Here is a 44,614-nt window from a genome sequence, read left to right as displayed (position 1 = left end):
ACCGTGGTAATCTTTGACATGACCGCCTCCCATTAAGGATTGTTGCGATCCCACCTTGGCACAGCGATGCCGTCGGGGGGCGGTTACAGCATCAAGGCCGTCAAACTGGGACGACAAGGGGTGTTCTCGATGGATGCAGTCATTCAGGCGCGTGATCGGATGCCGATGGCTCTTCTCTGCTCGAAGTTGCCCGTTCATTCCTAGGGCGCCGGTCGCCCCACGGGGGTGCCGCGTCCTGCAAAATGAAACAAATCGTTGACACTTGTGGTGCTGGGCCAGACCCTTGGTCCACCCCGAGCGGGTTTCCGACCCGCCTATCCGAACACGGATGTCCCGGCATGCGAACGTGCGCAGGACATCCCGAAGCTGGGAGACAAGATCAATGAAACTGAGCACCACAATCGCCGTGAGCGCGCTTGCCATTGCCGCTGCGTCCTCCGCCAGCGCCGATACCTGGCGCTACGCGTTCGAGGAGGCCATGGACGAGGTCCAGGGCATCTTCGCGCAAAAGTTCAAGGAGGAGGTCGAAGCGAATTCCGATCACACGATCCAGCTCTTCCCCTTCGGCACGCTGGGCGAATCCGCCGATATCATGGAGCAGGCGCAATCCGGCATCCTGCAGTTCGTCGACCAGTCGCCCGGCTTCACCGGAGCGCTGATCCCCGAGGCGCAGGTCTTTTTCGTGCCGTACCTGCTGCCGCAGGACGAGGAACAACTCGCCACGTTCTTCCAGGAGTCGAAGGCCATCAACGAGATGTTCCCGCCGCTTTACGAGGAACAGGGCCTCGAACTGCTGACGATGTTCCCCGAGGGTGAGGTCATGATGACCACCAAGGAACCCGTCACCTCGCCGGAAGACCTTGACGAGGTAAAGTTCCGCGTGATGACCAACCCGCTGCTCGTGGAAAGCTACCAGGCCTTCGGTGCCACACCGACGCCGCTCCCCTGGGGCGAGGTCTACGGCGGGCTTCAGACCGGCATCATCCAGGGTCAGGAGAACCCCGCGTTCTTCATCGAGTCGACCAAGATGTACGAGGTGACCGACTACATCACGCGCGCCGGGCACAACAACTTCACCACGGCGGTGATGGCAAACCTCGACTTTTACGAAGGCCTGTCCGAGGAAGAGCAGACGATGATCCAGGACGCGATCGACGTCGCCTTCGATCACATCATCGAGTACCAGGACGGCCTTACCGAGGAGTCGCTCGAGAAGATCAAGGAAGCCAAGCCCTCGATCACGATCACCACGCTGTCCGAGGAAGAGCGCCAGCCCTTCATGGAAACGGCGGATGACGTGGAACAGGAGTTCCTCGAGATCGGCGGAGACCAGGCCGAGGCCATCCTCGAGCAAATGAAGGCCGACCTCGAAGCTGCCGCCTCCGGCTCGGACAGCTGACAGACCGACAAGACGCGCGCCGGATCGGCATTGCTCGATCCGGCGCCGTTCCGCCGGGACCAACCAAAGAACGAAGAGCAGGACGGCAAGCATGAGTGCGGACGAGGAGCGTCACGTCGAGCGTGACCTACATACCATGGGTGAAGTGCAGGTTCCGGCAGCCGAGGACGACATCGACGACTCGCGTTACGTTTCGGGGCTTCCGGGTGTTCTCGGTGTGATCGACGTCGCGATTGCCCGGATCGAGGCCGTGCTTCTGGCAGTCGGTGTCCTTCTGATGGCGTTCAACACCATTGCCAACGTGGTAGGCCGGTATGTCTTCGGGACGTCTCTCTATTTCTCGGAGGAACTCAACCAGGCCTTGATCATCCTGATCACCTTCGCCGGCATTTCCTATGCCGCCCGGCACGGGCGCCACATCCGGATGTCCGCGATCTTCGATGCGCTCACGCCGGCACTGAGAAAGCCGCTGATGATCCTCATCGCCCTCGTGACGGCCGCGGCCATGTTCCTGCTCACCTGGTATTCGATCGACTACGTGCAGACGCAGGCCTCGCGGGGCAGGCTGCTGCCAGCGATGCAGATCCCCGTCTGGTGGATCATCGTTTGGGCGCCGCTGGGCTTTTTCCTGACGGGCCTTCAGTACACACTGACCGCGATCAAGAACATCCTGCAAGAGAACATCTGGCTCTCCACCTCCACGATGGAAGGCTACGACGACACCCGCGAGGAAGAGGTCTGAGCCATGAGCCTTGCCATTTTCGGAACCATGATCGTCCTGCTGCTGCTTGGCTTCCCGATGATGATCCCGCTACTCGCGGGATCTCTGATCGGCTTCGTGACGCTCTTCGGCGGGCTGGGTCAGCTCGACACGATGGTGCAGCAGATCCTCGCGGGCATCCGCCCGGCGAGCCTGATTGCGGTGCCCATGTTCATCTTCGCCGCCGACATCATGACGCGGGGCCAGTCCGCCGGGCGGCTGATCGACCTGGTGATGGCCTTTGTCGGTCACCTCAAAGGTGGCCTTGCCGTGTCGACGGCCACGGCTTGTACCCTGTTCGGGGCGGTCTCGGGCTCGACGCAAGCGACGGTCGTGGCCGTGGGCGGACCGCTGCGCCCGCGCATGCTCAAGGCCGGATACAATGACAGCTTCGTGCTGGCGCTGATCGTGAACTCGTCCGACATCGCCTTCCTGATCCCGCCGTCCATCGGCATGATCATCTACGGGGTGGTCTCGGGCACCTCGATATCGGAACTCTTCATTGCGGGGATCGGCCCGGGCGTTCTGATCCTGATCCTCTTCTCGATCTACTCCTACATTTACGCCATCCGGAACAACGTGCCGGTTGAGCAGAAGTCGACCTGGGCCGAGCGCGGTCTGGCGGTACGGCGGGCTCTCTGGCCGCTGGGCTTTCCGGTGATCATCGTCGGCGGTATCTACGGCGGGATCTTCTCTCCGACCGAGGCGGCCGCGGCCTGCGTGCTCTACGCGCTTTTCCTCGAGATCGTCGTCTTTCGCGAAATGACCGTAAAACAGCTCTACGCGACGGCCAAGTCGACGGGTCTGATCACCGCAGTGGTGTTCATCCTCGTGGGGGCGGGGGCCGCGTTCTCCTATGTCATCAGTTTCGCGCAGATCCCGCAGCAGGTGCTGGGCGCCATCGGGATCGACGACATGGGTCCCTACGCGGTGCTGTTCACCATCTCGATAGCCTTCTTTGTCGGCTGCATGTTCGTCGACCCGATCGTCGTCATCCTGATCTTCGTGCCGATCTTTGCACCGGTGGTCGATGCTGTCGGGCTCGACCCGGTGTTGGTGGGGACGATCATCACGCTGCAGGTCGCCATCGGCAGTGCGACGCCACCCTTCGGGTGCGATATCTTCACGGCGATCGCCGTGTTTAAGCGACCCTACATGGAGGTAATACGCGGCACGCCGCCCTTCATCGTGATGCTGATCAGTGTAGCGGTGCTCCTGATCTTCTTCCCGCAAATCGCGCTCTTCCTGCGCGACCTTGCCTTCGCGGAATAGGAGCTGCGCAATGTTCACATCCATCCTGGCCGCCTACGACGGTTCGAAGGGAGCATATGCGGCGCTCGAGAAGGCAGCGGAGCTTGCCAAGCTGACCGGCGCCGACATGACCGTGCTGACCTGCTACAGACATCACTCGATGCTCGAAGCCTCGCTATCGATGGTGCGCGGCGCCTCCGAGACCGACAGGAACCTCGACAACGTGATGCGCCAGGTTTCGCGCGAGGCCGCTGAAGAGGCCAAGACGCGGGCGCGGGAGCTTGGCGTCGACAAGGTGACCGCCTTCATCAAGAACGGCCCCTCGGCCCGGACCATCGTCGGCTTTGCGGCGGAGCATGGCTGTGACCTGATCGTTCTGGGCTCGCGCGGGCTCGGCTCCTCCGAAGGCTACCTCCTGGGTTCTGTCAGCCACAAGGTCACGAGTCTGACTGACATGCCCGTTCTCGTGGTCTGAGCGGCGGGGATGTCGCAGGATCCCCTACGGCGCTTCGGCCTGATCGCGCTTGCGACGGACCTGACGATCGAGGGGGATGCCGCGCGGCTCATGCCACATGGGACGCAGCTGCACGTCACCCGTATCGCCTTCGAAAATCCCACGACGCCGGAAAGTCTGCGCCAAACGGGGCCGCGGTTGCGCGCGGCCGCGGATCTGCTTGTTCCCGGTGTGCCGCTCGACGGGATCATCTTCGGCTGTACCTCGGCGTCCGCGGTGCTTGGCGACACGGTCGAGGCCGAGATCGGGGGGCGGGCCCCGGTCGTCACGCCCGTCGGGGGGCTGCTGAGGGCGCTCCACACGCTCGGCCTCGGGCGCGTCGCGCTCGTCACGCCCTACCTGCCGGAGACCGCCGATCTGGTATCCGGTCACCTTGCCGGCAAGGGCGTCGAAGTCGTCTCGCAGCATGCCATGGGGTACGCCGATGATCGGGACATGGCGCGGCTCATGCCCGGCGAGATCATAGACGGCGCACTCGCTGCGGATCACCCCGATGCACAGGCGCTTTTCTTGTCCTGCACGGCGCTGCCTGCCGTGCCGCTCATCGCGGAACTCGAGGCCCGGCTCGGCAAGCCGGTGCTGAGCTCCAATCAGGTGGTCTTCTGGGCCACGCTCGACATCGCGCGCATCCCAGGGGATCGACCGGGACCCGGCAAGCTTTTCACGATCTGCGGCTGGTGACGACTCGGGACTGGTGATCCAAAGGGGGATCGGGGGACCAGTATCCATCCTGTTTCCAGCCACGCTCTCGCCTGTTGTTACTGACTGTGTTCCAGGTGCGCCCAGGGTGCTGGCATGTCTCTTGCAACTTCTCCCAACGTACCGTCGGAAGCAGCAGGCGCTGGCTTCGCATCGCCACACCAGGGAGGAATTTTCGCTCATGACCAAATGCATCACTACTCGGAGACCGGTTCTCGGTTTGGCAACGGCTGCCGTCGCTCCCGTCGGCTTCTTTACGCTGGCGCTGGCTCAGGACACTGAAAGCTATCCCGAGCGGTCGCCCGAATTCATCGTCCAGAGTTCCGCCGGATCGTCCTCCAACGGAAGAGCCCCACGTCTATGCCGCGCTGGCCGACGCGCCCTACGATGATTTCGCGGAGTTCGAAGAGTACGTAGGCGAGAGTGGCGAAGCCGCGACCGTCGGCGGTTACGTGCCTGCTGGATCCACGGTGAACATCGCAACCAATATCGGTATGCAGGCGACCGACGTCGACTATGACCGGGGCGGCTTCAACGCCTCGAGCGAGGGGATCACCTCGCTGCTCGGCTGGCATCTCGACATGGTGTCTATCACGTCGAGCAATGCCATCGACTTCGTCGAGGCAGGCCGGCTGAAGATCCGCGGTGTGACCACTGCCGAGTGGCAGGAGGTCTACCTGACGTAATGATGCTGACAGAACTCGGCTCCGACATCGACACGTCTTGGCAGCAGGTGGGGGGCGTCTATGGCCCGGCGGGGTTTCCGGCAGAGATCCAGGAGACGCTTGCGAACGCTCTACTCGCGGCGGCCCAAACTGACGAATTCCAAGGGTACATGACGACGTCGGGTATCACCACGCGCCTTAGGGGCCCAGAGGGACATACCGCTCATGGCGAGCTGCTCCGCGGCATCCGAGGCCCTGGCGTCCGTCGGGCGTAACTGATTGCCCTGCCGGGGGCGTCGTCGGACGCCTCCGTCTGCAACACTCATCTGCGAAGGTCTCTCGAGATGTCCGGTCCACCTGATGCGCCGGGCCGGCCTCCTCCAATAGTGGCAGGTCAGCCCAGATAATGTTCCCAGAGGTGTGGATCGAGCTTGTGGTTGCGGTGATCCTGCTTGGCCTCTCGCTGTACTACGTTCTTGAGACGCTTGCCTTGCCGTCCTCTCGCAACCCGTCAGATGTCGGGCCAGGGGCTTTCCCGCTGCTGGTGGGCGCGGGTGCTTCAGGGCGGGCGTGCGGTGATCGGAGCCAAGGCCCTCGGTATCGCCATCGGCGCCCACGAGGATGCCTTGCGCTACGCGAACGAGCGGGTGATCAAGGAAGCCTGATCGGCAGATTCCAGTTGATCCAGGGACAAATCGCCGAGATGGCGGTGGCCATCGAGGCGAGCCGGGGGCTTGTCTATCAGGCGGCTCAACTCATGGACAACGAACTTCCCAGAAGCCGCATCGCGTCGATCGCCAAATTCCACACGTCCCAGACCGCCAAGTTTTGCACCGACACGGCGCAGCAGATCTACTGCGGATACGGCCTGAGCCGCGAGTACCGCATTGCGAAAAACAAGGTCTACGCGGAGCTGATGTTCACGGGCGAATGCACGGCGAATGTCCAGAAGATCCTGATCGCCGAGGATGCGCTTGGCTACAAGATGGCGGACCGGCACCAAGGCAAGACCGGACTGAGGAGCATGGCCCGGGCAAGCTGATCGCGGTCGCCGGGGCGGTCCTTTGCCTGCTTCGGCGACGCCACGAGGCGAGGGCGATCCACGGGCCGGTGTTCCGCGTGCGGAGTCACGAACCCGGCTTGGCTGGAGCCTTCGCTTGATGCATGTCCATGGTGATGAACCTGACAAGATCGCCGAGGCACGCTTCGCGCAGACGGGCCGTGTGGTCGCGCCGCTCCTCCTCCGTCGACGGCCAGAGGGCGAGTTCGATGGAGCGTATGATCATGTCGACCAGCCCTATGGGCTCCTTGGCGGAAAACGCCTGCAGTGCCGCGATATGGCGAAGCGCCAGATGCCGGTCGCTGTCTGCCACCGCCCTTTCGAGGGCGCAAAGGTGAAACCAGACGACCGAGTGGGAAAGCGCGACCTTCTGAGCGCAGATCAGTCCCTTCGCCAGTATCCCGTCGCGTTCGGTCCTGTCGCGGGCCAGCAGCGCGCTGAGGCCTAGGGCGGTCGCCCCGACGTCCGCGTTCGTCTCCGCGCCGATGAGAATGGGGGCAAGCAGTTCCTGGGCGCGCGCCCCGTTGCCCGCGCGCAGGTCGAGATAAGCCCGCAGTATCTGCACATCGTTCGTCACCCGGATTTCCCCGCGGACCGTCGTTAGACTGTCGATCGCCCGAATGTCTTCCGCCACGCCATCAAGGTCCCCGGCGACAAGCCGCATCTCGGCGCGGACTTCCCGCGCCACCGTTTCGGTGCGTGCCGCGCCGCACTGCTGCGCACTCTCCACGGCGATGTCGGCAAGAAGAAAGGCGTCCGGACCGGGATCGGCGAAGAACCGGGCAAAGGCCCTCATGAAGAGGTATTCCTCCCGTACAAGTCCGAGGCCAGCTTTCTCTGCATGCTCGATCGCCAATGAGAAGTGGTCGTGTGCGGTCCTGAAACGGCCGGCCGCGTAGGCCGCGTCTCCGATGCCGCCATGGCCCCGGGCTATTCCTCTTGAATCTCCTGTCGCCTCGGCGACGGTCAGAGCGGCCTTGTGCTGCATCATGCAGGCGACGTGATCGCCTCTTACAAATGCGCGGTTGCCGCGCTGTTCGTGGATTTCCGCACGGCCCGGCCCGGTCAGCCCGATGGAGGCTGCGATCTCCTCGGCCGCATCCAGCGCACGGTCCGCTTCCTCTCCTCGACCGAGCCTGTGCAGCACAAGCGCCTGTCGGCAAAGCATCGCGACCCGCGTCTCGGAACGGATCGCCTTGGCATGAGCCGCCCGGTAGTCCTCGAGCGCGCCCGCCATGTCGCCGCGAACACGCCGAACGCCGGCACGGCACGAGTGAAGCTCGGCGGTGGCTTCGGGATCGCCCTCTCTCGACAGTCCCGCTTCGATATATGGGAAGGCCGTCGCAAAACGGCGGGCCGCGATCATTGCGTTCGCAGCGGCAACGGTCGCTTCGCTCGCAATAGCATCGTCCTCGGCCTTCAGGGCGTGGTCCGCCCAGAGGACCGGATCGCGTTTCCTGAAATGCGCTGCGGCGCGGGCATGCCACGCCTGCCGGGTTTCCGCGGGAGTGGAGTCGTAGACCGCCCGGTGAACCAGATCGTGGCCGAAGGCGAGGCCGGTCTCGGTTTGGTGCAGAAGGTCGCCGCTTCCGCGGGGGCGCGCGATTTCGGGAAAGATCGCAACCGCATCGTCGGGATCAAAGCTCGTGCCCAGGATGGCGGCCCTGCGCAGCGAGGCCCGCTCGGCTTCCGGCAGCCGTTCGATCTGTTCCTGCACCAGTTCCACGATCGAGGACGGCAGCGTTCCGCCGCGCCAGCGCGCTTCCAGCAGTCGCACAAGGAAAAGCGGATGGCCGGCCGCGTGGTCGATGATCGCCTCCGACCCGTCAAGATCAGGCGCAATCACCTGGCCCAGTTCGCGTGCTGCCTCAGGGGGCAGGGGGGCCAGCGCGACCCGCGTAAGTCCCGAGCGCACCCGGGTGGCAAGCCTGTGATCCAGGCTGCCCGCATGCGGCCTTTCCGTCAGCACGAGCATGACACGGCTGTCTCGCAGGTAATTCACGAATTCCATGATGAAATCCCCGGCGCCAACCGGGCGCCAGTGGCAATCTTCGATGGAAATCATGAGCCCGGTTGCGGCGGCAGCACGTCTCAACGCTGACGCCAGGACTTCGAGAATCCTGATCTGCTGGGCCTCGGGCGAGAGGGCGCTCATTAGCAGTTCCGCCCCTGTGCTGAGTTCGGGATCAGTCAGCCATGACCAGATGGCCCGCTCGATGGGCGTGGCCCCGGGGTCGGGGGTGAGGTGGCGGGACATGCCGGCGACAAGGCGCTGCGCAAGATGGCGCGAGCCGGGCGAAAAGGCGTCGAACCCGGCGGTCGCGACAATCATTCCGGACGCACTGGCACGCGTCATGATCTCGGTGCAAAGGCGGCTCTTGCCGATGCCGGCCTCGCCCGAGAGGTGAACCACGAGACTCGTTTCCGCCGACTGTGCCGCCTCGATGGCTGCCTGGATCTGCGCCAGCTCCGCGGTGCGGCCGATCAGGGGCAGATCGGGACGCTTGCGCACGGCCTCGGCGCGAAGCGCGATCGCGCGCTGCCCGGGGTCGGCGGCAAGGCCGAGGCGCGGGGCAATCTCGCGTGCGACAAGTATCTCTCCGGGCTCGGCCGTGGCCGCGATCCGGCGTGCCCGGAGGAGCGATTGATCGTGCGGACCACCGTCCTCAAGCGTCTCGGTCATGCCGAAGGACAGGCTGTCACCGGCCGCTACAGAAAGCTGTAGCGCAATGTTCGACACCTCGCGCAATCGTGTCCGCGAAAAGTGAAACGCCACTTCACCGGGGCCGGATCGCTCTTCCCTGGCGCCCCCGGCAAGCGCGATACTCCGCAGATCCTCCCAGTCCGGCGGCGAACCCGTCGCCATGCCAAGCAGGAGGTATCCCGACCGTGGCTCCGGTGGGGTTGGCTCGCCCATGTCGGTCTCTTGTGCGGGGGCGAACGCCATTGCAGCGCCGCCCCGGCGAATGCGCTCGTAGAGTGCGCGGGTTTCCGGTTCCGGTTCTGCACCCAGATCACGTCGTAGCGATGCCTCCAATGCCTCGTAGCGTGCGCGCGCCGCGCTTCGCATCCCGCGTGCCGCGTCCAGCTCCATCAACCGCCGGTGGGCAACCTCGTTGAGCGGATCGAGCCCCAGCAGCCGGTGCGCGAGCGCGGATGTTTCGGGGCCATCGGAGACGCGCTCCAGTTCGCGCGCGAGCGCCCCGGAGGCAAGATTGCGGATGCGAGTGCGTTCGGCCTCTATCGCGTGGTCCAGATCCGGCGCGTTGGTCTGCACCCCCTCAAGAAATTCCCCCCGGTAAAGGCGTGACGCCTCGGCATGGTCATTCCGCGCAAGGGCTGCGTGAAACGCATCAAGATCGGTGGCGACATCTGCCCCAAGCCGCAGGTCGTCACCGATCGCGTCGACCCAACCCTCGCCGGCCGTGCGCCGGATCTGGGCGAGAGACTGGCGAAGGCTCCCGCGCGACTGCTCCGCATCGCTCGCCTCCCAGAGCAGCGTGGCAATCCGATGCCTGGGCATCGTCCGGTGGCGCGCAGAAGCGAGCAACCCGAGAAGAATCCTGGCCTTCCGGGCGCTCAGGGGGATCGAGACTCCCTCGCGCGTCATCGCAAATCCCCCAAGGAATTCCAGCCAGAGATTCATGGTTTTCACGCGCCTTTCACGGAAGGCCACCCGCCGGAAATCACGTCACTGCTGCAATACGTTTGTATCAGGACCGATCAGGCGAACCGGCAGATGGAATTCGGAATAATCTCAGACCTTAAACGCCGGTCTTTGCGGGTCGATCTTCCGCCCGTCTTCCGTCCGGCCGCGTCGGAGACGAGCCGTGCTGGGAGCGGTCCTTCCTGCAAAAACCTAAGTGATGGTGATACAAATGGCCTCCTATCGCAATAATCTTCCGCAACTCGATAATACCCTCTTGCTGACAGATTCAGGTCTGGAGACGACACTGATCTTCCATGAAGGGCACGACTTGCCGCTTTTCGCGGCCTATCCCCTGATGGAGACTGCCGAGGGACGCCAGGCTCTCGCGCGTTATTACCGGCGCCACATGATCATTGCGACCGATCATGAAACCGGTTTCCTACTCGAAGCGCCGACGTGGCGGGCCAGCCGCGACTGGGGGGCTCAGCTTGGCCACCGGCCCGAAGATCTTGCTCGGCTGAATCGCGCAGCAATCGGTTTCCTGTCCGACTTGCGCGGGGCCGCCCATGCCGTCCGCCCAGTGGTCATTTCCGGCAACATCGGTCCGCGCGGTGACGGCTACCAGCCTGACACAGCCATGAGCGCGGCCGAGGCGGAGGACTATCACGCCGAGCAGATCGACTGGTTTGCAGAAACCGATGCCGATCTTGTTACGGCGGTCACGCTTTCGACCGTGGCGGAAGGCGTCGGCGTGATCCGGGCTGCGGCCCGCTTTGGACTGCCCGTCGTGGTGTCCTACACCGTGGAAACCGACGGGCACCTGCCGGACGGGACGCCGCTGGGCAGGGCATTCGAACAAACGGACGACCAGACCGATGCCGCTGCCGCCTACTTCATGGTGAACTGCGCTCATCCCGACCATTTCCGCAGGGCACTCGACTGCGACGAGGGCTGGCTGGAGCGCATTGGTGGGATACGCGCCAACGCATCCCGGCTCAGCCACGCCGAACTGGACGAGGCAGAAGAGCTTGATGCGGGCGATCCGGACGAACTCGCCCGCGACTACGCCGAACTCCGCCGCTTGCTGCCCAATCTGACGGTTCTCGGCGGTTGCTGCGGTACCGATCACCGACATGTGGAGGCCATCGCGGCCTCCTGCGCAGCATCGGCCATCGCGTGACCCCGTCGCCGGCCATCATCTGTCGAGACAATAACGATGCTACAGTCAAGAAACATCCCGTTCCGGCGCGACCGCGTCCTGATCCCCTCCATGCTCGCAATTTCGGTCGCAATCGCGACGCCGGGCTCTGCGGCGGTCGGGTGTGGGGAAGAGACCGCCGGAGCCCATTGCCGTTTCGAGAACGCCCCGGCGCAGATATCGGACACCCAGATCATCTTGGGGGAGAGACCTCATCCCTATTCCGAACTTCTGGCGCCACTTCGCTTCACGGATTCCAGGGGCGTCCTCTGGACGGCTCCGTCTGCCACACTCACCGACGGCGCATCGATCCCCACGATCTTCGTCCCCCTGATCGGCGATCCGAGGAGCCCCGAATTCCTTGCCGCAGCGTCCCTTCACGATGCCTACTGCGGACTGGGCAATGAGGCATTGCCGCAATACCACCAGCGCAGCTGGCAAGAGACGCACAGGATGTTCTACGACAGTCTACGCGCGGCCGGCGTCCCGGCAACGAAGGCAAAAACCATGTTCGCCGCGGTCTATCTCGGCGGTCCCCGCTGGGACGATCCTTCGCGCTCGCTTGCAGACGTCCCCGAAGCGCGGTTGCGCGAAGAGATGGAACGTTGCATTGCGTTCATCGAGAGAGAGGATCCCGACCTGGCGGAGATCGAGGACTGGATGAGCCGCCGCGAACCGGCTCTTCGTGTCAGCCAGTGATCCGCCGACGCTGTACAGTGCGAAAGACCTGCCATATGCCCGACCTCCTCGTGTTCCTGCCCGCCTGTTTCGCGCTGAACCTCGCCTTCGGGCCGAACAACCTGATGGCGCTGACACATGGGGCGCAGAAGGGCGTGGGCTTTTCGCTGGCTGCCGCGAGCGCCCGTCTGGCGGTCTTCGTGCCGATGATCGCGGCCAGCGCGCTCGGTCTCGGGATGCTGCTGTCCGCCTCGGCGGTGCTCTTCGGCGTGATCAAGACAATCGGCGCACTCTACCTGATCTGGATGGGCATCAGATTGCTGCGCACCCCGCCGCCGCGTGACGCGGAAGAGGCGCGGCGCCAAGTCCCCACGCTGGGCGGGGCGTTCCGGCGCGAGGGGCTGATTGCCGTCAGTAATCCCAAGGCGATCCTGATCTTCGCGGCGTTCTTCCCGCAGTTCGTCGACACATCTGAATACTGGCAGAGCTATGCCATCGTCGGTGGGCTCTTCATCGCGCTCGAGGCCTGCGCCATCCTCTTCTATGCGACCGCGGGCCGCTTTGCGGCGGTCTTCCTGGCGTCGCGCCTGCACTGGTTCCAGCGGGTGTCCGGTGGCGGCATGGTCCTGTTCGGTGTCCTGCTGTTCTTCAGCCGCCAGCCTGCGCGTTCCGGTATCTGAGTTTCTCTCGCGAACGGGCCTCGGCCTTTCGCCTCTGTGTGCGCCTGTGCGCGCCGGCGCCTCAAAGGCCCGCGCCGCGGGCGCTGATGGGCCAGAGCGCCTCGACCCGATCCGCCCGTGTGGCGACGATCCAGTCGTGCAGGTTGCAGGTCGGATCGACGTGGCCGGGCTGGAGGGTAACTCGATCCCCGACCGAAAGTGCTGCGCCCTCGGGCTGCGCAAGGATCGTGTGTTCGTCCGAGACGCCGAGGACCTCGGCCACGACCGACAGCGGCAGCGGCGGCCCGGAATCCACGGCCACCGCCTTCAGCCCGAAGTCCAGCACGGCCTGCCCGGGAACGGAGGTACTGAGGACGGTTGCGCGCAGGGTCAGCGCGTTGTCGAAAAGGCTTTCGGCCTCGTTGCGGGCATAGTCCGCATCCATGAACGCGTAGGACCCTGGCTGGATCTCGCCCCAGAGCCCGCTGGACGCTTCGAGTTCATAGGTGCCAGTGCCCGCGCCGGTGACGAGCGGCACGTCGATACCGGCTTCTTTCAGCAGGGTGATGGCCTCTCGGACAAGATCCGCTGCGGCACCGATGGCTGCGGTGCGCTCAGCAGCGGTGCGCAGGTGCTGGGCGCTGCCGTGGTAGGCGTGCAGGCCGGCGAAGCGCAGGTGCGGGGTTTCCGCAATCCTTTGGGCCAAGGGTACGAGCCCCGGACCCACGGGCAGGCCGCAACGGCGCTGGCCCACCTCGATCTCGATGTAGATGTTGAGGTCTACCTCCTGCGCTTCGGCGGCTTCGCCCGCGCGTGTGACGTGCAGCGCGTCGTCCACGCAAAGGCCGATGCGCGCGTCGCGGGCGAGGGCGGCGAGGCGGGACAGCTTGGCCGGGTGCACGACCTGGTTGGTCAGTAGCACGTCGGAAATGCCTTCGCGGACAAAGACCTCGGCCTCGTCCACCTTCTGGCAGCAGATGCCGACCGCGCCCTGCGCCACCTGGCGGCGCGCGATCTCGGGGCATTTATGGCCTTTGCCATGGGGTCGCAGACGGACACCGAGCCGCGCGGCATCCTCGGCCATGCGCGCTAGGTTGCGCTCGAACAGATCCAGATCGAGCACGAGGGCCGGGGTCTCGATCCCGGCGAGGGGATCGCCGGGCTGTGCGGGGGGGCGGGGTGTCACAGTGGTCGTCCTTCGCGCCGTTGCGCGCGAAGGGTAGCCGCTGGCCGGGGGCCCCGCAATCGGGCCCTCCGCGCTTTGCGTCAGCTGTCGGCGACCACGTCCTGGCGCTGCTGGCCAAGCCCCTTGATGCCAAGCTCCACCACGTCGCCCGGCTTGAGGAAGCGTTGCGGCGACATGCCGAGGCCCACGCCCGGGGGCGTCCCGGTCGAGATGACGTCGCCGGGGTGCAGCGTCATGAACTGGCTGAGGTAGGAGACGAGGAAGCGCACGCCGTAGACCATGGTGGCGCTGGTGCCGTCCTGCATGGTCTCGCCGTTGACGGTCAGCCACATGGGCAGGTCCTGCGGATCGGGAACCTCGTCGGGCGTGACCAGCCACGGGCCGATCTGGCCGAAGTTGTCGCAGCTCTTGCCCTTCGTCCACTGGCCCTGCCGTTCCGCCTGGAAGGCGCGCTCGGAGACGTCGTTGGTGATCGCGAAGCCAGCCACGTGGTCCATGGCCTCGTCCTCGGAGACGTACTTGGCGGGCTTGCCCATGACCACGGCCAGCTCGACCTCCCAGTCGGTTTTTTCCGACCCGCGCGGGATCACGATGGGGTCGTTCGGGCCGCAGATGGCGCTGGTGGCCTTCATGAAGATGATCGGCTCGGGCGGCACGGTGGCGCCGGTTTCGGCGGCGTGGTCCGAGTAGTTGAGGCCGATGCAGATGAACTTGCCGGTCCCTGCGATCGGCGGGCCGAGGCGCGGGTCGCCCTCGACCACCGGCAGCGAACTGGCATCGGTGGCGGCGATCTTCGCCAGCGCCTCGGGGTAGAGCGTGTCCCCGGCGAGGTCGTCGATCACGCCCGAGAGGTCACGGATGGTGCCGTCCTCGTGCATCAGGCCGGGTTTCTCGGCGCCCTTGGCGCCAAAGCGCAGAAGCTTCATGTCCTGTCCTTCTTTCTTGCGTTCAGATCGTCCAGCCGCCGTCGATGCAGAGGGCCTGGCCGGTCGTGTAGGTGGCCCCGGCGAGGTAGACGGCGAGATCCGCGATCTCCTCGGCCTCGGCGATGCGGCCCATGGGCTGGCGGGCGATGAACTCGGCCCGCGCCTTGTCGTAGTCGCCCGTTGCGGCAAGCCGCTGATCGAGCGAGGGGGATTGCACAGTGCCGGGGCAGATGGCGTTGCAGCGGATGCCTTGACCCACGTAATCGGCCGAGACCGACTTGGTCATGCCGAGCACGGCGGCCTTGGTGGTGGAATAGGCAAAGCGGTTGGGCACGCCTTTGATCGCGGAGGCCACCGACGACATGTTCAGGATGCAGCCGCCGCCGCGTTCGAGCATGCCCGGCAGAACGGCGCGGATCATGCGGATCATCGACATGACGTTGAGATCCCAGGCGAAGGCGAGGTCCTCGTCGCTGGCCTCGAGCACCGAGCCCGCGTGCACGAAGCCCGCGCAGTTGAACAGAACGTCGACAGGGCCTGTCGCGGCCATCAGGTCGGCGATGGCGGAAGGGTCGCGCACGTCGAGCCGGGCCGCCGTGCAACCCGTCAGCGTGGCAAGCGCCTCTTCGTTTATGTCGGTGGCGATCACGTCGGCGCCCGCCCGCAAAAAGGCCTCGGTCGTGGCGCGGCCGATGCCCTGCGCAGCGGCGGTGATCAGGACCTTCTGTCCGGTGAGGTCGGTCATGGTCTTTCCTTGTATTGCTCTTGGACGCTCACATCACCGCGCCGATCTGCCAGGGCACGAATTCCACCGCGCCGAAGCCCTGCGCCTCGCTCTTGGTTTCCTCGCCCGAGGCGACGCGCAGCATCAGATCGAAGATCTCGCGACCCTTCTCCTCGAGCGTCACGCCCGAGAGGATGTCGCCGCAATTCACGTCCATGTCCGGCTCCATCCGCTTCCAGAGGTCGGGGTTGGAGGCGATCTTGATGCAGGGCACGGGCTGGTAGCCCGAAACGCTGCCGCGCCCCGTGGTGAAGGCGATGAGGTTCGCACCGGATGCGGTCTGTCCGGTGACGGAACAGGGATCGTAGCCGGGGCTGTCCATGAAGACGAAGCCGGGCCGGTCGATGGGTTCACCGTACTTGTAGACGCCCGCAAGCGGCGCCGCGCCGCCCTTGGCCACGGCGCCGAGGCTCTTTTCCAGGATCGTGGTCAGGCCGCCGCGCTTGTTGCCGGGCGAGGGGTTGTTGTCCATCTCGCCGAAGTTGCGGGCGGTGTAGTCCTCCCACCACTCGATCAGGTCAATGAGCTTGCGGCCCGTGGGTTCGTCCACGGCGCGGCGGGTCAGCAGGTGTTCCGCGCCATAGATCTCCGACGTCTCCGACAGTATCGAGATGCCGCCGTGGCGCACCAGCAGGTCCGAGGCCATGCCGAGCGCCGGGTTGGCGGTGATACCCGAGTAGCCGTCCGAGCCGCCGCACTGCATCCCGAGCGTGAGATGCGCGACCGAGGCTTCCTCGCGCGTGGCCTTGTTCGCCTCGGCGGCAAGCTCGCGCAGGATGGCCACGCCGCGATCCACCGTGGCGCGGGTGCCGCCGGTCTGCTGGATCGTCATGTAGCGGAAGCGCGCGTCGTCCTTGAGCGCCTTGCGGTCGATGAGGTCGGGGATCTGCATGACCTCGCAGCCCAGCCCCACCATGAGGATCGCGCCGAAGTTGGGATTGTGCCCGTAGCCCGCAAGCGTGCGGAACAGCGTCTCGTAGCCCTCGCCCTTGCCGGACATGCCGCAGCCGGTGCCGTGCACGATGGGGACGATGCCGTCGACGTTGGGAAACTGGGCCAGCAGGTCCTGCCGGTTGGCTTGCTCGGCGATGAAGCGCGCGACGGACCCCGCGCAGTTCACCGAGGTCAGGATGCCGAGGTAGTTGCGGGTGCCCACGCGCCCCGAGGGGCGGTGGAAGCCGCGGAAAGTGGCGGGCGCCTCGACCGGCGGCAGGACCTGTGCCGCCTCGCCGAAGCCGTAGCCCTGCCGGTGCTGTCCCATGCCGAGGTTCTGTACGTGGACATGCGCGCCGGCGGCGATTGGCGCCGTGGCGGTGCCGATGATCTGGCCGTATTTCACGACGTTCTCACCCGCCGCGACGGGCCGCAGGGCGACCTTGTGGCCGGCCGGGATGGGCTCGGCCGTGGCGACGCCAGGGGCAATTTCGGTGCCGGGGGTGATGGCGGTGAGCGCCACCATGATGTTGTCCGCCTCGTGCAGGCGCAGGGCGATGGGACTGGTCATATGGGCCTTCGGCTTTGTCACGGTGTGACGATGATCTTGACGATGTCCTCGCGGCTGGCGGCGAGGCTGGGGAAACGGTGGGGCAGGTCTGCGAGCGGGACAACCTCCGACGCGATTGCGTCGGTGGGAATATGCCCGTCGCGGATCGCCTGCATCACGCGATCGAAGTCGGACTTGAGCGCGTTGCGGCTGCCGATGATGCGGGCCTCGCGCTTGTGGAACTCGGGGTCAGAAAAGCGCAGGTCGTCCTTGACCACGCTGACCAGCACAGTGCTGCCACCATGGGCCACCAGCGGAAAGCCCGCTTCGATCGCCTTGGCGTTGCCGGTGGCGTCGAAGACCGCGTCGAAGCCTTCGGCAAGCTCGCCTTGCAAGATCGTGTCGCCGGGCCGGTGCAACTGGTCGAAGCCGAAGAGGCGCTGCGCCGTCTCCAGCCGTTCGGGGCTCAGATCCATCAGGTGCACCTTGGCCCCGGCGAGCCTCGCAAAGAGCGCGGTGCCAAGCCCGATGGGGCCCGCGCCAGTGACAAGCACGATGTCGCCTTCGCCGATACCCGACCGCGCGACCGCGTGGGCGCCGATGGCTAGGAATTCGACCATGGCGGCCTGCTGGGGCGTCAGCCCCTGGGCGGGGTAGAGGTTGCCGCGCGGCACCGAAAGCTGCGCGCACATCCCGCCATCGCGGTGAACGCCCAGGACCGAGATCGCCTTGCAGCAGTTGGGCTTGCCACGCCGGCAGGCGCGGCAGGTCCCACAGGAGATATAGGGGTTGACGACCACCAGTTGCCCCGCGTCCGGCCCCGAGGCGATGGTGCCCGAAAGCTCGTGCCCGATCACGCGGGGATAGTCGAGGTAGGGGTGCTTGCCCTCGAAGATGTGGTAGTCCGTGCCGCAGATGCCGATGGCGGCGATGTCGACAAGGACATGGCCCGCGGGCGGGTCGTCGGGCAGGGGGCGTTCTTCGGTCCGGAATGTGCCCGGTTCGGCGCAGACGCCGCAGGTCATGGTGCCGGAGGCGAGGTCCTTCATTGCGCCGCCTCCAGGTTACGGGCGGACCAGTCGGCGGGCAGCTCGCCCTTCACGATCAGGCTCAGGACGTCGTCCTTGCTCACTTCCTCGATGGCGTGCGCGCCGACGATGCGGCCCTTGTTCATCACCACCACGCGATCGCAGAGGTCGAAGACGTCATGCATGTCGTGGCTGACAAGGAAGATGCCGATCCCCTCGGCGCGCAGTTGCCGGATCAGGTCTGCGACCATCGCGGTCTCCGAGGGGCCGAGCGCCGCCGTCGGTTCGTCCATGATGAGGATCTTGGTGTCGAAGTAGATCGCACGGGCGATGGCGATGACCTGCCGCTGGCCGCCGGACAGGCTCGAGACCGGATCGCGCAGGTTCTTGAAATTCGGGTTCAGCCGGGCCAGCACCTCGCGCGCTTCCTCGAGCATCCGCGCGTCGTCGAGGTTGCCGAAGCGGGTCTTCAGCTCGCGGCCCAGGAACAGGTTCTTGGGCGCGTCGAGGTGATCGGCGAGCGCCAGCGTCTGGTAGATCGTCTCGATCCCCACGGCGCGGGCGTCGTTGGGTTCGGTGAACTGCACGGGCTGGCCGCCGACGCGGATTTCGCCCCCGTTGGGGATCATGGCGCCCGAGAGGATGCGCATGAGGCAGGACTTGCCCGCGCCGTTATGGCCGAGCACGCCCACCACTTCGCCGGGCCAGAGGTCGAGCGAGACATGCTCGACGGCGCGGACGCCCCCGAAGTGCTTTTCGATGTCGATCATCTCGACCAGGGGATGTTCGGTCATGTCGGGGCCTTTCCCTGCGGCGGCTGGGTGGTCCGGGGGCGGGCAGCCCGCCCCCGGGTTCGGATCAGTAGAGGACGTTCTGCGCCTTGTCGGAGTCGATGTTGCCATCGTCGACCATCACCACGCCGGTGTTGATGAAGTCGTCCACGCTCTCTCCCTCGAGCAGGTCGATCACCGTGTTCACGCCCATCTCGCCCATGGCGAAGGAGCCCTGCACGGCGATGGCCTCGAGCACGCCGTCGCGCACGAATTCCTGCAGGTCGGCGTTGCCGTCGAAGCCGAGCGCGACCAGCTGGCCGGCCTTGCCCGACTGCACCAGCGCGCGGCCCATGCCGACGGCAGTGGGTTCGTTGGCGCCAAAGATGCCGACAAGCTCGGGGTTGGCGGAGAGAACGTCGGTGGTCTGGTTGAGCGCGTTGGCCATCTGCGACTGCGAGTAATAGGGGCCTACAATCTCGAGGTTCGAGTTGGCCTCGACGTAATCGGTGAAGCAGCCCACGCGGCCGATCTCGGAACCCACGCCCGCGACGTAGGACATGATGGCGACCTTGCCCTCGGTCCCGGCCTCTTCGATCATGCGCTGGGCGACCTGTTCGCCGGCGGCGCAGTTGTCCGTCGAAAGGAATGCCTGGTAGGTGCCCTCGGCACTTTCGCCAAGCGCGCTGTCGATGATGACAACCGGGATCCCGGATTCGTAGGCGCGCTTGACCGCGGGGGCGAGCGCCTCGGGGTCGGACGGGGCGAGCACGATGCCCGACACACCACGGTTTATGGCGTTCTCGACAAGGTTCACCTGGTCGGAAATCGCGCTTTCGGTCGCCGGTCCGTCAAAGCTCATGGTGTGCTCGGACTGGCCCTCGATGGCCGCGGACGCGCCCTTGTTCACGTTCTGCCAGAAATTCGAGCTGGTCGTCTTGACGATGACGGCGATCTCTCCCGCACTGACGGTCCCCGCCGCAAGCGCCATTGCCGAAGTCAGCAGCCCTAGTTTCACGAATTTCATCTCTTCCTCCTCCACTGTTGAGATGTCGTACCCGTCCGGCTTCAGGGCCGGTTGCGGATCTGGTCGATCCAGACGGCGCCGATCACGACGAAGCCGATCACGATCTGCTGGATGAAGGCGGAGACGCCCGCCATGTTGAGCCCGTTCCGCAGGATGCCGATGATGAAGGCGCCGATCATGGTGCCCGACACGCCGCCCACGCCGCCCGAGAGCGAAGCGCCGCCGATGACGGCCGCCGCGATGGCGTCGAGTTCGTACATCACGCCCTCGCTCGGCTGGGCTGTGACAAGGCGCGACATCAGCACGTTGCCTGCAAGGCCCGCCAGCGCGCCAGACATGACGTAGGCATAGAGCTTGGCGCTGTCGACGCGCACGCCCGACAGGCGGGCGGCCTCCTCGTTCGATCCGGTGGCATAGATATGGCGGCCGATCTGGCGGCGGCGCAGCAGGTAGGCCGCGCCGATCGCCACGATCAGCAGCAGGATGGCGGGGTAGGGGATGCCGGGGAAGACGACGCGTGGAAAGCCGTTTTCGCGCATCTCGACCACGCGGAAGAGCGCACCGTTGCCAAGGACGCCGAAGGCCTCGCCGAGCTGCGAAATGGGCGCCGCACCGGTCAGTTGCAGCGCGATGCCGCGTGCGATCAGCATCATGCCGAGCGTGGCCACGAAGGGCGGGATGCGCAGCCGGGTGATGACGAAACCGTTGAAGGCCCCGCAAAGCCCGCCGGCGATCACGCCGAGCGTCATGGCGGGCACCACGGGCAGTCCGACCTTCACGCTCATCCCGGTGATGACGCCCGAAAGGGCCAGGACCGAACCCACCGACAGGTCGATGCCGCCGGTGATGATGACCATGGTCATGCCGATCCCCAGCAGCCCGATCACCGAGGTCTGGAGCAGCACCGTCAGCGTGTTGTTCACCGACAGGAACGCGGGGCTCGCCAGCGCGAAGCCGAACACGAGAAGCAGGAGCGTGAGCAGTGCGGAAAGCTTGTGAAGCTGGGCTGCGCCCGGCGTGAGGGTCTTGAGTGTATAGAACCCCGCAGGCTTGCTTGCGTCCGACATCGGGCCTCCCCTTCTCGATGTGCATTTAATAATTAAGAACTGTATCCATCGCCGCTTGATTCCGGTCAATAGTTTTTTATAATTTTGAACTGTATTGTTTGAAACCCGGTGGACGCTCCGCCGCGAGGGAAAGTAAAAGGCCACATGGCAAGAAGCGACACGCGGTTCCGCGCCGCCTACAACCAGGTGCTGGACTACTGCGAGGGGCAGCCCGCGGGCGCGCACATCCCGTCCGAGGCCGCGCTGTGCGAGATCGCGGGCGTCAGCCGCACGGTCATCCGCCGATGCCTCTCCCGTCTTCAGGAGGCCGGGATCATCAGCTGGGACGGGCGCGAAAAACGCATCCTGCGCGCGCCCGCCGAGAGTGACCGCATCGACCAGCCCGAACCCACGGCCGGGGGCGCGGACCTCGAAGAGCGGTTTCTCGACTGGGTGCTGCGCTTCGACGTGCCCGCGGGCACGACCCTGTCGGTGGCCGAGCTGTCGCGCACCTTCTCGGTCCCGCAGCACGAGCTGAAGGAGTTCCTTGCGGGCCTCAGTCGCTTCGGCCTCGTGTCGCGCCGTCCGCAGGGCGGCTGGACGCTGCTGGGCTTCACCAAGGAGTTCGCGGTGGAGCTTTCGGATTTCCGGTCCGTGCTGGAGCTGAACGCCGTGGCACAGGCGGTCGAGGCCCCGGTGGACCATCCGCTGTGGGCGAAGCTTGCCGAGCTGCGCGACAGGCACCTCGACCTCAAGGCGCGGATCGACCGCGACTACCACGCGTTTTCCAAGCTGGACGAAGGCTTTCACCAGGCGATCAACTCGGTCGTGAAAAACCGCTTCGTGGCCGAGTTCCAGAAGGTGATTTCGCTGATCTTCCACTACCATTTCATGTGGGACAAGACCGAGGAAAAGATCCGCAACGCCGCCGCCATCGACGAGCACCTTGCGATCATCGACGCGCTCGAGGCGCGCGATGGCCCCGCCGCGCAGGAGGCGGCGCGCCGCCACCTGCGGACGTCGAAGACGACGCTGCTGTCGTCACTGCGCCATCACGACCTCGGATAGCATGGCCTCGGCCTCGGGCGGCAAGGGCTGCGCGATGGCGTCGAGGTTGCGGGTCAGCGAAGAAGGCTTCGCCGTGCCCAGCAGGACCGACGCCGCCGCCGGGTGGCGCAGTCCGAAGTGCAGGGCGGCCGTGGCGAGCGGAATGTCCGCGCCCTCGGCCCGCTCCTGAAGCGCGGCCACGCGATCCAGAACGTCACGCGGCGCGGGGCCATAGTCGTAGGTCGCGCCCTCGACCGGGCCGGTGGCCAGGATGCCGGAGTTGAAGATCCCGCCGAGCACGAGGCTGGTCCCGGCTTCGCGGCAGGCGGGCACCAGTGCCGCCTCGGCGCTGCGGTCGAGCAGCGTCAGCCGTCCGGCCAGCAGGATCACGTCGATGGGGCCGTGGGCCATCACGTCGAGGCACACTTGGCATTCGTTCACGCCAAGGCCGAAGGCGCGGATGCGGCCCTTCTCCTTGAGTTTCGCCAGCCGCTCGTAGCCGGAGCCGAGGAAATCCTCCAAGTGGCCCGCGTTTGCCGCGCCATGGGTGTATTCGCCGATATCGTGCACGTAGACGATCTCGAAGACATCCCGCCCGAGCCGCTCCATGCTCTGCTCGAGGCTCTCTTCGATGCCGTCGCCGGAATAGTCGTAGCGCACGTCGTTCTGCGCCGGGTTCACGAAGCCGTCGGCCTCGGTGATCGGGGACTTGGCTGGGCTGAGGATACGCCCGACCTTTGTCGAGACCACGGCTCCCTCGCGTCCCTTCAGAAAGCGGCCCAGCCGTTCCTCGGCCAGCCCGCGCCCGTAGTGCGGGGCGGTGTCGAAGTAGCGGATCCCGGCGTCCCATGCGGTCTGCAGGACCGCCTGCACGTCACCCTCGCTGGCCTCGCGATAGAGGTTGCCGGCACTTGCCGTGCCGAAGGACACTTCGGTCACCTGCACGTCGGTGCGGCCGATCTTGCGGGTCTTCATGCGTCTTCTCCCTTCAGCGCGGCCTCGAGCCGTGGTTTCGGGCTGGTGTCGCCTCTCGCGCGCGCCCAGTCGACGAAGGCCCCGATGCGGCGGCGCAGCTTCTCGCCGTGGTTCTGGGCGATGTCGGCGATGCGGTGGTCGAGGAAGGGGTTGGCGAAGCGGTCGAGCGTAATGGAGATGTAGTCGTCGAGCCCTCCGGTCTCTCCGGCGGCCTCGAAGCCGGGCCGGACCTCCTGCTCGTACAGTCCGCGCAGTGCGGCGGTGCGGTCGGGGTCGGCCATGACCTCGCGCACGAAGTCGGGACTGCGCCCCTCCTCCAGCCAGCGCGAGACCAGCCAGGTGTGCCCAAGGTTGAGGACAAAGAGCTTCTTCCGCTCGATCAGCCCGAGGTCCGACACCACCTGCACCGACGGGTGGTCGCAGGGGGCGCTGACGCCGGGGCCGTCCTCGATCGCCCAGAGCGCGTAGGGCTCGGCCACGGCACCCGCGGGCTCCAGCGGCTCGGACACGATCCGGTCGACGAGCGAATTCACCCAAATGACCTCTTCGGCCAGCCAGTCGCGGTAGCGCGCGTCCATGCGCTGGGCCACCTCGAGCACGAGTCCCTTCAGGACGGTGCCGTTGTCCTGCACCAGCTCGGTCGGCATGATCTGCGGCGCCTTTCCGCCCGCCTCGAAGCGCGCGCGCAGCAGGTGGGCAAGCTTGGCCGGGTAGGACATTGCCGGATCGAGCGTGGGACCGGTGTCCTCGGCGCGTGGCTTAAAGCCTGCGTCGGCGGTGTTCGACAGGATCACCTGCGCCTCCTCGGCAACGATGCGGGTGATCTCGGCCATGTCGGGCGCGAAGGTGAGACCGCGCGCGATGCTGTCGACGCGGGTCGCGCGGTCAACCTGCTGCCCGTCCTCGATGCCGCGCACGTGGACCTCGTAGCCCTCGGCCAGCGCGTGAAGCCGCTTGGTGCGGGACGGATCGCCCGAGGTCTGCACCACCGTCACGGGCCGCGTGCCGGGCATCGCCTCGGACAGGAACAGGTCGGCGTGCGCCTGCAGGAAGCGGCTCGTGCCGAACTGGAGAATGGGTGTGATTGACATGGCTCCTCCCCACTGAATATAGTTTGTTATTATTTAGAACAAAACGCTACGGCAAGGATAAAACCGTGATCGACGCCCATCAGCACTTCTGGCGCATCTCGCGCGGCGACTATTCCTGGATGGACGACAGCGTCGCGCAGATCCGGCGCGACATCCTGCCGACGGATCTTGCCCCGCTGACAGAGGCCGCGGGCGTGACGGGGACCGTGCTGGTGCAGGCCGCGCCGACGGTGGAAGAGACGCTCTTCATGCTCTCGCTGGCCGAGGATTCCACGCTTGTGCGCGGCGTTGTCGGCTGGATCGACCTCGAGGGAGACGTACAGGCGCAGCTCGACCGGATCGCGCACCCGGCGCTGCGGGGCATCCGACCGATGCTTCAGGACATCGAAGAGACCGATTGGATCCTGCGCGAAGACGTGGTCGCAGGCCTCCGGAAGGTTGCGGCAGCGGGGTTGCGGCTCGATGCGCTGATCGTGCCGCGCCACTTCGGCGTCATCGACGCACTGGCGCACCGCGTGCCCGAACTGCCCATCGTGGTGGATCACTGCGCCAAGCCGGTCTTCGACGGCGACGATCCGGGGCTGGCGTGGCGCGACGGGATGGCGGCGCTGGCGGCGCATCCGCAGGTTTTCTGCAAGCTTTCGGGGCTGGCCAATGAATACGGGCCCGGCTGGTCGGCGGCGGCGCTGCGGCCGGTCTTCGACCACGTGCTGGCCTGCTTCGGCCCCGACAGGATCATGTGGGGCAGCGACTGGCCGGTGCTGGAGCTCGCGGGCGACTATGCGGGCTGGGCGGCCTGCGCGCAGGAGATGGCCGCGGGCCTGCCGGAGGCGGCGCGCAAGGCCATCTTCGGCGGCACGGCGGCGCGGTTCTACGATATCTGAGGGAGACTGCCATGCAGCGGATGGGGCTGGTGATCGGGATCGATCCCGACAAGATCGACGAATATAAAAGGCTGCATGCCGAGGCATGGGAAGGGGTGCTCGATCGGCTGCGGGCCTCGAACATCACCAACTACTCGATCTTCCTGCGGCAGCCCGAGAACCTGATGTTCAGCTACTGGGAGTATGTCGGCACGGACTTCGAGGCCGACAATGCGGCCATCGCCGCCGACCCGGTGACCCGGGAGTGGTGGGCGATCTGCGGGCCGATGCAGCGCCCGCTCGACAGCCGGGCCGAGGGGGAATGGTGGGCCTCGATGGAAGAGGTCTTCCACCTCGACTGAGACCGGACAAAGGGGTGTCCCGGGCAGGGACACTTTTTTGATATTACGATTTCAATGGGTTGCGAGATCGCTTTAACCGATCGTTAGCTTTTGCGACGCGGGTGTGCCGTGCCACGGCGCCTTTGGTCGGCCACCGCCAGTGAAACCGCCGCCGGTCCGTCCGAGAGCAAGGCGGCGGCTTGCGACGTGGACCCATATGCAGCAGCCTTCGACACCTTCGCCGTGTCCTCGGTCCCGTGTCTCCCTGAGGTTGAGTGGTGAGCCCGAGCCCGCACCGCGTCGGACTGGCGGGCTGAACTGGTTGGGTGGGAGGATCCAGCGGGCCGAGACGGGACGACGGGGCGCGGGACCTCTTGGGGCTGCCCGAGGCCACGGCGGAAATGGTTGGCGACCTGAAACGCGGCCTCGCGCGCGTCGCCTTTCGGGCCACTTCCCCGAGTTTCTCCGCGAAAGCACTGCCATCGAGGACTACTACGATCCCGGCCTGATCGTTTCCGGCTCGCACGACGACAAGACCGAGACCTTTCTGACTGACCTCAATCGTGACTTGTCGTGCGAGATGAGCCGCGGCCCGCGTGCGCTGCACTATTAGCTGCACGCCGCGGCACCGCTTGTGGTCAGCGCAGCGCTGCTCGACGACGACGGCTATAGCCTATTTGAGACCGGCGACGGGGGTAGCCACCGCGTCGTCGAATTCACCCCGCGCGCTTTCGAGAACCCCGAACTGGTGACCGAGGCCGCGGGCGAGGAACAGACCTGCTTTGCTGGAGACGACGAACTTGCCGCCTTCGAGCCGGCCTGGGCAGACGCCTACCTGTCGCCCTTCGAGGCACCGGAACTCACCGAATTCGTCGAGGAATACCGCCCGCTCGACAACACCGAGCTGGGGACAGCCTGAGCGCGATCTGGTAACAATATACCCCCGCTCCGCGTCTGCGGGGCGGGGGCATTCCGCTCGAAAGCACGTGAAAGTGACGTAAGGTCACATCCAAGATTGCCGCCCGTGCCTCAAGCGCGGGCGGCAGCCTGTTGTTTCGGCAGGCACATTTCTTTGGCGAAGTTTCCGTGACAGAAGCTACCGATCGGGTTGTCCCTCCCGCGCCGTTGGGCTCTACCGCCGCCGACAGCAACAACCGGAGGCACCCGAAGCGGTATGAAGACGGACACCACGACAGGCGCGGCCATTTCCTTCGACAACGTCGGCAAGGCGTTTCCGAAGAAGGGTGGCGGCAGCGTCATGGCGCTGGACGACATCTCCCTTAGCGTCGAGCCCGGCACGATCACCGGCATCATCGGGCGATCGGGCGCGGGCAAGTCGACCCTGCTGCGCATGGTCAACGGTCTGGAAAAGCCGACATCGGGCAAGGTCACCGTCGCGGGACGCGACGTGGGCGCGGCCACAGGCGCCGGCCTGCGCGAGATCCGCCGCGAGGTCGGCATGATCTTCCAGCACTTCAACCTGCTCGCCTCGCGCACCGTTTACGAGAACGTCGCCCTGCCGCTGGAAATCTCCGGCACGCCCTCGCGCGAGATCCGCAAGCGCGTCGACGATCTGGTCGCCCGCGTCGGGCTCGAGGACTTCCGCAACCGCTACCCGGCCGAGCTTTCCGGTGGGCAGAAGCAGCGCGTGGGCGTCGCCCGGGCACTTGCCACGCAGCCCAAGGTGCTGCTCTCGGACGAGGCGACATCGGCGCTCGACCCCGAGACGACGCAGACGGTTCTCGAGCTTCTGGCCGACATCAACCGCGATCTCGGCCTGACCATCCTGCTCATCACGCACGAGATGGCCGTGGTGCGCGACATCGCCAGCCACGTGGCGGTCATCGAGGATGGCAAGATCGTCGAGGACGGCTCGACCTACGACATCTTCACCGATCCCAGGCATCCCACGACCAAGAGCTTCCTGTCGGGCGTGACCGGCGTGACCCTGCCGCAGTTCATCGCGCGCGACCTGACCGAGACGCGCCCCAAGGGCCCTTCGCGCGAGGTGATGCGCATCACCTTCGTGGGCGACAACGCCACCGACCCGCTGCTTGCGAAGATGAGCACGGAACTCGGCCTGCAGGTCAACATCCTCGCCGGCGCCGTGGAAGAGATCGGCCCGCGTCCCTTCGGGAACCTGCTGATCTCGGTCGAGGCCGACCGGGCCGAAGAGGCGCGCAATTTCCTCGAACACAACCAACAGCGGACGGAGGTGCTCGGCTATGTCGGCTAACCTGATCAATATGCTGATGGAGGCGACCTGGCAGACCATCTACATGGTCGCCATCTCGACGCTGCTGGGGGCCATCGGCGGCCTGCCCATCGGTGTCTTCCTCGCCTGCTCGCAGAAAGGCGAACTGCTCTCGGCCCCGGCGGTGAACAAGGTGCTGGGCGTCGTCGTGAACGCGACCCGCTCGGTCCCCTTCATCATCCTCGTGGTGGCGATCATTCCCTTCACGCGGCTCGTCGCGGGCACCTCCATCGGCACCACGGCGGCCATCGTGCCGCTGACCATCGCCGCGGTGCCCTTCATCGCGCGGCTGGTCGAAAACGCCATCCGCGAAGTGGACAGCGGCCTGATCGAGGCCGCGCGCTCCATGGGCGCCACGCCCATGCAGATCATCCGCAAGGTGCTGATCCCCGAGGCGCTGCCCGGGATCACGCTGGGCCTGACGCTCGCCGTGGTCAGCCTTCTGGGCTACTCGGCCATGGTGGGCGCCGTCGGCGGCGAGGGGCTCGGCGACCTCGGCATCCGCTACGGCTACCAGCGTTTCATGCCCGAGGTGATGGGACTGGTCGTCCTGATCCTCGTCGTCCTCGTGCAGCTCGTGCAGACCATCGGTGAATGGATCGCACGCCGCGTGGACAAGCGGGCGCCCAGCAATCGCGGCGCCTGACCCAACCCGACCAAGAAGGAGTAATCCCATGAAGACACTCACGACCTTTGCTTCTGTACTGGCCATGACCGCCGGCATGGCCGCCGCGCAGGATATCAGCGTGGGCGTGTCCCCCGGCCAGCACGGCGAGATCATGGAAGTGGTCGCCGAGGTGGCCGCCGAGGACGGGCTGAACATCGACGTGGTCGAATTCTCGGACTACGTGGTGCCGAACCAGGCGCTAGCCGATGGCGACATCGAGGCCAACAGCTTCCAGCACCGCCCCTACCTCGAGCGCCAGATGGCGGACCGCGGCTTCGACCTCGTCGAAGTGGGTACCACCATCAACACGCCCATGAGCCTCTATTCCGAGGAATACGCCTCGCCCGAGGAAATCCCCGACGGCTCCACCATCGGCATCCCGAACGATCCCACCAACGGCGGCCGCGCGCTGCTGGTGCTCCAGCAGAAGGGCCTTCTGACGCTCGCCGATGGCGTGGGTCTCGTGCCGACCGTGCTCGACATCGCCGAGAACCCGCGCAACATCCGCATCCAGGAGCTCGACGCGGCCCAGCTGCCGCGCTCGCTGCAGGACCTCGACGCGGCGATGATCAATACCAACTACGCCATCGCCTCGGGTCTCGACCCGGTGAACGATGCCATCGCCACCGAAACCGACAGCCCCTACGTGAACATCATCGTGGTGCGCGCCGGTGACGAGGACGAGCCCTGGGTCGAACCGCTGGTGAATGCCTACCACTCGGAACGGGTGAAGCAGTTCATCGAGGAAAAGTACAACGGCACCGTGCTGACCTCCTGGTAAGCGCGGCGGGGCCCCGGCCCCGTGGTCAGATCGCAGGCGGCCGGTCCCCCGCGGGGCCGGCCGTATCGCGTTTTGCCGGGCGGTTTTCCCGTTGGGGCGCGGTGCGCCGCTGTGACGTGACAGCGCGTGTCGCGAGGAAGTTTCATTTGGGCTGTTGTGGTTTGGCGCCAGACACGCCAAGAGGTGCGGCGGCAGCCGGGAGCTGCCCGCGCCCTCCCGGGCTGAGACACCAGGGGTAGATGACAGCTTGCGGAACATACAGGCAGGAAGCGAAGGCGTCCTCGGAACCAGGACCCGGCACATGCGTCTGAGGATCGGAATGCGCCAGGTGTTCTGGTTCTCGATCGCGGGCGGGCTTGCCTTCCTGACCGACGCCGCCATCGTGACCGCGCTGACCAACGAGGGCTGGCTCCGTCCCGAGGTGGCGCGTCTGCCATCCTTCCTGGCTGCCGTTTTCGTGACGTGGATCGTGAATCGCTTCGTGACCTTCAGGACCGGCAACGGGCCGAGCTTCAGGGAGTTCTTCGTCTACCTGCTGGCGATGTCGGTGGGGCTGGCGGTGAACTACGCGACCTACCTGGTGCTCCTGTGGTTCTTCAACGTGACCTACGAGAACCCGGTGCTCGCTCTGATCCCGGCCTCTCTGGCCGGGACGATCGTGAATTTCGCGACTTCCAAGAAGGTGCTCGACCGCTAGGTCGGGAAGGAAAGCCGATCCAAAGCCGCCCATCGCAGCCGCGCGCGGTGGCGATCCGGACCGTCGATCCTCTCGTTTTATCTCCGTAAACACGGAAGACCTCGACACGAGGCACCGAGCCCGACCAAATCGCCGCCGCGTGGGGGCGCGGTCATGCCGGAGGCCTGCTTCCAGCATGACGATGCGCGGCGGGCCTGCGGCCCTCGATTCCGCGCTTGAGGCTTCGCGCTCGAGCGGTGGCTTGATGAAAAAAGCCGCCCCGAGGGGCGGCTTTCCTGTGTCCCGTGACAGTCCACTCAGGCGGCGAGGTGCTCCGGCGTCTTGCCGGCGATGATCATCGCCAGCAGGTCGTCGGTGCTCACCTCGTCCACGTTCACGATCCCGACAAGCTCGCCGTTCTTCATGACGGCGGCGCGGTCGCAAAGCTCTTTCACCTGATGCACATCGTGGTCGATGAGGAAGATCCCCAGCCCCTCGCGCTTCAGCTCCTGGATCAGCTCCGCCACCATCTGCGTCTCCTGCGGGCCAAGCGCCGCGGTGGGCTCGTCCATGATCAGGATCTTCGCCTCGAAGTAGACCGCGCGCGCGATCGCCACCGACTGCCGCTGGCCGCCCGACAGGGCCGAAACTGGCGCGTCGAACTTCTTGAAGTTGGGGTTGAGCCTGCCCATGATCTTGCGCGTTGCTGCCTCCATCCCGGCATCATCGACAAAGCCCATGGGCGTCGTCAGCTCGCGTCCGAGAAAGAGGTTCGAGGCCGCATCGAGATTGTCGGCCAACGCAAGCGTCTGGTAGATCGTCTCGATGTTGAGATCCCGCGCATGGCGCGGGGTGGGGATATCCACCTTGTCGCCGTTCACGTAGATGTCGCCCTTGTCCTGCCGGTAGGCGCCCGACAGGCACTTGATGAGCGTCGACTTGCCCGCGCCGTTGTGGCCCAGAAGGCCCACGACCTCGCCCGGAAAAAGATCGACACTCACGTCCGACACCGCCTGGATGCCGCCGAAGGAGATCGAGATGTTGCGCATCTCGACAAGGGGGGTGCCGCTGCGATCGACCATCATTTGCCTCCCGTGCGCTTGCGATAGATGATGTCCACGAGAACCGCGACGACCAGCACCGCGCCGACGACAATGTTCTGGAAGGGCGCGTCGACCCCCACCATGGCCATGCCGGACTGGAGCGACTGCATGATCAGCGCGCCGAGGATGGCGCCGTAGATCGTGCCCATGCCGCCCGAAAGCGCCGTGCCGCCGATGACGGCCGCCGCGATCACGCGCAATTCGTCCAGCGTGCCGATGTCGTTGGAATGGAACGACAGACGCGCCGAGGCGACCATGCCGGCCAGCGCGCAGAGCACGCCCATGATGGCAAAGACCTTGACCGTCAGCAGGCGGGTGTTGATGCCCGAAAGCTCGGCCGCGTCGGGGTTGCCGCCGGTGGCGAAGATGTAGCGCCCAAGGCGCGTCCGGTTGGCCACGATGGTCATGACGATGGCCACCGCGATCAGCAGCAGGACCGAGTAGGGGACGCCGTAGCCCTCGGTATAGCCCTCGGGCATGGTCTCGCCCCGGGCCTCGAATGCGCGAGCGAGAACCCGGCTCGGCACCTCATAGGCATTGAGGACCGCGACGAAGCCCAGGATCAGCACCGCGGCGATGACCATGAGCACGCCCTCGGCCCACATGGGCTTCACCGGGAAGTCGTAGGCGATCCGCGCGCGCCGCGCGTTCCAGATGCCGATGCAGGCCGCGATCACCGCGATCAGCCCCAGCACCCAGCTTCCGGTCACGCCCAGCGTGCCGCCGATGCCGCCGAAAAGCTGGTAGGTCTCGTCCAGCGGACCGATGGTCTGACCTGTGGTCAGGTACCAGGCCACGTTGCGCCAGACCAGCAACCCGCCCAGCGTCACGATGAAGGCGGGGATGGTCAGGTAGCCGATCAGCCAGCCCTGGAAGGCGCCGATCACGGCACCGGTCAGCAGGCCCACGACGATGGCCACCGGCGCGATCAGCGGGTGCCCGAAGTCGAGCCCCATGTTCGGCAGAAGCTGCGTCTGCGTGATCGCCATCATGGCCGAACAGGTGGCCAGCAGCGACCCAACCGACAGGTCGATGTGGCGGGTGACGATCACAAAGACCATGCCTGTGGCCATGATCGCCACGCTGACCGTCTGGATCGTCAGGTTGAAGATGTTGCGGGGCGTCAGGAAACGCCCGTCGGTCAGCACGTTGAAGACGATGCAGACCACGATGAACGCCCCGATCATGCCCAGAAGGCGTGTATCGAGCTCGAGCGTCTTGAAGATGTTCCCGCGCTTCTGGGCGGAAGGCGCGCTAGCCTCGGCCATGGGCTTCCTCGGACTGGTAGGAGAAAAGGAAAACGGCGCGCGCCACGCGCGCGCCGGTGCCGTGTTTCAGGCGATCATTCGCAGGGGGCGGGGCCGTCCTGCACGCCCTGGCAGAGCTCGTCGAGCGTGATCCAGCCGGCGTCCACGACCACGTTCAGGTTGTCCTGCGTGACCGGCACGGGCTCGAGGAATTCGGCCCAGAGCGTCGTGCCCGCGGGCGAGGTCCATTCCTCGGCACCCTCGATGTCGCCCAGCGACGCGCCGCCGGCCAGTTCGACCGCGATTTCGGCGGCGTTGCGGCCAAGGTCGCGGCTGTCCTTCCAGACGCTGACGGTCTGGGTGCCCTGCGCGATGCGGTTGAGCGCCGCGGTGTCGGCGTCCTGGCCCGAGACCGGGATGCCCTGTAGGCCCTGCGCGGTCAGCGCCGCGACCGCGCCGCCGGCGGTGCCGTCGTTGGAGGCCACGACCGCGTCGACCTCGTTGTCGTTGGCGGTCAGGATCTGTTCCATGTTGCGCTGGGCGTTCGCCGGAAGCCACTGGTCGGTGTAGGCCTCGCCGACGATGGTGATGTCACCCGCGTCGATGGCCTCCTGCAGGACCTCCTGCTGGCCGCCGCGCAGGAAGTCGGCGTTGGGATCGGTGGGCGAGCCCTTGATCATCACGTAGTTGCCGGTGGGCTGCTCCTCGAGCACCGCGCGGGCCTGCATCCGGCCGACCTCGATGTTGTCGAAGGTCAGGTAGAAGGCGCGGGGATCCTCGATCAGGCGATCGTAGCCCACCACCGGGATGCCGTTGTTGTCGGCAAGGTCCACGGCGGGAATGATCGCCTGGCTGTCCTGCGCAAGGATGATCAGCGCGTCCGCGCCCTGGCTGATGAGCGATTCCACGTCCGAAAGCTGTTTCGAGGATGAGGACTGCGCGTCTGCCGAGATGTAGGTGGCGCCAGCCTCTTCGAGGGCCGAGCGGATGGCGGCTTCGTCGGTCTTCCAGCGCTCTTCCTGGAAGTTCGACCAGCTCACGCCGATGGTGGGGCCGTCCTGCGCAATCGCGGCAGTGGACAGGCACGTGGTCGCCAGTGCTGCGGCGAGCAGCGTACGTCTTTGCATGTATTCCTCCCTAAGCGAAATCCGGCACCAGAAGGCGCGGACCTGTCATTTATGATGACCGATTAAATTCACGTGTCAAATTTAATCTTTGCCCTTTTGCCTGATCAGGACGTATGTTCGACGAAAAGCAGGGGATATGGAGGCCGTATCGTGTTGCGGTGCGGCATGGGAGGTCCCTTAAGTTTGGGAGGCGAACGAAATGGAGGCTGAGCCGCAGGCCATCGTGCCCACGGCCCGTTGTGGCCCGATGATGGTCGAGCCCGAGGTGGTCTCGCGGCCGCTGAAGCTCCAGATCTTCGAGCACGTCCGCGCGCTGGGCCCGGTGTCGCGCGCCGAGGTGGCCAAGCGGCTGTCGATCTCGCCCGCCACCGTGTCCACCCTGACCGCCGAGCTGATCGAGAGCGGTGTGCTGCGTGAAGAGGCGGTGACCCGCGATCCCGGCGACGTGGTGCGGGGGCGTCCGCCCGTGGGGCTTGCGGTGCGGCCCGAGGCCTTCATCGTGGCGGGCATCAAGCTGTCGGATCGCGAACGCACGGGAATCCTTGTGGATTTCGCCGGGCGGCAGCTGGCCGCGATCCGCATTGCCGTCGATCCCGGCGGCGTCGCCCCCGAGGCGCAGATCGACTCGCTCGTGCAGATGGTCGACGGAATGCTGGCGGAGATCGGCAAGACGCGCGTGGATCTTAGCGCCGTGGGTGTCGGCATTCCCGGCTTCGTGGAGCACGGAACGGGCCGGGTGCACTGGTCGCCGGTGCTCGACCGGCGGGACATCGATTTCGCGGCGCTGGCGACGGCGCGGCTCGGGTTGCCGGTGACAGTGGACAACGACGCGAACCTCGTGGCGCTGGCCGAGCTCTGGTTCGGGCGCGGGCGGGACAAGCCGGATTTCGCGGTGGTGACCGTGGAGCACGGCGTCGGCATGGGCGTGGTGATGAACCACCGGCTGGTGCGCGGTGCCAACGGGCTGGGGCTGGAGCTGGGCCACACCAAGGTGCAGCTCGAGGGCGCGCTCTGTCGCTGCGGGCAGCGTGGGTGCCTCGAGGCCTATATCGCGGACTATGCGCTGGCACGCGAAGCGACGGCGGCGCTGAACCTCGGGACCCGCGAACTGCCCTCCATCGCCGAACTGGTGGAACAGCTTCACGGCGAGGCGCAGGGCGGCAACGCGGCGGCGCAGTCGATCTTTCAAAGGGCAGGGCGCTACCTCGCGCTGGGGCTGGCCAACGTGGTGAACCTGATCGACCCGACGCTGATCATCCTTGCGGGGGAACGGATGCGCTACGACTACCTGCGGGCCGAGGACCTGCTGGCCGACATGCAGGCTTTCGTGATCCGCGACCCCGAGACATTGCCGCCGCTGCGCATCCACGAATGGGGGGATCTGCTCTGGGCGCATGGGGCGGCCGCGCTGGCGCTGTCGATGGTGACCGAGACCGAGATCGGCGCACCGCGCGAGGCCGTGGCATGATCCGGCTGGGCCTTGTCCTCTCGCTGGTCGCGGGCGCCGCGGCGGCCGAGCCGCGCTTTGAGCCGCGCCCCGACGCCTTCGGGCTGGAGCATGCCTATACCGGCGGGTGGGAGCATTTCGTGGGCGGCGGCGTGGCGGTCCTCGACTGCAACGGCGACGCACGTCCCGACGTGGTGGCCGCCGGCGGCACCTCGCCGTTGCGGCTCTTCGTGAACACGACCGAGGCACCGGGCGCCGCGATCCGGTTCGCACCTCGCAAGCTTTCCGGCATCACCGAGACGACCGGGGCCTATCCGCTCGATATCGACGGCGACGGGGCGCTCGACCTCGTCGTGCTGCGCGTCGGCCCGAATATGCTGCTGCGCAGTGACGGGCAGTGCGGCTTTACCGATGCCACAGAGGCCTGGGGCCTTTCTCCCCGTGACGCCTGGACCACTGCCTTTTCCGCCACCTGGGAAAAGGGGCAGGACCTACCGATGCTCGCCTTCGGCAACTACGTTGACCGCAACGATCCCGACGGCCCCTTCGAGGCCTGCGACGTGAATGCGCTCTACCGCCCGAAGACCGACACCTACGCCGCCCCGGAAATCCTCGATCCCGGCTACTGCGCGCTCTCCATGCTCATCTCGGACTGGCAGCGCAGCGGCACGCCCGAGCTGCGCATCTCCAACGACCGCCACTACTACGTGCGCGGCGGCTTCGAGGAGATGTGGCGCCTCGATCCCCTGTCACCCCGGACCGAGGAGGACGGCTGGCGCAAGGTTTCGCTTTGGGGCATGGGCATCGCCAGCGCCGACATCACCGGCGACGGGCGGCCCGAGGTCATGCTGACCTCGATGGGCGACCAGCTTCTTCAGTTCAACGAGGGCGACGCCTGGCGCAACGCCCCCTACGAGGTCGGCGCCGCAGCGCAGCGCCCCTACCAGGGCGACGATGGCCGCCCCTCGACCGGCTGGCACGCCGAGTTCGGCGACGTGGACAACGATGGCCTGCTCGATCTCTTCATCGCCAAGGGCAACGTCGACCAGATGCCCTCGAACGCCATGCGCGACCCCAACAACCTGCTGATGCAGCAACCCGATGGCACCTTTGCCGAAGTCGGCGGCGCGGCGGGGATCGGCGACGACGCGCGATCGCGCGGGGCGGCGCTGGCGGATTTCGACGGGGACGGGCGGCTCGACCTGCTGGTGCACGCCCGCCGCGCGCCGCTGAAGCTCTGGCAGAACGTGACCGAAGGCGTGGGCAACTGGGTGGCTGTCGAGCCGCGCATGTCCGGCCCCAACACCCGCGCCGTGGGCGCATGGGTCGAGCTGCGGCAGGGCGACACCGTGCATGCGCGCGAGGTCACCGTGGGCGGAGGCCACGCGGGCGGGCAGGCGGGACCGCTGCATTTCGGCCTTGGCGATGCCGAAACCGCCGAGGTCCGCGTGACATGGCCCGACGGCACCAAGGGCGACTGGCAGGAGATCCGCGCGGGCCAGGTGCTGCGCCCGACCCGCGATTGACCTAGCGCGGCACTTCGAGCCCCGAGGGCACGGTGTCGGGCACGCCCAGCCGCCCCTCGATCGAGCCAGGATCGGTCAGCGCCGCGAGGAAGGCCATGAGCGCGTCAAGCTCGCCCTCGTCCAGCGGATAGGCCTCCACATGCACCGCCTGCCGGATCGCCCCGCGCTCGCCGTCATCCGTCAGCACCGCCCAGTCGTCGGCGATGCCATCGACCTTGGGCAGCACCGCCTGCGGCGCGTAGCGATCAAGCGCCGCAACGGGATCGACGTGATCCCGCACAAAGGCGCGCAGATCGTCGTGCCCGCCCGCGTGCCCCCATGGTCCGGTCTGGGCCACGTTGCGCAGCATCGGCGTGCGAAAGGCATAGGCATCTTCCTCGCGCCCCGTGACCCGCATCCGCCCCGTGTCGCGCTGATGGCTCTCGAACCGCGCGGCCTTGCCGGGACCAAGCTGCGGCGCGCCCATGGCGTGGAACTGCTGGTCGCTCAGAAGCGGCCCGGAATGGCAGTCGGCGCAGCCCGCCTCGCCGTAGAACAGCGCCATGCCCTCGGCCGCGGTCTCCGTCAGGTCGGTCTCGCCGCGCAGGTGGCGGTCAAAGGCGCTGTCCGCGGCCTGCCACTCGAAGGCCATGAAGGCGGCGATGGCGTTGGAGATGTCGGTAAAGCCGATCTCACCCCCGCTGCCGATCTCCGGATAGACCGCCGCGAAGCGTTGGCGGTATTCGGGGATCCCGGCCACGCGCTGGGCGATCAGGTCCCAGGCCCCGCCCTCGCCGGTCAGCCGACCCTGCCGCACGGCCTTGGACACGTCGCTTTCCTGATAGTGTCCCGCCATCTCGTCGGGCGACAGCACCGGGAACATGGTCTGCGCCGAGAGGATGCCGGAAAACCCCATGACCATCTCGTCCTCGAGTGGCGTCCGCAGCCCCGAGGCGCGCGCCGCGTCCACCTCGATCCGGCCGTCGGCGAAGAGAACCCGCAGATCCCGATGCCCCATGTTGAAAAGCGGCGGCGCGTTGCGCGGGATGCGCTGCTCGGGCGGATTGTCCGCATCGCCCACCCGGTCGGGGCCAAGCCCGAGGCCGCCGTCCCCGATCCCCAGCGACACCCCGTCACCGGTGGCGAACTTGGGATGGTGGCAGGTGGCGCAAGCGACCTCGCGCCCGCCCGACAGGATCGGGTCGTAGAACAGCAGCTGCCCCAGCTCCGCCTCGGCGCGCGTCACTGCCATGAAATCCGCCGGGTCGAGCGGCCCCGGCATCTCGGCCAGGGCAGGCCCTGCCAGCAAGGCCAGCACCGGGGCCGCGCCCCTCATGGCGCCTCCGACAGGATCGACGCGCAGACCGGCGCCAGCGCCTCGCCCAGCGCGCGGGTGTCATCCGCGGACAGGTGCACGCCATCCACGGGCGAGGCCGCGCAGACCTGGCCCGCATCGAAGAACCGCGTCGCAAGCTCTCCCGCCAGCGCCGCGTAGGCGGGCGCGAATAGCTTCGACTCCTCTACCGGGCGGGTCGTCGTCAGCGGCCCGGCAGGTCCCGTCAGCAGCGGCGGCGGCGCGACGATCAGCACCTGAGGCACCGGCCAGGGCTGCGAATAGGGAAAGCTGCGCACGATCTGCACAAGTCGCCGCATCCCCGCCACCGCGCCCTCGGTCACGCCGCACAGCGCGGGCTTGAGGTCATTGGTGCCCAGCATGAGCACGACAAGATCCAGCGGGCTGTGCGAGGCAAGGCAGACGGGCAGGGCGCGCGTGCCGTTGCGGTCGCAGGGACCGGAGTGGTCGTCGTAGCAGGTGGTGCGCCCGTTCAGCCCCTCCGCGATCACGCGGAGCCCGCCCCCCAGCGCGGTGTCGAGCGCCACCGGCCACTGGTCCTCGATCGGGTGCCGCCCACCCGTGGCGGGGTCCGCGCCCCATGTCAGGCTGTCGCCGAAGGCGAGAATTGTCTTCATGTCCGTGCCGTCCTTTCGGCCCGCAGCATGCAGGTTCCCCACCGGCTTGGCGATAGGGATTTCGTCAGACCGGGACCAGCGCCCCACGTGCCGCGATGACCCGCGCCGACAGCGCGCAGCCCGCCTTGGCCGCCTGCGCCGCCTCCGCCCCTTCGAGCAGTGCGACGAGGAAGGCCCCGTTAAAGGCGTCGCCCGCAGCGGTGGTGTCGACCACCTCGGTCACCCTGGCCGGGGTAATGGTCTCGCGGCTGTCGGGGGTCCGGATGACCACAGGGTCGGCCCCATCCTTGACCACCACCAGCCCCGCGCCGGCCCCCGCGTAGCGGTCGGCGGTGGCGCTCGCGTCGGCATCGCCGAAATGCGTGGCCTCGTCCTCGTGCGAGGGCAGGGCGATGTCGCAGACCCTGGCGGCGGCCATGACCCAGCGGCGCATGGTTTCGGTGCTTTCCCAGAGCTTCGGCCGGATGTTGGGGTCGAAGGCGACCCGCACGCCGCGCTTGCGGGCGTCGTGCAGAACCTCCAGCAGGCGGGTCCGTCCCGCCTCGGGCAGGATCGCCAGCGTGATGCCGGACACCAGAGCCACGTCGCCGTCGGTCATGTCCGGCAGGACCTCGAGGTCATCGGCCAGCGTTCGGGCTGCCGAGGTGGAGCGCCAGTAGCTGAAGCTGCGCTCTCCGTCCTTCAGCGAGATCATGTAGAGCCCCACCGATCCGCCAGGACGCACGGTGAACTCGGGCTCGACCCCCGCGTCGCGCATGAACTCCTCCATGCGCCGCGAGGGGTCGTCGTCGCCCACGGCGGTCAGGTAGCCCACGCGCAGCTCCGGCCCGGCCAGTCGCCGCGCGTACCAGCAGGTGTTGAAGGTGTCCCCGGCAAAGCCCATGGCGAAGGTGCCCTCTCCGGTGGGCGCCATTTCGATCATGCATTCGCCGATGCCCAGGATACGCGTCATGTTTCGTCCTCGAAGTGTTGGCTGTGCGCGGCGCGGATCTGCGGCAGCATCACGTGGATACGTCCCAGGTGACCCCGCAGGCCCGCTTCGGCGGCATCCGGGTCGCGATCGCGGAGCGCCTGAAGGATGGCGGCGTGTTCGCGCCATGCTTCGTCGCGGTTGAAGGTGAGGGAGAGGAAGCGCACGCGGTCCATATGAGCCTTCTGCTCCTGGATGAGCCGCCAGGCGTGTTCCTCCTGTGCCGCGGCGCAGATCCGGCGGTGAAAGGCGTCGTCCTCCGCGTGAAAGCGTTCCGAGTCGCGGTCGCGGATGGCCTCGCCCTGCCGTTCGATCATGGCCTCCATCGCCGCGAAATCCGCATCGGTGGCGTGTTCGGTGGCGGCCCGGATACAGGCGATCTCGATCGCGGTGCGGATGAAGGCCGACTGTCGCACGGCGCTTTCCGAGATCTTGGTGATCAGTGTCGGCCGCTGCGGGCGGATCAGCAGGAAGCCCAGCTTCGACAGCCGGAAGAAGGCGTCGCGCACGGGTTGGCGCGAGACGTCCAGCCGGCCCGCGATCTCGGCCTCGGACACGCGCGCGCCCGGGGGCAGCTCGAAGGTCAGCACCGCGCGGTAGAGCGCGTCGAACACCTGGTCGGTGGTGCTGACACCCGGGGTGTCGAGTTTCGCGAGGGCTGAGCTTGGCATGCGGTCGGGAGGATCTGCTTTCTGTGGTCGTGCCGTTATAGGCGGAGTCCCTCGATTGACACAACTGCTATGCTAACATATTAGGTGATCAGGGGATAGAGGAGACACACACCATGGCCCTGACCGACCCGGATCGCCTGTTTCCGGCGGAGCCGGCCCTGCGCGGGCTGGCGCGCGAGCTTTACGAGGGTATCGCCGACCTGCCGATCATCAGCCCCCACGGGCACTGCGATCCGCGCTGGTTCGCCGAGAACGCGCGCTTCCCCAACCCTGCCGAACTTTTCGTGGTGCCCGACCACTACGTCTTCCGCATGCTGGTCAGCCAGGGCGTCCCGCTCACCGATCTGGGGGTTCCGCGCGTCGACGGGGGCGCAACCGAAAGCGACCCGCGCCTGATCTGGCGCCGGTTTGCCGAGAACTTTCACCTGTTCCGCGGCACGCCTTCGTCGATGTGGCTCAACCATTCGTTCGAGCATGTCTTCGGCATCGACATTCCGCTGAACGCCGACACGGCCGACACCTACTACGACCACATCGACGGCAAGCTCGCGGAGGAGGCCTTCCGCCCCCGCGCGCTGTTCGAGCGGTTCAACATCGAGGCGCTGGCCACGACCGAGGGCGCGCTGGACGATCTTTCCGCCCACCGCGCGATCCGCGACAGCGGCTGGGGCGGGCGGGTGATCACCACCTACCGCCCGGATTCCGTGGTAGATCCCGAGTTCGAGGGTTTTGCCGAGAACATCGAGAAGCTGGCCGAGATCACCGGCGAACCCGCCACCACCTGGGAGGGCTACCTCGCCGCGCACCGCAAACGCCGCGCCTACTTCAAGGAGTTCGGCGCCACGGCGAGCGATCACGGCCACGCCACCGCCCGCACCGAGGATCTGCCGCAGGAGGTCGCCGCCGAGCTGTTCCAGAAGGCGCTTGCGGGCACCTGCACCGGCGAGGAGGCCGATGCCTTCCGCGGTCACATGCTGACCGAGATGGCGCGCATGAGCCTCGATGACGGGCTGACGCTGCAGATCCACGCGGGTTCCTGGCGCAACCATTCCGCGCCGGTCTTTGCCGCGCATGGCCGCGACAAGGGCTTCGATATCCCGATGCGGACCGACTACGTCGGCGCGCTGAAGCCGCTTCTGGACGCGGTGGGGATGGAGCCGGACCTGACGGTGATCCTCTTCACGCTGGACGAAACGGTATATGGCCGCGAGCTGGCGCCGCTGGCCGGTGCCTATCCCGCGCTGCGGCTCGGCCCGCCGTGGTGGTTCTTCGACAGCGCCGAGGGCATCCGTCGCTTCCGCGAGGCCACGACCGAGACCTGCGGCTTCTACAACACCGCCGGCTTCAACGACGACACGCGGGCCTTCTGTTCGATCCCCGCGCGCCACGACGTCGCCCGCCGCAGCGACTGCGCCTACCTCGCGACTCTCGTCGCCACGGGGCGGCTGGCGGAAGCAGATGCGCCCGAAGTCGCGCATGACCTGACCTACGGGCTCGCCAAGGCGGCCTACAACCTCTGACCGCGCAGCCGCGCGACAATATTCCACGAAGGAGGACGAGATGACCCAAGCAGAGACGCGCTACGCCATCGATCCGGCGACGACAAAGACGCTCGACACCCAGGGGCTGCGCGACCAGTTCCACGTCTCGGGCCTGTTCAAACCGGGCGAGATCAAGCTGGTCTACAGCCACTACGACCGGCTCATCCTCGGTTCCGCCGTGCCCGACGGCGGCAGCCTGACGCTCGACGAGGTGCCCGAAACCGGCACCCCGAGCATCCTCGACCGTCGCGAGATGGGCGTGCTCAACATCGGTGAGCCCGCCGCGGTCAAGGTCGGCGGCGAAAGCCACGAGATCGGCCGGGGCGAGGTTCTCTACATCGGCCTCGGCTCGGGCCCGGTGGAGTTCACCGGCAAGGGCCGGTTCTACATCCTCTCGGCGCCCGCGCACCGCGCCTGTCCCACAAAGCTCATCAAGGCGGGCGACGCGCGCCGGGTCGAGCTCGGCTCGCGCGAGGCGGCCAACGAGCGGGTCATCATGCAGTTCCTTCACCCAGAGGTCTGCGAAAGCTGCCAGCTTCTCATGGGCTACACGCAGTTCGCCGAAGGCTCGGTCTGGAACACGATGCCCGCGCACCTGCACGACCGCCGGATGGAGGCCTATCTCTACTTCGATCTCGACGAGGGCGGCCGGGTCTTCCACTTCATGGGCAAGCCCGAGGAAACCCGCCACATCGTCATGGCCAACGAAGAGGCGGTGATCTCGCCGCCGTGGTCGATCCACTCGGGCGCGGGCACCGGCAGCTACACCTTCTGCTGGGCCATGGCCGGTGACAACGTCGACTTCGCCGACATGGACATGGTCCCGATGGAGGTGCTGCGATGACATCGCCCTTCACGCTCGAAGGAAAGCGTGCGCTGGTCACCGGTGCCAATACCGGCATCGGGCAGGCCATCGCCGAGGGGCTGGCGGAGATCGGGGCGCATGTCGTCGCCGCCGGCCGGTCGTCCTGCGACGAGACGGTGACGCGGATCAAGGATGCCGGCGGTTCGGCCGAAGCGATGCACCTCGACCTTGCCGATCCCAAGGCCGCCGTCGCGCGGCTCTCCGAGGCAGGCGATCTCGACATTCTCGTCAACAACGCGGGCATCATCCGCCGCGCGGATTCGGTCGACTATTCCGAGGCCGACTGGGACGACGTCATGGACGTGAACCTCAAGGCGGTCTTCCTGATGTGCCAGGCCTTCGGCAAGGCGGCCCTGGCGCGCGGGCAGGGCGGGCGCATCGTCAACATCGCCTCGCTGCTGTCCTTCCAGGGCGGCATCCGCGTGCCCGCCTACACGGCGTCCAAGCACGGCGTCGCGGGGCTGACCAAGATCCTCGCCAACGAATGGGCGGGGCAGGGCGTCAACGTGAACGCCGTGGCCCCCGGCTACATCGCCACCAACAACACCGAGGCGCTGCGCAACGATCCCAAGCGGTCGGCCGAGATCCTGGCGCGCATTCCCGCGGGGCGCTGGGGCGAGGCCGCCGACATCGCGGGGGCCGTGACGTTCCTCTGCACGCCCGCCGCCAACTACGTGACGGGCGCGGTGCTCAACGTGGACGGAGGCTGGCTTGCCCGCTGAGGCCCGCCTGACCCGCGACGGCCCGGCGCCTGCGCCTGGGATCGTCCACCTTGGCCCGGGGGCGTTCTTCCGGGCCTTCAATGCCGTCTACACCGACGAGGCCATGGCGGCCGAGGGCGGCGCTTGGGGCATCCGGGCGATCAGTCTGCGCAGCCCCGACGCGCGCGACCAGCTGATGCCGCAGGGCGGTGTCTTCAGTTCGGTCACGCTGGCGCCCGAGGGGCCGCAGGTGCGGGTGATCGGGTCCGTGGTCGACGTGCTCGTCGCGCCCGAGGACCCCGAGGCCGTGGTCGAGGCGATGAGCGATCCGGCCATCCGCATCGTGTCGCTGACCATCACCGAGAAGGGCTATTGCCACGAGCCCGCCACCGGCACGCTGCGTGCCGATCATCCCGACATCCTGCACGATCTGGAGGGCGGTGCGCCACGCTCGGCACCCGGCTTCATCGTCGAGGCGCTCGCCCGCCGCCGCGCGGCGGGAACGGCGCCCTTCACGGTGCTCTCCTGCGACAACCTTCCCTCGAACGGGCGGCTTGCGCGCGGGGTCATCCTCGATTTCGCCCGGCGGCGCGACGCCGCGCTTGCCGACTGGATCGAGGCCGAGGTCCGCTTTCCCGGCACCATGGTCGACCGCATCACGCCGGCGACCACCGAAGCTGACGTGGATCGGCTGGCCGAGCTCAAGGGCTGGCACGACCCGGCCTGCGTGCAGCACGAACCCTTCCGCCAATGGGTGATCGAGGACGAATTTCCTGCCGGTCGCCCCGCCTGGGAAGTGGGCGGCGCGCAGTTCGTGACCAGCGTCGACGCGCACGAGACCATGAAGCTGCGCTGCCTCAACGGCACGCATTCCTCGCTGGCCTACCTCGGCTACCTTGCCGGGTACGAGACCATCGCCGAGACGGTCGGCGATGCCGATTTCGCCGGGCTTTGCGAGCGTCTCTGGGGGCGCGAGATCCTGCCCACCGTGCCACAGCCCGAGGGTGAGGACCTGCCCGCCTATTGCGCGGCCCTGCTCGAACGCTACCGCAATCCCGCCATCCGCCACCGGACCTGGCAGATCGCCATGGACGGCTCGCAGAAGCTGCCCCAGCGCCTGCTGGGGACGGTGCGCGACAACCTCGCCGAAGGGCGCGAGGTGCCCGGGCTTGCGCTCGCGGTGGCAGCATGGATGCGTTACGTCGGCGGCACGGACGAGAGCGGCGCGCCCATCGACGTGCGCGACCCGCTGGCCGACCGCCTCAAGGCGCTTTGCGACGCCAAGGAAACGCCCGAGGGCCGCGTCGCGGCGCTGCTCGGCGTGCGCGACGTCTTCGACGCCGAGCTTGCCGACAACGAGGCCTTCGCCACCGCCGTCACCGCCGCCTACCGCGGGCTGGAGGATTTCGGCGCCCGGGCCATGGTGCAAGCCTACGCCCGCGGCTGAGGCCGTGGCAGCAGTCTCGAGGATTTTCCTTTCGGCGAGGAAAACACCGTTTCAAAACAGGACAGCGCGATCCCGGCTCCGTGCCGGGACCACGCTGTCTTGTCAAAGAGGTCAGCCTATCGCGAGCGTGTCCCGGGACGCCGGCACTCGGTGCTTCGCTTCAGGCGATGCGGTGAGTCCCTCGAAGGAGCGCAAGCCGAGCGGTCGAGCGCGAAGCCCCTTGCGCGGACTCAAGGCCGAAGGCCGCAGCGCATCGTCATGCTGAAAGCATGCCTCCGGCATGACCGCCCCCCACGTGGCGAGGATTCGGCCAGGCGTGGCGCCTCGTGTTGAGGTCTTGCTGGACTAAATCACGGGGATCGACGGCCCGGATCGCCACCGCGCGCAGCTCATTGCTCCATGATGAACGGCGGCAAAGTCCCGCAAGGCGACGGTTCGCCTCGATCGCGGCAAAGCGGCGTTGCTGCCAGACCCTTGCAGTCAGTAGCCTCGCCTCAGCCCATCTCCTCGTGCGTCATCCGCGCCGTGCCCTTCGCGCGGTA

44 protein-coding genes (1 of these 44 only partly in view) are annotated in these 44,614 nt (G+C 66.8%); 25 read left to right on the top strand and 19 right to left on the bottom strand.

Translation table 11 applies throughout. The features are described 5' to 3' along the window. Positions 1-382: 382 nt before the first annotated feature. The 8 genes from C8N44_RS15060 to C8N44_RS23400 all read left to right on the top strand — a co-directional run bounded on the left by C8N44_RS15060 (position 383) and on the right by C8N44_RS23400 (position 6,330). Positions 383-1,399, top strand: a complete 1,017-nt coding sequence (locus C8N44_RS15060; RefSeq protein WP_107977594.1) for a TRAP transporter substrate-binding protein — start codon at positions 383-385, stop codon at positions 1,397-1,399. Positions 1,400-1,535: 136 nt separating this feature from the next. Further along, the gene (locus C8N44_RS15055; protein WP_107977604.1) at positions 1,536-2,141 is read left to right on the top strand and encodes a TRAP transporter small permease; all 606 of its coding nucleotides are present in this window, start codon (positions 1,536-1,538) and stop codon (positions 2,139-2,141) included. A 3-nt stretch (positions 2,142-2,144) separates the two neighbouring features. Beyond that, positions 2,145-3,431 (top strand): TRAP transporter large permease, encoded by a 1,287-nt coding sequence (locus C8N44_RS15050; protein ID WP_107977593.1) that lies wholly within the window; start codon positions 2,145-2,147, stop codon positions 3,429-3,431. Between the two features lie 10 nt (positions 3,432-3,441). Next, positions 3,442-3,885, top strand: a complete 444-nt coding sequence (locus tag C8N44_RS15045; protein WP_107977592.1) for a universal stress protein — start codon at positions 3,442-3,444, stop codon at positions 3,883-3,885. A gap of 9 nt (positions 3,886-3,894) precedes the next feature. After that, a complete protein-coding gene (locus C8N44_RS15040) occupies positions 3,895-4,605 on the top strand; it encodes a maleate cis-trans isomerase family protein (RefSeq protein ID WP_107977591.1) in 711 nt (236 codons plus the stop codon). Between the two features lie 488 nt (positions 4,606-5,093). Beyond that, complete coding sequence (locus C8N44_RS15035; protein WP_107977590.1) at positions 5,094-5,309, top strand: hypothetical protein; 216 nt, start codon at positions 5,094-5,096, stop codon at positions 5,307-5,309. A 494-nt stretch (positions 5,310-5,803) separates the two neighbouring features. Continuing rightward, a complete protein-coding gene (locus C8N44_RS23405) occupies positions 5,804-5,953 on the top strand; it encodes a hypothetical protein (RefSeq protein ID WP_158274063.1) in 150 nt (49 codons plus the stop codon). 14 nt (positions 5,954-5,967) lie between these two features. Further along, positions 5,968-6,330: an acyl-CoA dehydrogenase family protein gene (locus C8N44_RS23400; protein WP_158274062.1), complete on the top strand. Its 363-nt coding sequence runs from the start codon at positions 5,968-5,970 to the stop codon at positions 6,328-6,330. An 85-nt stretch (positions 6,331-6,415) separates the two neighbouring features. Here C8N44_RS23400 and C8N44_RS15020 read toward each other — a convergent pair whose 3' ends face one another. Beyond that, positions 6,416-9,994, bottom strand: coding sequence for an ATP-binding protein (locus C8N44_RS15020; protein WP_107977587.1), 3,579 nt, complete (start codon positions 9,992-9,994; stop codon positions 6,416-6,418). A 277-nt stretch (positions 9,995-10,271) separates the two neighbouring features. Between C8N44_RS15020 and C8N44_RS15015 the strand changes: the two genes are divergently transcribed. The 3 genes from C8N44_RS15015 to C8N44_RS15005 all read left to right on the top strand — a co-directional run bounded on the left by C8N44_RS15015 (position 10,272) and on the right by C8N44_RS15005 (position 12,553). After that, a complete protein-coding gene (locus tag C8N44_RS15015; protein WP_244641099.1) occupies positions 10,272-11,177 on the top strand; it encodes a homocysteine S-methyltransferase family protein in 906 nt (301 codons plus the stop codon). Between the two features lie 90 nt (positions 11,178-11,267). Then, the gene (locus C8N44_RS15010; RefSeq protein WP_158274060.1) at positions 11,268-11,894 is read left to right on the top strand and encodes a DUF1353 domain-containing protein; all 627 of its coding nucleotides are present in this window, start codon (positions 11,268-11,270) and stop codon (positions 11,892-11,894) included. Positions 11,895-11,929: 35 nt separating this feature from the next. Beyond that, positions 11,930-12,553, top strand: coding sequence for a LysE family translocator (locus tag C8N44_RS15005; protein WP_107977584.1), 624 nt, complete (start codon positions 11,930-11,932; stop codon positions 12,551-12,553). Between the two features lie 61 nt (positions 12,554-12,614). Here C8N44_RS15005 and C8N44_RS15000 read toward each other — a convergent pair whose 3' ends face one another. The 8 genes from C8N44_RS15000 to C8N44_RS14965 all read right to left on the bottom strand — a co-directional run bounded on the left by C8N44_RS15000 (position 12,615) and on the right by C8N44_RS14965 (position 20,803). Beyond that, the gene (locus C8N44_RS15000; protein ID WP_107977583.1) at positions 12,615-13,718 is read right to left on the bottom strand and encodes a DSD1 family PLP-dependent enzyme; all 1,104 of its coding nucleotides are present in this window, start codon (positions 13,716-13,718) and stop codon (positions 12,615-12,617) included. A gap of 80 nt (positions 13,719-13,798) precedes the next feature. Beyond that, a complete protein-coding gene (locus C8N44_RS14995; RefSeq protein WP_107977582.1) occupies positions 13,799-14,644 on the bottom strand; it encodes a fumarylacetoacetate hydrolase family protein in 846 nt (281 codons plus the stop codon). A gap of 22 nt (positions 14,645-14,666) precedes the next feature. Then, positions 14,667-15,389 (bottom strand): SDR family oxidoreductase, encoded by a 723-nt coding sequence (locus C8N44_RS14990; protein WP_107977581.1) that lies wholly within the window; start codon positions 15,387-15,389, stop codon positions 14,667-14,669. A 28-nt stretch (positions 15,390-15,417) separates the two neighbouring features. Next, positions 15,418-16,932, bottom strand: a complete 1,515-nt coding sequence (locus C8N44_RS14985; RefSeq protein WP_107977580.1) for a UxaA family hydrolase — start codon at positions 16,930-16,932, stop codon at positions 15,418-15,420. A gap of 17 nt (positions 16,933-16,949) precedes the next feature. After that, the gene (locus C8N44_RS14980; protein ID WP_244641100.1) at positions 16,950-17,960 is read right to left on the bottom strand and encodes a zinc-binding alcohol dehydrogenase family protein; all 1,011 of its coding nucleotides are present in this window, start codon (positions 17,958-17,960) and stop codon (positions 16,950-16,952) included. After that, positions 17,957-18,733 carry an ATP-binding cassette domain-containing protein gene (locus C8N44_RS14975; RefSeq protein WP_107977579.1) on the bottom strand — a complete coding sequence of 259 codons (777 nt, stop codon included), beginning with the start codon at positions 18,731-18,733 and terminating at the stop codon, positions 17,957-17,959. The genes C8N44_RS14980 and C8N44_RS14975 overlap by 4 nt, the downstream gene beginning before the upstream one ends. 64 nt (positions 18,734-18,797) lie before the next feature. After that, on the bottom strand, positions 18,798-19,736 hold the full coding sequence (locus C8N44_RS14970; RefSeq protein ID WP_107977578.1) for an ABC transporter substrate-binding protein: 939 nt from the start codon (positions 19,734-19,736) through the stop codon (positions 18,798-18,800). A gap of 41 nt (positions 19,737-19,777) precedes the next feature. Further along, positions 19,778-20,803 (bottom strand): ABC transporter permease, encoded by a 1,026-nt coding sequence (locus C8N44_RS14965; RefSeq protein WP_107977577.1) that lies wholly within the window; start codon positions 20,801-20,803, stop codon positions 19,778-19,780. Between the two features lie 144 nt (positions 20,804-20,947). Between C8N44_RS14965 and C8N44_RS14960 the strand changes: the two genes are divergently transcribed. Next, the gene (locus C8N44_RS14960) at positions 20,948-21,850 is read left to right on the top strand and encodes a GntR family transcriptional regulator (RefSeq protein ID WP_107977576.1); all 903 of its coding nucleotides are present in this window, start codon (positions 20,948-20,950) and stop codon (positions 21,848-21,850) included. Here the strand turns inward: C8N44_RS14960 and C8N44_RS14955 are convergent. Together C8N44_RS14955 and C8N44_RS14950 are read right to left on the bottom strand one after the other, a co-directional pair. After that, positions 21,824-22,804: an aldo/keto reductase gene (locus C8N44_RS14955; RefSeq protein WP_107977575.1), complete on the bottom strand. Its 981-nt coding sequence runs from the start codon at positions 22,802-22,804 to the stop codon at positions 21,824-21,826. The two genes, C8N44_RS14960 and C8N44_RS14955, sit on opposite strands and share 27 nt — an antisense overlap. Further along, entirely contained in the window at positions 22,801-23,895 is a 1,095-nt protein-coding gene (locus C8N44_RS14950) for a mannitol dehydrogenase family protein (RefSeq protein WP_107977574.1), read from the bottom strand. The genes C8N44_RS14955 and C8N44_RS14950 overlap by 4 nt, the downstream gene beginning before the upstream one ends. Before the next feature lie 65 nt (positions 23,896-23,960). Between C8N44_RS14950 and C8N44_RS14945 the strand changes: the two genes are divergently transcribed. The 7 genes from C8N44_RS14945 to C8N44_RS14910 all read left to right on the top strand — a co-directional run bounded on the left by C8N44_RS14945 (position 23,961) and on the right by C8N44_RS14910 (position 29,498). After that, positions 23,961-24,779, top strand: a complete 819-nt coding sequence (locus C8N44_RS14945) for an amidohydrolase family protein (RefSeq protein ID WP_107977573.1) — start codon at positions 23,961-23,963, stop codon at positions 24,777-24,779. A gap of 11 nt (positions 24,780-24,790) precedes the next feature. Further along, the gene (locus C8N44_RS14940; RefSeq protein WP_107977572.1) at positions 24,791-25,120 is read left to right on the top strand and encodes an L-rhamnose mutarotase; all 330 of its coding nucleotides are present in this window, start codon (positions 24,791-24,793) and stop codon (positions 25,118-25,120) included. 613 nt (positions 25,121-25,733) lie between these two features. Beyond that, positions 25,734-26,018 carry an alginate lyase family protein gene (locus tag C8N44_RS14930; protein WP_107977571.1) on the top strand — a complete coding sequence of 95 codons (285 nt, stop codon included), beginning with the start codon at positions 25,734-25,736 and terminating at the stop codon, positions 26,016-26,018. A gap of 255 nt (positions 26,019-26,273) precedes the next feature. Then, positions 26,274-27,335, top strand: a complete 1,062-nt coding sequence (locus C8N44_RS14925; RefSeq protein ID WP_107977570.1) for a methionine ABC transporter ATP-binding protein — start codon at positions 26,274-26,276, stop codon at positions 27,333-27,335. Beyond that, positions 27,325-27,999, top strand: a complete 675-nt coding sequence (locus C8N44_RS14920; RefSeq protein ID WP_107977569.1) for a methionine ABC transporter permease — start codon at positions 27,325-27,327, stop codon at positions 27,997-27,999. Before C8N44_RS14925 ends, C8N44_RS14920 begins: the two co-directional genes overlap by 11 nt. A gap of 28 nt (positions 28,000-28,027) precedes the next feature. Continuing rightward, complete coding sequence (locus C8N44_RS14915; RefSeq protein WP_107977568.1) at positions 28,028-28,801, top strand: MetQ/NlpA family ABC transporter substrate-binding protein; 774 nt, start codon at positions 28,028-28,030, stop codon at positions 28,799-28,801. A gap of 301 nt (positions 28,802-29,102) precedes the next feature. Beyond that, a complete protein-coding gene (locus C8N44_RS14910) occupies positions 29,103-29,498 on the top strand; it encodes a GtrA family protein (protein WP_107977567.1) in 396 nt (131 codons plus the stop codon). Positions 29,499-29,794: 296 nt separating this feature from the next. On the opposite strand, the gene C8N44_RS14905 is transcribed toward C8N44_RS14910, so the two are convergent. The 3 genes from C8N44_RS14905 to xylF form a co-directional block, all read right to left on the bottom strand. After that, positions 29,795-30,559 carry an ATP-binding cassette domain-containing protein gene (locus C8N44_RS14905; RefSeq protein ID WP_107977566.1) on the bottom strand — a complete coding sequence of 255 codons (765 nt, stop codon included), beginning with the start codon at positions 30,557-30,559 and terminating at the stop codon, positions 29,795-29,797. After that, positions 30,559-31,848, bottom strand: coding sequence for a sugar ABC transporter permease (locus C8N44_RS14900; protein ID WP_107977565.1), 1,290 nt, complete (start codon positions 31,846-31,848; stop codon positions 30,559-30,561). Before C8N44_RS14900 ends, C8N44_RS14905 begins: the two co-directional genes overlap by 1 nt. A 74-nt stretch (positions 31,849-31,922) precedes the next feature. Next, on the bottom strand, positions 31,923-32,954 hold the full coding sequence (xylF, locus tag C8N44_RS14895; RefSeq protein ID WP_107977564.1) for a D-xylose ABC transporter substrate-binding protein: 1,032 nt from the start codon (positions 32,952-32,954) through the stop codon (positions 31,923-31,925). Between the two features lie 199 nt (positions 32,955-33,153). Between xylF and C8N44_RS14890 the strand changes: the two genes are divergently transcribed. Both C8N44_RS14890 and C8N44_RS14885 read left to right on the top strand, forming a co-directional pair. After that, the gene (locus C8N44_RS14890) at positions 33,154-34,422 is read left to right on the top strand and encodes an ROK family transcriptional regulator (protein ID WP_107977563.1); all 1,269 of its coding nucleotides are present in this window, start codon (positions 33,154-33,156) and stop codon (positions 34,420-34,422) included. Further along, the gene (locus C8N44_RS14885; protein ID WP_107977562.1) at positions 34,419-35,927 is read left to right on the top strand and encodes a CRTAC1 family protein; all 1,509 of its coding nucleotides are present in this window, start codon (positions 34,419-34,421) and stop codon (positions 35,925-35,927) included. Before C8N44_RS14890 ends, C8N44_RS14885 begins: the two co-directional genes overlap by 4 nt. 1 nt (position 35,928) lies before the next feature. On the opposite strand, the gene C8N44_RS14880 is transcribed toward C8N44_RS14885, so the two are convergent. The 4 genes from C8N44_RS14880 to C8N44_RS14865 all read right to left on the bottom strand — a co-directional run bounded on the left by C8N44_RS14880 (position 35,929) and on the right by C8N44_RS14865 (position 39,518). Continuing rightward, positions 35,929-37,242, bottom strand: coding sequence for a cytochrome-c peroxidase (locus C8N44_RS14880; protein WP_107977561.1), 1,314 nt, complete (start codon positions 37,240-37,242; stop codon positions 35,929-35,931). Further along, entirely contained in the window at positions 37,239-37,877 is a 639-nt protein-coding gene (locus C8N44_RS14875; protein ID WP_107977560.1) for an SGNH/GDSL hydrolase family protein, read from the bottom strand. The genes C8N44_RS14880 and C8N44_RS14875 overlap by 4 nt, the downstream gene beginning before the upstream one ends. 64 nt (positions 37,878-37,941) lie before the next feature. Beyond that, positions 37,942-38,829: a sugar kinase gene (locus tag C8N44_RS14870; protein WP_107977559.1), complete on the bottom strand. Its 888-nt coding sequence runs from the start codon at positions 38,827-38,829 to the stop codon at positions 37,942-37,944. Next, positions 38,826-39,518: a GntR family transcriptional regulator gene (locus C8N44_RS14865; protein ID WP_107977558.1), complete on the bottom strand. Its 693-nt coding sequence runs from the start codon at positions 39,516-39,518 to the stop codon at positions 38,826-38,828. The genes C8N44_RS14870 and C8N44_RS14865 overlap by 4 nt, the downstream gene beginning before the upstream one ends. 113 nt (positions 39,519-39,631) lie before the next feature. On the opposite strand from C8N44_RS14865, the gene uxaC reads away from it, so the two are divergent. The 4 genes from uxaC to C8N44_RS14845 are packed head-to-tail and all read left to right on the top strand — an operon-like array spanning position 39,632 to position 44,072. Continuing rightward, positions 39,632-41,038: a glucuronate isomerase gene (uxaC, locus tag C8N44_RS14860; protein WP_107977557.1), complete on the top strand. Its 1,407-nt coding sequence runs from the start codon at positions 39,632-39,634 to the stop codon at positions 41,036-41,038. 40 nt (positions 41,039-41,078) lie between these two features. Further along, positions 41,079-41,903 (top strand): 5-dehydro-4-deoxy-D-glucuronate isomerase, encoded by an 825-nt coding sequence (gene kduI / locus C8N44_RS14855; protein ID WP_107977556.1) that lies wholly within the window; start codon positions 41,079-41,081, stop codon positions 41,901-41,903. Continuing rightward, complete coding sequence (kduD, locus tag C8N44_RS14850; RefSeq protein ID WP_107977555.1) at positions 41,900-42,646, top strand: 2-dehydro-3-deoxy-D-gluconate 5-dehydrogenase KduD; 747 nt, start codon at positions 41,900-41,902, stop codon at positions 42,644-42,646. The genes kduI and kduD overlap by 4 nt, the downstream gene beginning before the upstream one ends. Further along, on the top strand, positions 42,636-44,072 hold the full coding sequence (locus tag C8N44_RS14845; RefSeq protein WP_107977554.1) for a mannitol dehydrogenase family protein: 1,437 nt from the start codon (positions 42,636-42,638) through the stop codon (positions 44,070-44,072). Before kduD ends, C8N44_RS14845 begins: the two co-directional genes overlap by 11 nt. A gap of 494 nt (positions 44,073-44,566) precedes the next feature. Here the strand turns inward: C8N44_RS14845 and C8N44_RS14840 are convergent, their stop codons facing one another. Continuing rightward, on the bottom strand, positions 44,567-44,614 hold the end of the coding sequence (locus tag C8N44_RS14840) for an AraC family transcriptional regulator (protein ID WP_158274059.1). It continues 819 nt past the right edge of the window; only the last 48 of its 867 coding nucleotides appear in the window; its start codon lies beyond the right edge, outside the window; its stop codon occupies positions 44,567-44,569.

Origin of the sequence: Allosediminivita pacifica (genome assembly GCF_003054175.1) — a bacterium.
GTDB classification, from domain to species: Bacteria; Pseudomonadota; Alphaproteobacteria; order Rhodobacterales; family Rhodobacteraceae; genus Allosediminivita; species Allosediminivita pacifica.
Note: the sequence above shows the minus strand (reverse complement) of the source record. Positions and strands in the feature narration are given on the sequence as shown.

Bases quoted from the DNA above. Each gene is read 5' to 3' on its own strand.
- C8N44_RS15060 (WP_107977594.1), top strand. From the start codon at position 383: ATGAAACTGAGCACCACAATCGCCGTGAGCGCGCTTGCCATTGCCGCT.
- C8N44_RS14905 (WP_107977566.1), bottom strand. From the start codon at position 30,559: ATGGTCGATCGCAGCGGCACCCCCCTTGTCGAGATGCGCAACATCTCG.
- xylF (WP_107977564.1), bottom strand. From the start codon at position 32,954: ATGCAAAGACGTACGCTGCTCGCCGCAGCACTGGCGACCACGTGCCTG.
- C8N44_RS14940 (WP_107977572.1), top strand. From the start codon at position 24,791: ATGCAGCGGATGGGGCTGGTGATCGGGATCGATCCCGACAAGATCGAC.
- C8N44_RS14980 (WP_244641100.1), bottom strand. From the start codon at position 17,960: ATGAAGGACCTCGCCTCCGGCACCATGACCTGCGGCGTCTGCGCCGAA.
- C8N44_RS14865 (WP_107977558.1), bottom strand. From the start codon at position 39,518: ATGCCAAGCTCAGCCCTCGCGAAACTCGACACCCCGGGTGTCAGCACC.
- C8N44_RS14960 (WP_107977576.1), top strand. From the start codon at position 20,948: ATGGCAAGAAGCGACACGCGGTTCCGCGCCGCCTACAACCAGGTGCTG.
- C8N44_RS14995 (WP_107977582.1), bottom strand. From the start codon at position 14,644: ATGAAGCTTCTGCGCTTTGGCGCCAAGGGCGCCGAGAAACCCGGCCTG.
- C8N44_RS15005 (WP_107977584.1), top strand. From the start codon at position 11,930: ATGCCCGACCTCCTCGTGTTCCTGCCCGCCTGTTTCGCGCTGAACCTC.
- C8N44_RS14950 (WP_107977574.1), bottom strand. From the start codon at position 23,895: ATGTCAATCACACCCATTCTCCAGTTCGGCACGAGCCGCTTCCTGCAG.
- C8N44_RS14870 (WP_107977559.1), bottom strand. From the start codon at position 38,829: ATGACGCGTATCCTGGGCATCGGCGAATGCATGATCGAAATGGCGCCC.
- C8N44_RS14955 (WP_107977575.1), bottom strand. From the start codon at position 22,804: ATGAAGACCCGCAAGATCGGCCGCACCGACGTGCAGGTGACCGAAGTG.
- C8N44_RS15040 (WP_107977591.1), top strand. From the start codon at position 3,895: ATGTCGCAGGATCCCCTACGGCGCTTCGGCCTGATCGCGCTTGCGACG.
- C8N44_RS14915 (WP_107977568.1), top strand. From the start codon at position 28,028: ATGAAGACACTCACGACCTTTGCTTCTGTACTGGCCATGACCGCCGGC.
- C8N44_RS14890 (WP_107977563.1), top strand. From the start codon at position 33,154: ATGGAGGCTGAGCCGCAGGCCATCGTGCCCACGGCCCGTTGTGGCCCG.
- kduD (WP_107977555.1), top strand. From the start codon at position 41,900: ATGACATCGCCCTTCACGCTCGAAGGAAAGCGTGCGCTGGTCACCGGT.
- C8N44_RS14910 (WP_107977567.1), top strand. From the start codon at position 29,103: ATGCGTCTGAGGATCGGAATGCGCCAGGTGTTCTGGTTCTCGATCGCG.
- C8N44_RS14985 (WP_107977580.1), bottom strand. From the start codon at position 16,932: ATGACCAGTCCCATCGCCCTGCGCCTGCACGAGGCGGACAACATCATG.
- C8N44_RS14900 (WP_107977565.1), bottom strand. From the start codon at position 31,848: ATGGCCGAGGCTAGCGCGCCTTCCGCCCAGAAGCGCGGGAACATCTTC.
- C8N44_RS14990 (WP_107977581.1), bottom strand. From the start codon at position 15,389: ATGACCGACCTCACCGGACAGAAGGTCCTGATCACCGCCGCTGCGCAG.
- C8N44_RS14920 (WP_107977569.1), top strand. From the start codon at position 27,325: ATGTCGGCTAACCTGATCAATATGCTGATGGAGGCGACCTGGCAGACC.
- C8N44_RS14965 (WP_107977577.1), bottom strand. From the start codon at position 20,803: ATGTCGGACGCAAGCAAGCCTGCGGGGTTCTATACACTCAAGACCCTC.
- C8N44_RS14970 (WP_107977578.1), bottom strand. From the start codon at position 19,736: ATGAAATTCGTGAAACTAGGGCTGCTGACTTCGGCAATGGCGCTTGCG.
- C8N44_RS23405 (WP_158274063.1), top strand. From the start codon at position 5,804: ATGTCGGGCCAGGGGCTTTCCCGCTGCTGGTGGGCGCGGGTGCTTCAG.
- kduI (WP_107977556.1), top strand. From the start codon at position 41,079: ATGACCCAAGCAGAGACGCGCTACGCCATCGATCCGGCGACGACAAAG.
- C8N44_RS15010 (WP_158274060.1), top strand. From the start codon at position 11,268: ATGCTCGCAATTTCGGTCGCAATCGCGACGCCGGGCTCTGCGGCGGTC.
- C8N44_RS14925 (WP_107977570.1), top strand. From the start codon at position 26,274: ATGAAGACGGACACCACGACAGGCGCGGCCATTTCCTTCGACAACGTC.
- C8N44_RS14875 (WP_107977560.1), bottom strand. From the start codon at position 37,877: ATGAAGACAATTCTCGCCTTCGGCGACAGCCTGACATGGGGCGCGGAC.
- C8N44_RS14885 (WP_107977562.1), top strand. From the start codon at position 34,419: ATGATCCGGCTGGGCCTTGTCCTCTCGCTGGTCGCGGGCGCCGCGGCG.
- C8N44_RS15045 (WP_107977592.1), top strand. From the start codon at position 3,442: ATGTTCACATCCATCCTGGCCGCCTACGACGGTTCGAAGGGAGCATAT.
- uxaC (WP_107977557.1), top strand. From the start codon at position 39,632: ATGGCCCTGACCGACCCGGATCGCCTGTTTCCGGCGGAGCCGGCCCTG.
- C8N44_RS14880 (WP_107977561.1), bottom strand. From the start codon at position 37,242: ATGAGGGGCGCGGCCCCGGTGCTGGCCTTGCTGGCAGGGCCTGCCCTG.
- C8N44_RS15020 (WP_107977587.1), bottom strand. From the start codon at position 9,994: ATGAATCTCTGGCTGGAATTCCTTGGGGGATTTGCGATGACGCGCGAG.
- C8N44_RS15055 (WP_107977604.1), top strand. From the start codon at position 1,536: ATGGGTGAAGTGCAGGTTCCGGCAGCCGAGGACGACATCGACGACTCG.
- C8N44_RS14975 (WP_107977579.1), bottom strand. From the start codon at position 18,733: ATGACCGAACATCCCCTGGTCGAGATGATCGACATCGAAAAGCACTTC.
- C8N44_RS15050 (WP_107977593.1), top strand. From the start codon at position 2,145: ATGAGCCTTGCCATTTTCGGAACCATGATCGTCCTGCTGCTGCTTGGC.